At 71.9% G+C, this 56211-nt stretch carries 52 protein-coding genes, 1 pseudogene and 1 riboswitch (1 of these 54 only partly in view); of the genes and pseudogenes, 26 read left to right on the top strand and 27 right to left on the bottom strand.

Annotation, left to right across the window (positions count from 1 at the left end):
* On the top strand, window positions 1-499 hold the 3' portion of the coding sequence (locus tag ABT118_RS28070; RefSeq protein WP_350674888.1) for an NUDIX hydrolase. 23 nt of this gene lie to the left of the window's left edge; 499 of the gene's 522 nt are visible here — the last part of the coding sequence; its start codon lies off the left edge, out of view; the stop codon is at window positions 497-499.
* Between the two features lie 80 nt (window positions 500-579).
* Window positions 580-1155 (top strand): helix-turn-helix domain-containing protein, encoded by a 576-nt coding sequence (locus ABT118_RS28065; RefSeq protein WP_350674886.1) that lies wholly within the window; start codon window positions 580-582, stop codon window positions 1153-1155.
* Between the two features lie 64 nt (window positions 1156-1219).
* On the opposite strand, the gene ABT118_RS28060 is transcribed toward ABT118_RS28065, so the two are convergent.
* Window positions 1220-2110 (bottom strand): dihydrodipicolinate synthase family protein, encoded by an 891-nt coding sequence (locus tag ABT118_RS28060; protein WP_350674884.1) that lies wholly within the window; start codon window positions 2108-2110, stop codon window positions 1220-1222.
* 1 nt (window position 2111) lies between these two features.
* The gene (locus ABT118_RS28055; RefSeq protein WP_350674883.1) at window positions 2112-2912 is read right to left on the bottom strand and encodes an aldolase; all 801 of its coding nucleotides are present in this window, start codon (window positions 2910-2912) and stop codon (window positions 2112-2114) included.
* A 188-nt stretch (window positions 2913-3100) separates the two neighbouring features.
* On the opposite strand from ABT118_RS28055, the gene ABT118_RS28050 reads away from it, so the two are divergent.
* From ABT118_RS28050 to ABT118_RS28040, 3 genes are all read left to right on the top strand, one after another.
* Entirely contained in the window at window positions 3101-3883 is a 783-nt protein-coding gene (locus ABT118_RS28050) for a TetR/AcrR family transcriptional regulator (protein ID WP_350674881.1), read from the top strand.
* A 61-nt stretch (window positions 3884-3944) separates the two neighbouring features.
* On the top strand, window positions 3945-5900 hold the full coding sequence (locus tag ABT118_RS28045; protein ID WP_350674879.1) for a hypothetical protein: 1956 nt from the start codon (window positions 3945-3947) through the stop codon (window positions 5898-5900).
* Between the two features lie 292 nt (window positions 5901-6192).
* Window positions 6193-8442 (top strand): glycosyl hydrolase family 18 protein, encoded by a 2250-nt coding sequence (locus ABT118_RS28040; RefSeq protein ID WP_350674878.1) that lies wholly within the window; start codon window positions 6193-6195, stop codon window positions 8440-8442.
* 2 nt (window positions 8443-8444) lie between these two features.
* Here the strand turns inward: ABT118_RS28040 and ABT118_RS28035 are convergent, their stop codons facing one another.
* The 10 genes from ABT118_RS28035 to ABT118_RS27990 all read right to left on the bottom strand — a co-directional run bounded on the left by ABT118_RS28035 (window position 8445) and on the right by ABT118_RS27990 (window position 15729).
* Window positions 8445-9134 (bottom strand): spermidine synthase family protein, encoded by a 690-nt coding sequence (locus ABT118_RS28035; protein WP_350674876.1) that lies wholly within the window; start codon window positions 9132-9134, stop codon window positions 8445-8447.
* A gap of 75 nt (window positions 9135-9209) precedes the next feature.
* Window positions 9210-10244, bottom strand: a complete 1035-nt coding sequence (locus ABT118_RS28030) for a YeiH family protein (RefSeq protein WP_502884701.1) — start codon at window positions 10242-10244, stop codon at window positions 9210-9212.
* A 3-nt stretch (window positions 10245-10247) separates the two neighbouring features.
* On the bottom strand, window positions 10248-10811 hold the full coding sequence (locus tag ABT118_RS28025; RefSeq protein WP_350674874.1) for a cysteine dioxygenase family protein: 564 nt from the start codon (window positions 10809-10811) through the stop codon (window positions 10248-10250).
* 90 nt (window positions 10812-10901) lie between these two features.
* Window positions 10902-11807, bottom strand: a complete 906-nt coding sequence (locus tag ABT118_RS28020) for a LysR family transcriptional regulator (RefSeq protein ID WP_350674872.1) — start codon at window positions 11805-11807, stop codon at window positions 10902-10904.
* 52 nt (window positions 11808-11859) lie between these two features.
* Window positions 11860-12735 carry an amino acid ABC transporter permease gene (locus ABT118_RS28015; RefSeq protein WP_350674869.1) on the bottom strand — a complete coding sequence of 292 codons (876 nt, stop codon included), beginning with the start codon at window positions 12733-12735 and terminating at the stop codon, window positions 11860-11862.
* Window positions 12732-13376, bottom strand: coding sequence for an amino acid ABC transporter permease (locus tag ABT118_RS28010; protein WP_350674867.1), 645 nt, complete (start codon window positions 13374-13376; stop codon window positions 12732-12734). The genes ABT118_RS28015 and ABT118_RS28010 overlap by 4 nt, the downstream gene beginning before the upstream one ends.
* Before the next feature lie 10 nt (window positions 13377-13386).
* Window positions 13387-14274 carry a glutamate ABC transporter substrate-binding protein gene (locus ABT118_RS28005; protein ID WP_350674866.1) on the bottom strand — a complete coding sequence of 296 codons (888 nt, stop codon included), beginning with the start codon at window positions 14272-14274 and terminating at the stop codon, window positions 13387-13389.
* Between the two features lie 11 nt (window positions 14275-14285).
* The gene (locus ABT118_RS28000; RefSeq protein ID WP_350674972.1) at window positions 14286-15014 is read right to left on the bottom strand and encodes an amino acid ABC transporter ATP-binding protein; all 729 of its coding nucleotides are present in this window, start codon (window positions 15012-15014) and stop codon (window positions 14286-14288) included.
* Window positions 15015-15037: 23 nt separating this feature from the next.
* Window positions 15038-15292, bottom strand: coding sequence for a lipopolysaccharide assembly protein LapA domain-containing protein (locus ABT118_RS27995; RefSeq protein WP_350674864.1), 255 nt, complete (start codon window positions 15290-15292; stop codon window positions 15038-15040).
* Window positions 15293-15405: 113 nt separating this feature from the next.
* The gene (locus tag ABT118_RS27990; protein WP_350674862.1) at window positions 15406-15729 is read right to left on the bottom strand and encodes a nuclear transport factor 2-like protein; all 324 of its coding nucleotides are present in this window, start codon (window positions 15727-15729) and stop codon (window positions 15406-15408) included.
* 153 nt (window positions 15730-15882) lie between these two features.
* On the opposite strand from ABT118_RS27990, the gene ABT118_RS27985 reads away from it, so the two are divergent.
* Complete coding sequence (locus ABT118_RS27985) at window positions 15883-16371, top strand: GNAT family N-acetyltransferase (protein ID WP_350674861.1); 489 nt, start codon at window positions 15883-15885, stop codon at window positions 16369-16371.
* 12 nt (window positions 16372-16383) lie between these two features.
* Here the strand turns inward: ABT118_RS27985 and exaC are convergent, their stop codons facing one another.
* Both exaC and ABT118_RS27975 read right to left on the bottom strand, forming a co-directional pair.
* On the bottom strand, window positions 16384-17907 hold the full coding sequence (gene exaC / locus ABT118_RS27980; protein WP_350674859.1) for an acetaldehyde dehydrogenase ExaC: 1524 nt from the start codon (window positions 17905-17907) through the stop codon (window positions 16384-16386).
* A 169-nt stretch (window positions 17908-18076) separates the two neighbouring features.
* The gene (locus ABT118_RS27975; protein ID WP_350674857.1) at window positions 18077-19027 is read right to left on the bottom strand and encodes a terpene synthase family protein; all 951 of its coding nucleotides are present in this window, start codon (window positions 19025-19027) and stop codon (window positions 18077-18079) included.
* Window positions 19028-19308: 281 nt separating this feature from the next.
* Here ABT118_RS27975 and ABT118_RS27970 point away from each other — a divergent pair, with 281 nt between their 5' ends.
* The 6 genes from ABT118_RS27970 to ABT118_RS27945 all read left to right on the top strand — a co-directional run bounded on the left by ABT118_RS27970 (window position 19309) and on the right by ABT118_RS27945 (window position 27432).
* Window positions 19309-22236 carry an ATP-binding protein gene (locus ABT118_RS27970; protein WP_350674856.1) on the top strand — a complete coding sequence of 976 codons (2928 nt, stop codon included), beginning with the start codon at window positions 19309-19311 and terminating at the stop codon, window positions 22234-22236.
* 103 nt (window positions 22237-22339) lie between these two features.
* Window positions 22340-23401 (top strand): aldose epimerase family protein, encoded by a 1062-nt coding sequence (locus ABT118_RS27965; protein WP_350674855.1) that lies wholly within the window; start codon window positions 22340-22342, stop codon window positions 23399-23401.
* Window positions 23402-23495: 94 nt separating this feature from the next.
* Window positions 23496-24110 (top strand): helix-turn-helix transcriptional regulator, encoded by a 615-nt coding sequence (locus ABT118_RS27960; protein ID WP_350674853.1) that lies wholly within the window; start codon window positions 23496-23498, stop codon window positions 24108-24110.
* 50 nt (window positions 24111-24160) lie between these two features.
* Window positions 24161-25276, top strand: a complete 1116-nt coding sequence (locus ABT118_RS27955) for a sugar ABC transporter substrate-binding protein (RefSeq protein WP_350674852.1) — start codon at window positions 24161-24163, stop codon at window positions 25274-25276.
* A 42-nt stretch (window positions 25277-25318) separates the two neighbouring features.
* On the top strand, window positions 25319-26098 hold the full coding sequence (locus ABT118_RS27950) for an ATP-binding cassette domain-containing protein (RefSeq protein WP_350674851.1): 780 nt from the start codon (window positions 25319-25321) through the stop codon (window positions 26096-26098).
* Complete coding sequence (locus ABT118_RS27945) at window positions 26095-27432, top strand: sugar ABC transporter permease (protein WP_502884700.1); 1338 nt, start codon at window positions 26095-26097, stop codon at window positions 27430-27432. Before ABT118_RS27950 ends, ABT118_RS27945 begins: the two co-directional genes overlap by 4 nt.
* 66 nt (window positions 27433-27498) lie before the next feature.
* Here ABT118_RS27945 and ABT118_RS27940 read toward each other — a convergent pair whose 3' ends face one another.
* Complete coding sequence (locus ABT118_RS27940; protein ID WP_350674849.1) at window positions 27499-28650, bottom strand: globin domain-containing protein; 1152 nt, start codon at window positions 28648-28650, stop codon at window positions 27499-27501.
* Window positions 28651-28957: 307 nt separating this feature from the next.
* On the opposite strand from ABT118_RS27940, the gene ABT118_RS27935 reads away from it, so the two are divergent.
* The 6 genes and pseudogenes from ABT118_RS27935 to ABT118_RS27910 all read left to right on the top strand — a co-directional run.
* A complete protein-coding gene (locus ABT118_RS27935) occupies window positions 28958-30241 on the top strand; it encodes an extracellular solute-binding protein (RefSeq protein ID WP_350674848.1) in 1284 nt (427 codons plus the stop codon).
* Between the two features lie 117 nt (window positions 30242-30358).
* On the top strand, window positions 30359-31354 hold the full coding sequence (locus tag ABT118_RS27930; RefSeq protein WP_350674846.1) for a carbohydrate ABC transporter permease: 996 nt from the start codon (window positions 30359-30361) through the stop codon (window positions 31352-31354).
* A complete protein-coding gene (locus ABT118_RS27925; RefSeq protein ID WP_350674845.1) occupies window positions 31351-32253 on the top strand; it encodes a sugar ABC transporter permease in 903 nt (300 codons plus the stop codon). Before ABT118_RS27930 ends, ABT118_RS27925 begins: the two co-directional genes overlap by 4 nt.
* A 111-nt stretch (window positions 32254-32364) precedes the next feature.
* A complete protein-coding gene (locus ABT118_RS27920) occupies window positions 32365-34059 on the top strand; it encodes a glycoside hydrolase family 13 protein (RefSeq protein ID WP_350674843.1) in 1695 nt (564 codons plus the stop codon).
* A 25-nt stretch (window positions 34060-34084) separates the two neighbouring features.
* A complete protein-coding gene (locus tag ABT118_RS27915; RefSeq protein ID WP_350674842.1) occupies window positions 34085-35107 on the top strand; it encodes a LacI family DNA-binding transcriptional regulator in 1023 nt (340 codons plus the stop codon).
* A gap of 165 nt (window positions 35108-35272) precedes the next feature.
* A pseudogene (locus ABT118_RS27910) lies at window positions 35273-35779 on the top strand (hypothetical protein); the annotation flags it as partial.
* A gap of 14 nt (window positions 35780-35793) precedes the next feature.
* Here the strand turns inward: ABT118_RS27910 and ABT118_RS32785 are convergent.
* Together ABT118_RS32785 and ABT118_RS27905 are read right to left on the bottom strand one after the other, a co-directional pair.
* Window positions 35794-36189 carry a hypothetical protein gene (locus tag ABT118_RS32785; protein ID WP_502884698.1) on the bottom strand — a complete coding sequence of 132 codons (396 nt, stop codon included), beginning with the start codon at window positions 36187-36189 and terminating at the stop codon, window positions 35794-35796.
* A gap of 153 nt (window positions 36190-36342) precedes the next feature.
* Window positions 36343-37542, bottom strand: coding sequence for a transglycosylase family protein (locus ABT118_RS27905; protein WP_350674839.1), 1200 nt, complete (start codon window positions 37540-37542; stop codon window positions 36343-36345).
* Window positions 37527-37692: riboswitch (cyclic di-AMP (ydaO/yuaA leader) on the bottom strand. Its footprint overlaps the gene before it by 16 nt.
* 272 nt (window positions 37693-37964) lie before the next feature.
* Here ABT118_RS27905 and ABT118_RS27900 point away from each other — a divergent pair.
* Window positions 37965-40043 carry a hypothetical protein gene (locus ABT118_RS27900; protein ID WP_350674837.1) on the top strand — a complete coding sequence of 693 codons (2079 nt, stop codon included), beginning with the start codon at window positions 37965-37967 and terminating at the stop codon, window positions 40041-40043.
* A gap of 103 nt (window positions 40044-40146) precedes the next feature.
* On the opposite strand, the gene ABT118_RS27895 is transcribed toward ABT118_RS27900, so the two are convergent.
* Window positions 40147-40992 carry a sirohydrochlorin chelatase gene (locus ABT118_RS27895; protein ID WP_350674836.1) on the bottom strand — a complete coding sequence of 282 codons (846 nt, stop codon included), beginning with the start codon at window positions 40990-40992 and terminating at the stop codon, window positions 40147-40149.
* Window positions 40993-41331: 339 nt separating this feature from the next.
* On the opposite strand from ABT118_RS27895, the gene ABT118_RS27890 reads away from it, so the two are divergent.
* Entirely contained in the window at window positions 41332-41565 is a 234-nt protein-coding gene (locus ABT118_RS27890; RefSeq protein ID WP_350674834.1) for a DUF397 domain-containing protein, read from the top strand.
* 112 nt (window positions 41566-41677) lie between these two features.
* Here ABT118_RS27890 and ABT118_RS27885 read toward each other — a convergent pair whose 3' ends face one another.
* Window positions 41678-42241 carry an ATP-binding protein gene (locus ABT118_RS27885; RefSeq protein ID WP_350674833.1) on the bottom strand — a complete coding sequence of 188 codons (564 nt, stop codon included), beginning with the start codon at window positions 42239-42241 and terminating at the stop codon, window positions 41678-41680.
* A 415-nt stretch (window positions 42242-42656) separates the two neighbouring features.
* On the opposite strand from ABT118_RS27885, the gene ABT118_RS27880 reads away from it, so the two are divergent.
* Window positions 42657-43526 (top strand): Sco1979 family transcriptional regulator, encoded by an 870-nt coding sequence (locus ABT118_RS27880; RefSeq protein ID WP_350674831.1) that lies wholly within the window; start codon window positions 42657-42659, stop codon window positions 43524-43526.
* 52 nt (window positions 43527-43578) lie between these two features.
* On the opposite strand, the gene ABT118_RS27875 is transcribed toward ABT118_RS27880, so the two are convergent.
* Entirely contained in the window at window positions 43579-44187 is a 609-nt protein-coding gene (locus ABT118_RS27875; RefSeq protein ID WP_350674829.1) for a TetR/AcrR family transcriptional regulator, read from the bottom strand.
* 180 nt (window positions 44188-44367) lie between these two features.
* On the bottom strand, window positions 44368-45906 hold the full coding sequence (locus ABT118_RS27870) for an MFS transporter (RefSeq protein ID WP_350674828.1): 1539 nt from the start codon (window positions 45904-45906) through the stop codon (window positions 44368-44370).
* 88 nt (window positions 45907-45994) lie between these two features.
* Here ABT118_RS27870 and ABT118_RS27865 point away from each other — a divergent pair, with 88 nt between their 5' ends.
* A complete protein-coding gene (locus tag ABT118_RS27865; protein WP_350674826.1) occupies window positions 45995-46426 on the top strand; it encodes a MarR family winged helix-turn-helix transcriptional regulator in 432 nt (143 codons plus the stop codon).
* A gap of 31 nt (window positions 46427-46457) precedes the next feature.
* On the opposite strand, the gene ABT118_RS27860 is transcribed toward ABT118_RS27865, so the two are convergent.
* The 5 genes from ABT118_RS27860 to ABT118_RS27840 form a co-directional block, all read right to left on the bottom strand.
* Complete coding sequence (locus tag ABT118_RS27860) at window positions 46458-47408, bottom strand: M56 family metallopeptidase (protein WP_350674824.1); 951 nt, start codon at window positions 47406-47408, stop codon at window positions 46458-46460.
* 137 nt (window positions 47409-47545) lie between these two features.
* On the bottom strand, window positions 47546-48043 hold the full coding sequence (locus ABT118_RS27855; RefSeq protein WP_350674823.1) for a DUF5134 domain-containing protein: 498 nt from the start codon (window positions 48041-48043) through the stop codon (window positions 47546-47548).
* 105 nt (window positions 48044-48148) lie between these two features.
* Entirely contained in the window at window positions 48149-48925 is a 777-nt protein-coding gene (locus tag ABT118_RS27850) for an amino acid ABC transporter ATP-binding protein (RefSeq protein WP_350674821.1), read from the bottom strand.
* Complete coding sequence (locus ABT118_RS27845; protein WP_350674819.1) at window positions 48922-49797, bottom strand: amino acid ABC transporter permease; 876 nt, start codon at window positions 49795-49797, stop codon at window positions 48922-48924. The genes ABT118_RS27850 and ABT118_RS27845 overlap by 4 nt, the downstream gene beginning before the upstream one ends.
* Window positions 49794-50657, bottom strand: a complete 864-nt coding sequence (locus tag ABT118_RS27840) for an ABC transporter substrate-binding protein (protein ID WP_350674818.1) — start codon at window positions 50655-50657, stop codon at window positions 49794-49796. The genes ABT118_RS27845 and ABT118_RS27840 overlap by 4 nt, the downstream gene beginning before the upstream one ends.
* A 307-nt stretch (window positions 50658-50964) precedes the next feature.
* On the opposite strand from ABT118_RS27840, the gene ABT118_RS27835 reads away from it, so the two are divergent.
* The 4 genes from ABT118_RS27835 (at window position 50965) to ABT118_RS27820 (ending at window position 55275) form a co-directional block, all read left to right on the top strand.
* A complete protein-coding gene (locus ABT118_RS27835; RefSeq protein WP_350674816.1) occupies window positions 50965-52380 on the top strand; it encodes a DUF6421 family protein in 1416 nt (471 codons plus the stop codon).
* Window positions 52377-53126 carry an SDR family NAD(P)-dependent oxidoreductase gene (locus ABT118_RS27830; RefSeq protein WP_350674815.1) on the top strand — a complete coding sequence of 250 codons (750 nt, stop codon included), beginning with the start codon at window positions 52377-52379 and terminating at the stop codon, window positions 53124-53126. Before ABT118_RS27835 ends, ABT118_RS27830 begins: the two co-directional genes overlap by 4 nt.
* Entirely contained in the window at window positions 53123-54193 is a 1071-nt protein-coding gene (locus tag ABT118_RS27825) for a threonine aldolase family protein (protein WP_350674813.1), read from the top strand. Before ABT118_RS27830 ends, ABT118_RS27825 begins: the two co-directional genes overlap by 4 nt.
* A 122-nt stretch (window positions 54194-54315) precedes the next feature.
* Window positions 54316-55275, top strand: coding sequence for a DUF2199 domain-containing protein (locus ABT118_RS27820; RefSeq protein ID WP_350674810.1), 960 nt, complete (start codon window positions 54316-54318; stop codon window positions 55273-55275).
* A gap of 7 nt (window positions 55276-55282) precedes the next feature.
* On the opposite strand, the gene ABT118_RS27815 is transcribed toward ABT118_RS27820, so the two are convergent.
* Window positions 55283-55876: a DUF4291 domain-containing protein gene (locus ABT118_RS27815; protein WP_350674808.1), complete on the bottom strand. Its 594-nt coding sequence runs from the start codon at window positions 55874-55876 to the stop codon at window positions 55283-55285.
* Window positions 55877-56211: the final 335 nt, after the last annotated feature.

Raw genomic sequence — 56211 nt, 5'->3', positions numbered from 1 at the left:
ACTGGACGTGGTGGACGACCAGGACCGGGTGATCGGCACCGCCCCGCGCGGCGAGGTCTACCGGCTCGGCCTGACGCACCGTTGCGTCTTCATCCTGGTCCGCGACGCCGAGGGCCGGATCTTCACCCACCGCAGGTCCGCCGAGAAGCTCTACGCGCCCGGCACCTACGACTGCTTCGTCGGCGGCGTGGTCGGCGCCGGGGAGAGCTACGCCGATGCGGCGGTCCGCGAGGCCGAGGAGGAGATGGGGGTCAGCGGCATCGTGCCGGTGCCGCTGTTCAAGTTCCTGTTCGAGGAGAACGGGCTCTCCTGGTGGTGCGACACCTACGAGGCCCGCTGGGACGGCCCGGTCAGCCCGCAGGTGGAGGAGGTCGACTGGCACGGCTGGCTCACCGAGGCCGAGCTGGCCCAGCGCCTGACGGAGTGGGAGTTCGTGCCCGACGGCCTCCAGGCGTACCGGAAGTACCAGGAGTACCGGGGGACGCCGGAGCTCTGGTAGCCCGGACCGGCCGCTGCCCGCGGGGCCGGTGGGATGCCGGTGGGATACTGGGCCGAACGTTCCGGGGCGAGAGGTGCCGCATGAGCAGCCGACTGAGGGTGCTGAGGAAGCAGAACCGCCTCAGCCTGGACGCGCTGGCCGCCCAGGTCGGGGTGACCAAGAGCTACCTCTCCAAGGTCGAGCGCGGGATCAGCGACCCGTCCATCTCGACCGCGCTCAAGCTGGCGCACGCGCTGCAGGTCGATGTCGGCCGGCTCTTCTCGGACGAGGTCGAGCCCGAGCTGGTCACCGTGGTCCGGGCGGACGGGCGGACCCCGATCGCGGGCGGGACGGGCCCCGGTGCCCCGCACTACGAGGGCATCGCGACCGGCCTGAGCGGCAAGCAGATGGTGCCGTTCGTGATGTACCCGCCGCTGGATCCGGCCGACTCGCCGTTCAAGTCGCACGCGGGCGAGGAGTTCCTCTTCGTCCACGCGGGCAGCGCCGAGCTGGAGTTCCCCGAGCGGACGGTCGCGCTCGGCACCGGCGACAGCGTCTACTTCAACTCCGCGCTGCCGCACCGCTGCCGGAGCACGGGGGAGAGCCCGGCGATGATCCTGGTGGTGATCCACGACGACCCGGCCGGGCCCGCCGACCGGGTGCCGTCGCTGCCCTGACCGTCCGCTGCCCCGACGGTCCGACAGCGGACGGTCAGGGCAGCGGTACCGGGGCGTCCGGCCGTCAGCGCGCGGCGGCGGCCAGCAGCCCGGCCAACTCCTCGGTCCGGACGCCGTCCAGCGGCAGCAGCGGCCGGCGCGGCGCGCCGACGTCGAGGCCGCGCAGTGCCAGCCCGGCCTTCACCGTGGTCGGCAGCCCGCCCCGCATCAGGAACTGGAGCACCGGCAGCTGTCGGTAGAACACCTCCCTGGCGGTGTCCAACTCGCCCAGCCGGACGGCCCGGTAGAGCTCCAGCACCAGCTCGGGGATCAGGCTGGCCGCGGCCGTGCACCAGCCGCTGGCCCCGGCCGCGAAGGCCTCCAGCGCCAGGGTGTTGCTGCCGTTGTAGAACGGCAGCTCCCCGCCGGAGAGCTGGGCGATCCGGTGCATCCGCTGCACGTCCCCGCTGCTCTCCTTGACCATGGTGATGTTCTCCACCCGCTCCGCCAGGGCGACCAGCAGTTCGGGGGAGAGGTCGACGCCGCTGGTGGCCGGGTTGTTGTAGACCATCACCGGGACGCCCACCGCACCGGCGATCTCGGTGAAGTGCCGGACCAGCTCCCGCTCGTCGAGCTTCCAGTACGACAATGGCAGCACCATCACCGCGCTCGCGCCGGTGCGTTCGGCGAACCGGGCCCGGCGGATCGCGTTGCGGGTGGTGAGGTCGGCGATGCCGACCACGGTGGGCACCCGGCCGGCTGCGGCGCCCACGGCGGTTTCGGCGGCGGCGAACCACTCGTGGTCGTCCAGGTAGGCGCTCTCGCCGGTCGAGCCGAGCGGGGCCACCGCGTGGCAGCCGGCCGTGATCAGACGGTCCACCAGCTCGGCCAGCCGCTCGGTGTCGACCTGGCCGTCGGCGGGGGAGAACGGGGTCACGGGGTAGGCGATGACGCCTTCCAGGGTCGGAGCCGCCATCTCAGGCACCACCCTCGGAGCTCAGCGCGTCGCCGTGCCCGGCCCGGAGCGCGCGGCGGGCGTAGTAGGCGAACGAGGCCTGGCCCCGCTTGGGGGTGGAGATCCAGTCGTGGGCCTCCCGGGCCAGCAGCTCGGGGATCTGCTGGATCTTCCCGGCCGCCGAGGCGAGCAGCTGGAGCCGGGCGGCCCGCTCGAACAGCACCGCGAGCGTGCAGGCCTCCTCGACGGTGCCGCCCGCCACCAGCTGCCCGTGGTGGGCGAGCAGGATGGCCCGCTTGTCGCCGAGGGCGCCGGCGATCAGCTCGCCCTCCTCGTTGCCGACCGGGATGCCGGGCCACTTCTCCAGGAAGGCGCAGTCGTCGTAGAGCGGGCAGAGGTCCATGTGCGAGACCACCAGCGGGGTCTCCAGCATCGACAGGGCGGAGATGTGCAGCGGGTGGGTGTGGATGATGCAGTTCACGTCGGGCCGGGCCCGGTAGATCCAGCTGTGGAAGCGGTTGGCCGGGTTCGCCATCCCCTCGCCCCGGAGCACGTTCAGGTCCTCGTCCACCAGGAGCAGGTTGGACTCGGTGATCTCGTCGAAGCCCAGGCCGAGGCGCTGGGTCCAGTAGGTGCCGGGCTGCTCGGCCCGGGCGGTGATCTGCCCGGCCAGGCCGGAGTCGTGGCCGGCGTCGAACAGGATCCGGCAGGTGAGGGCCAGCTTCTGACGCACCGTCCAGTCGTTGTCGGGGATGGCGCTCTGCATCCGCCGGTGGGCCAGGGCGACCAGGTCGCTCTTGGCAGTGCCGAGGGTCTCGGCCATGGCGGTCTCCTTCCGCAGGTGTGACGGGTGGTGGCGTGCCGGGTCGGGGCGCGGTCGGGTGGCTTCCCGGGCGGCCCGTGGACACGATGTTGACTATAGGACACAAGGTGTCCTGGGGGCGAGGGTTCCCCGGCGACCGGCACCCGGACCGCCTCCCGCGGCCCGGCCCGAACAACTAGGGTGGCGCCATGGTTTCCCGTACGCCGCCGGTGGCGGACCGGCCCGAGCGCACGCCGCGGCGCAGGCTCAGCGTGGACGAGCGCCGGGAGCAGCTGATCGCGGTGGCGCTCGACCTGTTCAGCCGGGCCGCGCCCGAGGACGTGTCGATCGACGACATCGCGGCGGCGGCCGGTGCCTCGCGGCCGCTGGTGTACCACTACTTCCCCGGCAAGCAGGCGATCTACGAGGAGGCGCTGCGGCGGGCCGGACAGGAGCTGGCCGGGCGGTTCGAGGAGCCGCACGAGGGGCCGCTCTCGGAGCGGCTGCTGCGGGTGATGGGGCGTTACCTGGACTTCGTCCGCAGCCACGGCCCCGGTTTCGCGGCGCTGCTGCGGGGCGGCTCGGTGACGGCAGGCCCGGCCGGCAACGCGGTGATCGACGAGGTGCGGCGGGCCGCCGCCGCGCAGATCCTGCGGCACCTGGCGGTGGGCGAGCCGAGCCCCGGGCTGCGGCGGACGGTACGGGCCTGGATCGCCAACGCCGAGATCACCTCGCTGGACTGGCTGGCCACCCCCGAGGTCCCGCTGGAGGAGCTCCGGCTCCAGCTGGTGCAGGAGTTCGTCGCGGCGCTGGCCGTCTGCGCGGCCCGGGAGCCCGCGCTCGCGGTGGACCTGGCCGGCTTCCTGGCGGCGGAGAGCGCCGAGGGTCCGACCGGTCTGCTGATCCGCCAACTCGCCGGTCTGCTGGCCGTTCCCGGCCTGGCCGAGGCGGTCGGGACGCTGGCCGAGGGGGAGACCGGGGCAGGACCCTGACGCCGGGTTCTGATAGAAAGTGGACGGAATCATCCATCTGGGAGCGAGGGGGCTCAGCGGCATGACACAGGACGGCTTCGCGGGCGCGGAACGGATCGGCGCCACGATCGACGTACTGGCCGACTCCCTGTTGGGAGCCGAGGCCACGTTCTACCCGGCGAGCTCGCTGACGGCCTTCAACCGTGCCGCGCACCCCTCCGCCGAAGCCCTGTTCGGGCTCCGGCTCAGCCCCACCGGGCCCGGTCTGCTGACGGTCCGCGGGCTCGGCACCGTGGTCGAGGGCAGCACGGTGCGGACCGCTGCCGCCGTCGAGGCCCCCACCGCCGAACTGTTCGCCCGCTACGGGGCGCAGGACGTGTTCGGGCTGACCGCCGACGCGGTGTCGGCGGAGCGCTTCACGCTGCCCGTCGCTCCCGACTCGGCCGAGGCCTGGATGCGGCCGGAGTTCCCGGCCGCCGTGGCCCGGTTCGCCGCCGAGCGGCCGGTCGCCGCACCGGAGGAGCTGGCCACCGGGGCGGGGGTGGAGGTCCGGCTGGTGGTGCCGTCGGTGTTCCACCCGCTGGCCGTCCGGGGCGACCGCCCGGCCCGCGCGGCCCATCTCGCCGAGGTGGCCGAGGAGTTGTACTCGGGCGCCCGCGCCCCCCGGCGGCAGGACTGGTCGGTGCTGACCGGTCTGCTGGCGCAGTCCGCGGAGGCGGCCGGCGTGGTCTTCGCCGGGATCGCCGCGCTCCGGGTGGACGGCCGGCCGAGCCGGGCCTCGCTGGTGGTCTCGCTGGCCTCGTACCCGCGTCAGATCTCCGAGCTGTCCGCCGAGTTGGCCGACGAGCGCCCCCAGGCCGAGGTCTGGACGGTGCTGATCCCGGCCGGTCCGACCGCGGTGCTGGTGGAGAGCCGGATCGCCCCGGTGCCGCAGCCGCTGCTGCCGGTCGGGCAGCCGGTCGACGAGCCGGACATCGCGGACAACACCGTCAGCTCGGTGCTGCAGGCCTTCCTGCCGCTGCCGGACGGCGTCTCGGTGCTCACCGTCCAGCTCGGCACCGCGCAGGCGGACGACTGGGAGCTGTACGCGGAGACCTTCGCCGAGGTGCTGGCGAGCATCCAGCTCGGCTGGGACGGCACCCGGGCCGCGCTGCCGCAGCTCCCGGCCCAGCAGCCCGTCGCCCAGGCCCAGGCACCTGCGCCGGTCGCGTACGAGCCCGCCCCGGCCTACGAGCCCGCCCCGGCCTACGAGCCGGCCCCCGCCCCGCAGGCCGCCGTCCAGCCGCCCGTCGTCGTCCCCCCGATGCCGTCGGCCCCGCCCACGGTGCCGGCCCCGCAGGCGCCCCCCGCCGCTCCCGTGCCGGTCGCGGTCGCGGCGGCCGCGCCGGAGGCCCCCAAGGGCACCCCGGTCCGGGTGCCCCCGGCGGACTTCAACCCCTTCGCGCCGCCCCGGCCCGCCGAGGTCCCGGCGCAGGCCGCCGCTCCGGCGGGCGAGTTCACGCCGCGCAAGGGTCAGATGGTGAAGGTGCCGCCGGCCGACTTCAACCCCTTCGCCGCTGCCGCCCCGGCACCCGCCGCCGCGCCCGCACCCGCGCCGACTCCGCAGCCGACTGCCGCGGCGCCGGCCGTCGCCGATCCCTTCGGCACCGTGACCACCGCCCAGGTGGTCGACCCGTTCGGCACGGTGACGTCCGCTCAGCCGGTTGCCCCGGCTCCGGTCGCCGCTCCCGCGCCGCGTCCGGTCGCCGCTCCGGCACCCGCGGCCGCCGACGGCTTCACGCCGCGCAAGGGCCAGATGGTGAAGGTGCCGCCGGCCGACTTCAACCCCTTCGGCGCCCCCGCACCCGCCCCGGCCCCGGCTGCCGCCCCGGCCGCCGACGCCGCTGCTCCGGGCGGCGACTTCACGCCGCGCAAGGGTCAGATGGTGAAGGTGCCGCCGCCGGACTTCAACCCGTTCGGCGCTCCGGCCCCGGCACCCGTGGCGGCCCCCGCGCCCGCCGCCGCACCCGAGCCGCCTGCGTACAACCCGTTCGGCTGACCCGGGGTCAGCCCAACTCGCGGATAAACCACGGGCCGTGGACCTGACGCATTGCTGTCAGGTCCACGGCCCGTCTGGTCCAGACCTATTGCCAGTACCCGGCGACGTCCCTACGCTCCCATGTCACAGGATCTCCGCGGCAACCCGACGGCCCGGCGGCCCCGCTCCGCGCTGCCCCCAGCACCTCAACAGCCGGAGCGCGCAGCACCTTTGCACCTGGCACCGCCACCTCCCCACAGGTAGGGGGCACACCGGCCGGACGGTCGGGCGCTCCCTGGACAGGAGCTCATCCATGCGCAGACGTCGGTTCAGCCTGCCCCTGCTCGCGGCAGGAGCGCTGATCGCCCCGCTGATCGCGGTCGCCTTGCCCGCCAGCATCGCCCAGGCCGCCGCCTCCACCGCCACCTTCGCCAAGGGCAGTGACTGGGGCTCCGGTTACGAGGGCAGCTACACCATCAAGAACAACGAGACCACGGCCATGAACGGCTGGACGCTCGAGTTCGACCTGCCCGCGAACAACACGGTGGCCTCGCTCTGGAACGCCACCTACACCACCGCGGCCTCGCACGTCACGGTCAAGAACCCGAGCTGGGCCGGTTCCCTGGCGCCCGGGGCGTCGTACAACCTCGGCTTCAACATCGCCTACTCGGGGGCCTACGCCGCACTGCTCAACTGCAAGTTGAACGGCAACCCGTGCGCGGGCGGCGGCGACCAGGTCGCGCCGAGCGTGCCGGGCAACCTGACGGCCGTACCGGGCGACGGCTCGATCACCGCGTCCTGGACCGCGAGCACCGACAACGTCGGGGTGACCGGGTACGACGTGTTCAACGGCAGCACCAAGCTGGCCACGGTGCCCACCCCCGGGGCCGCGCTCACCGGCCTGGCGGCCGGTACCTACAACATCACCGTGGTGGCCTTCGACGCCGCCGGCAACCGCTCGGCCGCGGCCGGCCCGGTCCAGGTCGTGGTGCCGCCGCCGGTCCCGGACACCCAGGCGCCGACCAAGCCGGGGACCCCGACGGCGATCCCGGACTCCCGTTCGGTGGCCCTGAGTTGGGGTGCCAGCACCGACAACGTCAAGGTGACCGCCTACGACGTCTACAACGGCTCCACCCTGGCCACCTCGGTGACCACGGGCACCAGCGCGGTGGTCTCCGGGCTGACCCCGGAGACGAACTACACCTTCACGGTGAAGGCGCGCGACGCGGCGGGCAACACCTCGCCGGCCTCCGACCCGGTGACCACCAGGACCACCAAGGAGGTGGTCAACCCCAACGCTCTGAAGATCGCCTACTTCACCCAGTGGAGCATCTACTCGCGCGGCTACAGCGTGAAGCAGATGGACACCTCGGGCACGGCGGCGAAGCTGACCCACCTGAACTACGCCTTCGCCAACATCAACCCGTCCAGCAAGCAGTGCTTCATCACCAACAAGGCGGCCGGGAACGACTCCGACCCGAACGCCGGCGATGGTGCCGGTGACGCCTGGGCGGACTTCGGCAAGGGCTTCGACGCGGGCAGCTCGGTGGCCGGCACCACGGACACCTGGGACCAGAAGCTGGCCGGCAACTTCAACCAGCTGAAGCAGCTCAAGGCGAAGTACCCGAACCTCAAGATGCAGATCTCGCTCGGCGGCTGGTCCTACAGCAAGTGGTTCTCCGACGCCTCGCTCACCGACGCCTCGCGCAAGGCGCTGGTCAGCTCCTGCATCGACATGTACATCAAGGGCAACCTGCCGGTGATCGACGGCCGCGGTGGCGCGGGCTCGGCCGCGGGCATCTTCGAGGGCATCGACCTGGACTGGGAGTGGCCGAACTCCGAGGGTCACCTCGGCAACATCATCCGCCCGCAGGACAAGGCCAACTACACCCTGCTGGCCCAGGAGTTCCGCCGCCAGCTGGACGCGCTCACCGTCACCACCGGCAAGAAGTACACCCTGAGCGCCTTCCTCCCGGCCGACCCGGCCAAGATCAACCTCGGCATCGACGTGCCCGGCCTGTTCGGCGCCTTCGACTTCGCCACCATCCAGGGCTACGACTACCACGGGGCCTGGGAGAACCAGACCAACCAGCAGTCCGCGATCAAGCTGGCCGCCGGTGACCCGAGCACCCCGGACCGCCAGTTCAGCTCCGAGATCGCCATCAACGCCTATCTGGCGGCGGGCGCCCCGAAGAGCAAGCTGACCCTGGGCATCCCGTTCTACGGCCGCGGCTGGACCGGGGTGCCGCGCGGCACCACCAACGGTCTGTTCCAGTCCGCGACCGGCCCGGCCCCGGGCACCTACGAGAACGGGTACGAGGACTACCACAAGCTCAAGACCATGGCCGCGAGCGGTGGTTACACCATCTACCGCGACCCGGTGGCGGGCCACGCCTACATCTACAACGGCACCGTCCTCTACACCTACGACGACCCGATCGAGATCGCCCGCAAGACCGCCTGGATCAAGGCCCAGGGCCTGGCGGGCGCGATGCTCTGGTCGCTCGACGGCGACACCACCAACGGTGAGCTGATGACCGCGGTGGACAGCGGTCTGAAGTAGCCTCAGCCGGCGCGGCGGGCCAGGTGGACCACATCGGGCACGCCGCGCACCACCGGGATCTCCTCGGTGCGCACCTCGCTGAACCCGGCCGTCCGCAGTGCTTCCTCGAAGCCTGCGGACGGCTGTGCGCTCCACACCGCCAGCACCCCGCCGGGGTTGAGCCGGCGCTGGGCGGCGGCCAGCCCGGCCGGGCCGTAGAGGCCCGAGTTGTCCTCGGTGACGGTCCAGTCCGGGCCGTTGTCGATGTCGAGGCAGAGCGCGTCGAACCGCTCGCCGTCCGCCGCCAGGTGGGCCACCAGGTCACCGTGCAGCACGGTCACCCTGGGGTCGTCCAGGGCGTGCTCGGAGAAGGCGGCCAGCGGCCCGGTCCGGTGCCAGTCGATGATCGCGTCCTCCCGCTCGGCCACCGTGATCCGGGCCCAGCGCGGCTCGGCCGCCGCGTACGCGAGCGAGAAGCCGACCCCGAGGCCGCCGATCAGCACCGACGGGCGCTCGACCGCCAGCTGGTCCAACGCGGCCTGCACCAGCAGCCGTTCGGACCGGCCGTCGGCGGTGTCCATCAGGAAGCAGCCGTTGGCGATGATCTCGTAGTGCGCACCGCGGCGGCGCAGCGCCACCTCGCCGTAGGGGCCTTCGCGCCGGTCGAGCATGACGGGGGCGTCGAATCCGTCCCGGTCGGGGAGCACGGTCATCACTGGGTCCTTCGGTCCGGTCGGCGGGGTCGTACGCGATCAGACTCTAACCCAGCCGGACGGGCCGTCAGCCCGTCAGCGGCTCAGCAGCACGCCGCCGTAGGCCGCACCGGCGATCAGCACCCAGGAGGCCAGGCCGAGCAGCGCGACCCGGCCGCCGGTACGGGCCAGCGCGGACAGCCGGACGGCGCTGCCGAGCGCGAACAGGGCCGCCGCCAGCAGGAGTTCATGGGCGTGACCGGCCAGCGCGAGGGCGGCGGCCGGGACGGCGCCGGTGCTGTTCAGCGCCACCATGGCGAGGAAGCCGAGCACGAACAGCGGCAGCAGCGGCGGCCGGGCCGTGCCGGCGGCGCGGCCGGGACGGCGGGCGACCGCCACCCCGACCCCGGCCACCAGCGGCGCCAGCAGGGCCACCCGGATCAGCTTGACCAGCACCGCCTCCCGGAGCGCGACCGGCCCGGCGGTCTGCGCGGTGGCCACCACCTGCCCGACGTCGTGCACCCCGGCCCCGACCCAGCGGCCGAAGTCCGCCGGGTCGAGGCCCAACGGCCCCTGCAGCAGCGGGAGGACGGCGATCGCCAGGGTGCCGCAGAGGGTGACCAGGGCGGCCGAGGTGGCGATGTCCTCCTCGTCGCTGCCACTGGCCTGGCCGACCGCGCCGATGGCCGAGGCCCCGCAGATCGAGTACCCGGTGGCGATCAGCAGCGGCTGGTCGCCCGGCAGTCCGAGCCGGCGGCCCAGCCAGAGGGTGCCGCAGAAGGTGGCCGCGACCACCGCGAGCACCATGGTGACGGTGGCCCAGCCGAGCCCGAGCACGTCGCCGAGGCCGAGCTTGAGGCCGAGCAGGACGATGCCGGCCCGCATCAGCCGCCGGGCGGCCAGGGCCAGTCCGGCCTTCGCGGGCCCGGCCACCAGCGGTCGCAGCAGCGGCAGTTGGGCCGCGGCCAGGCCCAGCAGCACGGCGGCGGTGAGCAGCGGGACGGCGGGCAGCACCCGGTGCACGCCCCAGGCCAGGGCCACCCCGGCGGCGGCCAGCGCCAGGCCGGGGCCGTTGCGGCGGACGGCGGCCGGGGTGGTGGCGAGCGGTACCGTGCGCAGGGTGAGGGCCACCGGTCAGCCCCCGTCGGCGGGCAGTCGGTAGACCCGGCGGATGCTGCTGCCGAGCCGGGCCAGGTCGGCGCCGTACACGTGCAGCGAGATCGCGGCGCCGGTGCCGCTGTTGTGCACCCGGTGGATGTCGCCGGGCGGGGCGAAGCCGCAGACCGTGCCCTGGCGGTTGACCACGTCCTCGGTGGCGACCAGCCGGGCGGTGGGCCCGTCCGGCACCAGCCGGTAGCGGCGCTCGCTCTCCTGCCCCTGGTGCACGCCGGTGGCGCACCAGGAGACGTGGTCGTGGATCTCGGTGCGCTGGCCGGGCAGCCAGACCAGGGCGACCAGCGAGAGGCTGCCGTCCGGCTCGGCGTGCACGAGGTGCTGGCGGTACCGGTCCGGGTCGCCGACCTGCTGGTCCGGGGTGAGCAGCCCGGGGCGGCCCAGGTGCGGTGCCAGACAGTCGGCGGCCAGCCGCGCCGAGTGCTCGGGCGCCAGGCCCCGGCCGGACACCCGGCGCAGCTCCTCGATCAGCCCGCGCATCCGGTCGGTGTTCGCGGCCGGACGCAGAGTGGCGGAAGTCGTCATGCCTGGAGCGTGCGGCCCGCTCCCGGAGAGCGTCCAACGACCGTTTGTTGAGGATCTGTCAGCTCCTGCTTATGGGTCGGTGGCCTGCGGTCAGCAGCCGACCCGGGCGGCAGCCGCCGCCTTGAGCTCGTTCAGCACCAGGGCGGTGGCGGGCACCCGCAGGTGCTCGCGCAGCACGTACGCCGAGACCGTCCGCCGCACGTGCGGTTCGGCGAGCCGGCCGGTGACCTTGCGGTGGCACATGAAGGAGAGCACCAGGGCGGGCATCAGGGCGATGCCGACCCCGGCCGCCACCAGGCTCTGCACGGCGAGGTTGTCGTCGGTGGTGAAGACCACGTCGGGGGTGAAGCCCTGGCCGGCGCAGACGTGCAGCAGGTTGGCCCGGCAGCGCGGGCAGCCGGCGATCCAGCGCTCCTCCGCCAGGTCGGCCAGCCGGACGGCGTGCCGCCGGGCCAGCGGGTGGCCGACCGGGAGCAGCACGGTGAGCTGGTCCTCCATCAGGTGGGTCCGCTCCAGCTCGGGCGCCGGCTCGGCCTCGGCCCCCGGGTAGTCGAAGGCCAGCGCGATGTCGCACTCGCCGCGCAGCAGCCGATGCACCGACTCGGGCGGCTCGGCCTCCAGCAGCTCGACCCGGATGCCGGGGTGCTCGGCCAGCAGCCGGGCCATGGCCTGCGGGATCAGGGTGGCGTTGGCGCTGGGGAAGGCGCAGACCCGGACCCGGCCGGCCCGCAGCCTGGCCAGCGCGCCGAGCTGCTGCTGGGCCGCGTGCATCCCGGCCAGGATCACCTCGGCGTGCCGGGCCAGCGCCTCACCGGCCTCGGTCAGCCGCAGGCCGCGGCCGGCCCGGGTGAACAGCGGGACGCCGACGTCGCGTTCGAGCGCCTTCATCTGCTGGGTGATCGCGGGCTGGGTGTACCCCAGCGCACGGGCGGCCGCCGAGTACGAACCGGTGGCGACCACCTCGTGGAAGGTCCTGATGTGCCGGGAGTCGAACACCCCTGAATGATAAGCAGAATTTGGGGGCGCGCCGGTGATCCTGCGTCAGGTTCTATCGGTCCCGGCCCGGTTCGCGGACGACCGGCGGCAGCCCCATCGCCACCCCCGCCTTGGCGATCGGTGCCCCGCCCTTGACCTTCGGACTGCGGCGGCCGCGCTGCTCGACCCAGCGGGCCAGCCAGGACAGCAGCAGGCACAGGCCGATGTAGACCGGCGCGATCACCAGCACCACCGGGATGAACGGCAGGTCGTAGTCCAGGTTGGTGGCGATCAGCTTGCCGGCGTGCAGGAACTCCTCGTAGGTGATCAGGAAGCCGAGCGAGGTGTCCTTGAGCGCCACCACCAGCTGGCTGATGATGCTCGGCAGCATGGCCCGGTTGGCCTGCGGCACCAGGACGTACGCCATCACCTGGGTCTTGCGCAGGCCGAGCGCGAAGGCCGCCTCGCGCTGCCCCCTGGGCACCGCCAGCACGCCCGCGCGGAACACCTCGGCCAGCACCGAGCCGTTGTAGAGCGTCAGTCCGGCCACCAGGGCCCAGAGCGGTTCGATGTCCATCGCGACGTAGATGAAGAAGATCATCACCAGCAGCGGCATGGCCCGGAAGAACTCCACCACCAGGGTGGAGAGCCAGCGCACCACCCGGTGGTCGGAGAGCCGCCCGGCCGCGAACAGCGCGCCGAACGGCAGCGCGAACAGCGCCGTCAGGGCGAACGCCTTGAGCGTGTTGCCCAGCCCGTCCAGCAGCAGCCGCTGGATGCCCTTGTACTCGAACGGCCGCCACTTCTCGGCGGTGAACTGGTCGGTGTCGAACAGCATGTACACCACCCAGCCGATCCCGGCCAGGATCACCAGCAGCGCGATCCCGCCGTAGAGGCGGTGGCGGGCGAGCGCCTTGGGGCCCGGGATGTCGTACAGCGCCGAGGTCATCGGGACACCGCCACTCGTCGTTCCAGCACGTTGAAGACGGCGCTGATGGCCAGGGTGATGATCAGGTACCCGACCGCGATCCAGACGAAGGTCCAGACGATGCCGTAGCCGAGCTCGTTGATGGTCCGGTAGGTGCCCAGCAGTTCGGTCACGCTGAAGGCGCCGGCGATCGCGGTGTTCTTCGCCAGCGCGATCAGCACGCTCCCCAGCGGCGCCACCACGGCCCGGTACGCCTGCGGCAGCACCACCATGCCCATGGTCTGACCGAACGTCATCCCCAGGCTGCGCGCCGCCTCGCCCTGCCCGACCGGCACGGTGCCCACACCGGAGCGCATCACCTCGCAGACGAAGGCGGAGGTGTAGCAGCCCAGCGCCAGCACGGCGAAGGTGAAGAACGGCAGCGTGATGTCGAACCGCGGCAGCCCCAGCACCACGATGAAGAACAGCAGCGTGAGCGGGGTGTTGCGGAGCAGCGTCACCCAGGCGGTGCCGAAGATCCGCAGCGGCCGCACCGGCGAGACCCGGAAGCCCGCGATCAGCACGCCCAGCACCAGCGCCAGCACGGCGCTCACCGCGAACAGTTCGAGGGTGCCGAGGAACCCCTCCCAGTAGGTCGACCAGTTGTCGGTCAGGACGTTCATGCGGCCCTCCTCAGTACCGGTCGATCGGCGGCGGCTCCGGCGCGGGCACGCCGGACAGGCCGAGGGTGGCGTCGTAGGCCCGCTTCCAGTCGCCGTTCTGCTCGTGGCGCTGGAGCGCGTCGTTCACCGCCGACCGCAGCGCGTTGTCGCTCCGGGGCACCCCGATGCCGTACGGCTCCTTGGAGAACAGCGGGCCGACCAGCTTGAGCTCGTCCGGCGCCTTCGCGGCGTAGCCGAGCAGGATGGTGTTGTCGGTGGTGACGGCGTCGACCTGGACGCCGATCAGGTTGTCCACGCAGGCCGAGTAGGTGTCGAAGGCGACCGGCCTGGCCTTGGGGTAGTCCTTCACGATCCGCTGGTACGGGGTGGACCCGGCCGCCGAGCAGACCCGCTTGCCGGACAGGTCCTCGGGGCCCTTGATGTCCTCCTCGTCCCGGCGGACCAGCAGGCTCTGGCCGGCGATGAAGTACGGGCCCGCGAAGCCGACCAGCTTCTTGCGGTTGTCGTTGATGGTGTAGGTGCCGACGTAGTAGTCGACCTGGCCGTTCTGCAGCGCGGTCTCACGGTTGGCCGAGGCGATGGTCCGGAAGTCGATCTGGTCCGGGCGGAAGCCGAGGTCGGCGGCGACCATCTTGGCGATCTCGATGTCGAAGCCGGAGTAGACGCCGCTGGCCGGGTCCTTGGCCCCGAGGTAGGGCTGGTCCTCCTTGGCCCCGACCACGAGTTTGCCCCGGCCGCGGGCGGCGTCCAGGGTGGCGGAGCCGGTGACCGCGTCACCGCTGCGGACCTGGTAGCTGGGCAGTGCGCTCGGCTGCGGGCCCTTGGGCGGCGGGGTGCCCTCCTTGCCGCAGGCGGTGAGCAGCCCGAGCAGCACGGCCGCCGTGAGGAGTCGCTTCATCGACCGGCCCCTCAGTGCTTCAGGATCTTGGACAGGAAGTCCTTGGCCCGGTCGGTCCGCGGGTGGTCGAAGAACTCCTCCGGGACCCGGTCCTCCAGGATCTGACCGTCCGCCATGAACACCACCCGGTTGGCCGCCGAGCGGGCGAAGCCCATCTCGTGGGTGACCACCACCATGGTCATCCCCTCCTGGGCGAGGCCGCGCATCACGTCCAGCACCTCGTTGATCATCTCGGGGTCGAGCGCCGAGGTGGGCTCGTCGAAGAGCAGCGCCTTCGGGTCCATCGCCAGCGCCCGGGCGATCGCCACCCGCTGCTGCTGGCCGCCGGAGAGCTGGGCCGGGTACTTGGCCGCCTGGGTCTCCAGGCCGACCCGCTCCAGCAGCGCGTGCGCCTTCGCCTCCGCCTCGGCCTTGCCGCGCTTGCGGACCTTCAGCTGGGCCAGCACCACGTTCTGCAGCACGGTCTTGTGCGCGAACAGGTTGAAGGACTGGAACACCATCCCGACCTCGGCCCGCAGTTGGGCCAGTCCCTTGCCCTCCTCGGGCAGCGGCACGCCGTCGATGGTGATCCGGCCGGTCTCGATCCGCTCCAGCCGGTTGATCGCCCGGCAGAGGGTGGACTTGCCGGACCCGGACGGGCCGATCACCACCACCACCTCGCCCCGGCCGACCGTGAGGTCGATGTCGCGGAGCACGTGGAGCTGTCCGAAGTGCTTGTTGACCCCGCTCAGTTCGATCAGCGGGGTGAAGGCGGCCGGGGCGGTCACCTGCTCCGTCGCCCCTTGAGCAGCCAGCCCAGCGCCGCGCCCGCCAGCAGGGTCGCCAGCAGGGCGATCCAGAGCGGCGCGGTGACGGTGAACACCCAGAACTGGATCTTCACCTTGTCCAGGTTGGCGAACAGGAACCAGACCGCGAGCACCACGATCGCGCCGATAGCGATGAAGCGGGTGGGGATGCCCGCGATCTCGCTGCGCTTGTCGCTCCCGGGAGTTGACGAACCGCCTGAAGTCTTGGTCACCCCCGGAGTCTGCGCGGTGCGCGCCGCCCCGGACCGAGCCCGCGCCGCCCGGCGCACCGAAGCCACCCGAACGGCGGAGGCGGCACCGGCGGCCGGACGGCTCGCGCGGGCCGTCAGGCCTGGCCGGTCTCGATCCGGCTGACCTTGCCGTCCGCGACCGTGAACCGCCACGCGGTGCGCATCTCGCCCCAGGTGTCGTTGCGGTAGTCGGCGATCACCGCGCGCCCGCCGTCCTTCTCGGACTGCACCTCGATGCGGCCGTGCGAGGAGAAGATCTCCCGCTCGGTCCACTGGTCCAGGTCGCGGTCGGAGCCGTCGTCGGACATGGTGGCGTCCGGGGTGAGCGCGGCCTGGAAGGCGGCCCGGTCGTTGGCGTTCAGGGCGGTCAGCAGGGTGCGGACGGCCGGGTCGGAGAGCTTGTCGATCGGGATGGTCATCTGTTCTCCAGGGGAGGGGTGTTGTTGACCCCAATGAACACTCCGCCGCCGGTGGGCCGGGTGACCTTGGTCCGTCCGTGGCGTGCCGCCGCCTGCCGCGGCCGGACCGAAAACCGGTGGGCACCCGGGGGCGGAGTGGTTAGCCTGCCCGGCATGAGCTGGCTTCCCGAAGACTTCGAGCACCCCGTCCACGAGCCGGTCCTGGACGGCTACCACCTGCGGCCGATCAGGGCCGACGACACCGAGATCGACTACCCGGCCGTGATGGGCTCGCGCGAGCGGCTCTGGTCCCTGTACGGCCTGCCCTGGAGCTGGCCCCCGGCCACCATGACGGTCGAGCAGGACCGCGTGGACCTGGCCCGGCACGAGCGCGAGGCCGAGGCCCACCAGTCCTTCAACTACGCCTTCCTGGACACGGCGGAGGGGGCGCTGTACGGCTGCGTCTACATCGACCCGCCGGAGCGGCCCGGCGCGGACGCCGACATCTCCTGGTGGGTGGTCGACAACCTGGTCGGCACCCCGGTGGGGGCCGCGCTGGACGCCTTCGTGCCGAAGTGGATCGCCTCCCGCTGGCCGTTCGCGCAGCCGCGCTACCCGGGCATCGACCTCAGCTGGGAGGAGTGGCTGGCGCTGCCCGAGTAGCCGGCCAAGGCTCTAGAAGAAGCCGAGGGCCTGCGGGGAGTAGCTGACCAGGAGGTTCTTGGTCTGCTGGTAGTGCTCCAGGAGCATCTTGTGGGTCTCCCGGCCGATGCCGGAGTTCTTGTAGCCGCCGAAGGCCGCGTGGGCGGGGTAGAGGTGGAAGCAGTTGGTCCAGACCCGGCCGGCCTGGATCTCCCGGCCGGCCCGGTAGGCGGTGGAGCCGTCGCGGCTCCAGACTCCGGCGCCGAGCCCGTAGGCGGTGTCGTTGGCGAGGGCCACCCCGTCGGCGAAGTCGTCGAAGCGGGTGACGGCGAGGACCGGGCCGAAGATCTCCTCCTGGAAGATCCGCATCCGGTTGTCGCCCTCGAAGACGGTCGGCGTGACGTAGAAGCCGCCCGCCAACTCGCCGCCCAGGTCGGCCCGCTCACCACCGGTCAGGAGTTTGGCGCCCTCGGCCTGGCCGATCTCCAGGTAGGAGAGGATCTTGGTGAGCTGCTCGGCGCTGGCCTGGGCGCCGACCTGGGTCTCGGTGTCGAGCGGGTCGCCCTGCCGCATGGCGCGGACCCGGTCCAGCCCGTCGCCCAGGAAGCGGTCGTAGATGCTCGACTGGATCAGGGCCCGGCTGGGGCAGGTGCAGACCTCGCCCTGGTTCAGCGCGAAGAGCGCGAATCCCTCCAGGGCCTTGTCGTAGAAGGCGTCCTGATCGGCCGCCACATCGGCGAAGAACAGGTTGGGGCTCTTGCCGCCGAGCTCCAGCGAGACCGGGATCAGGTTGGCGGAGGCGTACTGCATGATCAGGCGGCCGGTGGAGGTCTCGCCGGTGAAGGCGATCTTTCGGACCCGGCTGGACGAGGCGAGCGGCTTGCCCGCCTCCTCGCCGAAGCCGGTCACCACGTTGACCACCCCGGCCGGCAGCAGGTCGGCGACGAGTTCCATCAGCAGCAGCACCGAGACCGGCGTCTGCTCGGCGGGCTTGAGCACCACCGCGTTGCCGGCCGCGAGCGCGGGGGCCAGCTTCCAGACGGCCATCAGGAGCGGGAAGTTCCACGGGATGATCTGTCCGACCACGCCCAGCGGCTCGTGGAAGTGGTAGGCGACGGTGTCCTCGTCGAGCTGCGAGAGCCCGCCCTCCTGGGCGCGCAGCGCTCCGGCGAAGTAGCGCAGATGGTCGACCGCGAGCGGAAGGTCGGCGGCCAGCGTCTCGCGGACGGGCTTTCCGTTGTCCCAACTCTCGGCCACGGCAAGGGATTCGAGGTTGGCTTCGATCCGGTCGGCGATCCTGAGCAGGACCAGGGCCCGGTCGGCGGGGGAGGTGCGGCCCCAGGCGGGGGCGGCGGCGTGGGCGGCGTCGAGCGCCGCCTCGATGTCCTCGGCGGTCCCCCGGGCGACCTCGCAGAAGGTCCGGCCGGTGATCGGGGTGGGGTTGTCGAAGTACTGGCCGCGGAGCGGGGGTGCCCACTGCCCGCCGATCCAGTGCTGGTAGCGGGCGTGCAGGTCGACGATGCTGTCGGGGTGGCCGGGGGGCTGGTAGACCGTCATGGGCGGTGTCTCTCCTCGCTGCTGGAAGGAGCACCCCGGGCCGGAGGGTGGCGGCCCGTGGGTGGGAACCGACACGTGCGAGGGTCACCGCTCGGACACGCGGAGTAGTGACCCGTGCGGAACCCTAGCCCGGTGGCGGCCCGCCCGCCACGGTGCCTCCGCGCCGGGCTCAACCGGCCACGTAGCGACCGGTCCTGGCCTCCCAGCGGAGGTAGCCGGCGGTCCAGGCGGCCAACCCGTCGGCGTATCTGTGCGCCGAGTGGCGTTCCTCCGCCGTCAGACCCAGTAGGCTGTAGACCTCGGGGAGTTGGGTCATCAACTCGGCGAATCGGTCCACCATGAGCTGGGCTTCCGCCATCACCACGGAGGCGGCTTCGTCGGTGGGGCAGCCGCGTTCACGCTGGACGATCATCACCAGGTTGGCGACATCGCCCCGGGCGAGCTCCTGGGCGTGGGAGCGGACGTCGTTGGAGAGCGAGGGTATGTCGGCTGCCAGTTGGCGCAGTTGGCGGAGTATCGGATGGTGCAGGACGGCCTGCGGGACTTCGAACCGGCCGAGCCGTTCGACCATGTCGAAGATGGTCTCCATGGCGGCGGTGCCCCGACGGAGCATCAGGTAGCCTTCCCGGTCCGGCGGCCGGGTGGATATCCGGCCGGCGGCCTCGGCGGGATGGCAGGCGAAGTACCACTCCCAGTTGTAGGCGGCCCGGGCCCGCCAACGGGCGGACATCCCCTGCAGGCTGCGCCGCCAGAGGTCGGCGAAGGCGCGCTCGGCGGGGGTGCTGCCGAGCGGGCGGGTGCTGTGGATGATGGCGGTGAGGCGTTCGCAGATGGCCGCCACCCGTTCCGGCTGGCGTCCCAGTGCGTCGTCGAACTGGTCGTCGAACAGGAAGTAGAAGCCCATCAGGTCGGCGGCCAGGTCCAGGTCCTCGGGGGAGCTCTCCGGGTAGGTGAGTGCGGCGAGCTCGGGAACCTCCCATCGGGCATATGCCAAGTCGCCGGTGGAGGCGGCGAGTTCACGGTGCCGGTGGAGCCACTCCTGGTGGTGCTGGGCGGCGTGCGACTGGTGCGGGTTGCGGCGGTGCGGGAACGGAAGCTCAAGTGAGCTGTCGTCGGACATGGGACTCCAGGCGCTCGGTTCTGTGCGTGCTCTTGGCGCTCTCCACGGCTCTGTAGGAAGCCTTTGCGCCGTATACGTTCTGAAGATCGACGGCGCCCCGTTCGGGGCGAAGAGTATCTGATCTGATCATCAGACGTTAGGGGTACCAAGGGATTTGCCCCCGGCAACGGGACCGAACCCTGAACGGGCACTCCAGCCTGCGCGAACGCGCGCCACGGGGGCGGCCACGGTACTAGTCTCGCAACAGGTGCATGGGACGGGTGCGAAGCGGAGGCTGGGCAGTGGTCGATCAGCAGGGCGGGGCGAGGAACGGGCACCTGCACGAGCGGGACGAGGAGCTGCGCACCGCGGAACAGGCACTGGACCGGCTCTGCCAGGACTTCGACGCCGGTGGCACCGAGATCGGCGAACTGCTCGTCTACGCCTCGCCCGCCGGTGTCGGCAAGACCGCGGTGATGGACCACGTCCGGCGGCTGGCCAAGCTCAGGAAGAGCTGCACGGTGCTCTCCGGCCGAGGCGGCGAGCGGCAGATCAAGGAGCCGTTCCACGTCCTCAAGCAACTGCTGCTGCCGGTGCTCGGCGGCCTGAGCGAGGCCGAGCGCAGCGAGGTCTTCGGCGGTTGGTACGGCATCGTCGGCCCGGCGATCGGCCTGGTGCCGCCGTCCGGCGAGGTGGAGCAGCTCGACCCGCAGGGCGTCCGGGACGGCCTGGACTACGTGCTCACCCAACTGGCGCCGCGCCGTGCGCCGTTGGTGATGATGGTGGACGACCTGCACTGGGCCGACCAGGAGTCGCTGACCTGGCTGGCCTCGTTCGCGGTCCGGGCCAGGCACCTGCCGGTGCTGCTGGTCTTCGCCCACCGCAACGAGTTCGAGGAGGAGGGCCGGGGCCTCCAGCAGCAGATCGAGGGCCAGGCCACCCGCCGGCACGTGCTCCGCCCGCTGAACCCGGCCTCGGTCACCGACCTGGTCCGGGCCGAGCTCGGCGCCGAGGCGGAGGACCTGTTCTGCCGTCAGGTCTGGGCGGTCACCCGGGGCAACCCGTACGACGTGGCCGTGCTGCTGCGCGAGGTCCGGGAGCAGCAGCTGGAGCCGTTCGAGGAGAACGTCCAGCAGCTGCACGACCTGGCGGCCGCCGCCAAGGGCATGACGATGGACTACTGGCTGGAGAAGCTCGGCGCCCGGGTGATCCGGTTCGCCTGGGCCTGCGCGCTGCTGGGCACCGACATCAAGCAGAACCTGGCCGCCGCGATCTGTGCGCAGAGCCCGGCCGAGGCCGAGGAGTCGGTCCGTCAGCTGCGCCGCCACCACGTGCTCACCACCGGGCCGAACGGGCGGCTCGACTTCGTCCACCCGGTGATCGGCACCTCGATCTACCAGACCATGCCGCCCAGCACCCGGACCGGGATGCACGGCATCGCGGCGACCGCGATCGAGAACTCCGGCGGCTCGCTGCTGGACGCCTCCCGCCACCTGCTGGAGACCCACCCCGAGGGCGACGACCTGATGGTGGCCAAGCTCCGCCAGGCCGCCACCGAGCACCTGGCGATCGGCGCCCCGGAGGCCGCCCTGCGCTGTCTGCAGCGCGCCCTGTACGAGCCGCCGGACGAGGACGTCCGGGCCGAGGTGCTGTTCGAGGCGGGCAGCGCCGCGCTGCTCACCGACCCGCTGGCCACCGTGCACCAGCTCAAGCAGGCCCTCGCGCTGGAGCCGGGGCTCAGCCCGGAGAAGCGGGTGGACGCCACCTTCCGCCTCTCCGAGGTGCTGGCGCACTCCGGCGAACTGGTCGAGGCGGCCGAGGTCTGCCGGATCGAGGCCGAGCGGACGGCGCCCGGCTCCGACCGGCTGCGGCTGGAGGCGCTGCACTTCATGTGGATCGCCTGGCAGCGGGACGAGGCCGACGGTCCGGAGCGCTCCCGCCGGCTGGCCGCACTGGACAGCCGGATCAGCGGCCAGCACACCCCCGAGCGGGCCGTCTACACCCTGCGGGCCTGGGACCTGACGCTCCGTGGCGAGCCCGCGGGCCGGGCGCTCGGCTTCGTCGAGCAGGCCACCGACGCGGGGCGGCTCCCGGACGGCCTGGGCTGGCGGAACACCACCTGGGGCTTCGAGCTGCCCGCGATCATCGGCCTGACGTACACCTACACCGACCAGCTGAACAGCGCGGAGAAGCTGTTCGCCGAGGCGATCACCGAGTTCGAGGTGGCCGGCTGGAGCGGTGCGCACCGGGGCTTCTCCTACTTCCTGATGGGCCTGGTCCGGTTCCGGCGCGGGCTGCTCGCCGAGGCCGAGGACTTCCTCCGCCGCGGCCTGCGGCTCTCCGAGCGGATCGCGCCCGACCTGCCGCTCCAGTGGGACGTGGTCGGCGTGCTGTGCGACACCCTGCTGGCCCGCGGCCGGGTGCAGGAGGCGTGGGAGCTGGCGCAGAAGTACCGCTTCGCACCGCCGTACCACCCGACCGCGATGGTGCTGCCGGACGCGCCCACGCTCTACGGCAAGCTGCTGCTGGCCAAGGGCGACCGGGTCGGCGCGGTCGAGGTGTTCCGCTCGGTGGGCGCCCAGCTGACCAAGCGCGGCTGGTTCAACCCGGTCTGGGCACCCTGGGCCGGCCAGCTGGCGCTCGCGCTGCTGCCCGACCGGCCGGACGAGGCCCGGGAGATGGCGGGCCGGGCGGTGGAGTGGGCGGACAAGTTCGGCACCGCCTCGGCGCGCGGCACCGCGCTGCGGATCCAGGCGGCGGTCTCGGACGGACAGCTCGCGGTGGACCGGCTGGAGGAGTCGGTCAACCTGCTCACCCAGTCCCCGGTCAGCTACGAGCTCGCCTGCTCGCTGGTCGACCTGGGCAGCGCCCTGGCCAGGACGGGTCGGCTCACCGACGCGGCCGAGTACTTCTACCAGGGCATCGAGCTGGCGCAGAACTGCGGCGCCGACGGCCTGGTCGCCCAGGCCAGGCGCGAACTGGCCAGGTCCGGCCTGCGGCCGAACCGGCTGCGCACGCTCAGCAAGGAGTCGCTCAGCCAGCACGAGCGGATGGTGGCCGAGTTGGCCGCCCGGGGCGTGCCGCCGCAGCGGATCGCCGACCAGCTCAACGTCCAACTGAGCCTGGTGCACCGCAGGTTGGCCGCCGTCCACCGCAAGATCGGCACCGGCCCCGAGGGCCTGGCCGCAGCGCTCGGCCTGCCCCGGCAGGAGCAGGAGGACACCGACTGACCCGGACCCGGCCGGGTCCGTCCCCACTCCGCCCGCAGGGCCTAGGCTGGGCGGCGACAAGATCCACGGAGTCCGGCAGATCTCGACCCAGGAGGAGCGGTCCATGGCGGCGCAGCAGACCGAGGTACGGCGGCAGCCCTTCGACCCGTCCGGTGCCGGTGCGGCGATCGAGCGCTGGACGCTGCGCAGCGACCTGGTCGAGGCCACCGTGCTGACGCTGGGCGCCACCCTGCACGGGCTGACCGCCCCGGACCGCGCGGGCCGGCCGGCCCAGATCCTGCTCGGCACCGAGGACCTGACGGGCATTCTGGGCCCGGCCCGGCACTACGGCGCCACCGTCGGGCGGTACGCCAACCGGATCGCCGGCAGCCGGATCACCATCGACGGCGAGGACCACCCGCTCGCCCCGACCGGCAACGGTGTCACCCTGCACGGCGGCCCGGACGGCTTCGCGCACCGGATCTGGGCCGCCACCGAGGTCCCGGGCGGCGTCCGGCTGGAGCTGCACAGCCCGCACGGCGACCAGGGCTTCCCCGGTGCGCTCGACGTCAGCGTCGACTACCTGCTGGACGGCGCCACCCTGACCATCGCCTACCGGGCCGTCACCAGCAGCCCCACGGTGGTCAACCTGACCAACCACGCCTACTTCAACCTGGCCGGCGAGGGCAGCGGCGACGTGCTCGGCCACCTGCTCACGGTGGACGCCGACCAGTACACCCCGGTCGACGAGCGGCAGATCCCGCTCGGCCCGTACGAGGCGGTGGCGGGCACGCCGTTCGACTTCAGCACCGCCCGGCCGGTCGGCAAGGCGATCGGGGACGACCACCCGCAGCTGGTCGCGGCCGGCGGCTACGACCACAACTGGGTGCTGCGCGAGCGCAGCACCGACGGCACGCCGACCCGGGCCGCCTTCCTGGAGGACCCGGGCAGCGGCCGCACCCTGGAGCTGCTCACCACCGAGCCCGGGCTGCAGGTCTACACGGCCAACGGCTTCCACGGCGCGGTGCGCGGCCCGAGCGGGGTCCCGTACGGGAAGTACGCCGGGATCGCGCTGGAGACGCAGCACCACCCGGACTCGCCGCACCGGCCGGAGTACCCGACCACGGTGCTGCGGCCGGGCGAGGAGTTCCGCTCCTCGACCGTGCTCCGGCTGGGGACGGCCTGAGCGGTAGCGTCGGCTGGTCCCGTTATCGCCGTATATTGACCGCATGGACGGCGGTGGCACAGGCGGTGGCACAGGGGAGGCGGGAGCGGCGGGAGTGCACCGCGCGCTCGCCGTCCCGGCCCGCCGGGCGCTGCTGGCCGAGCTCAGCTCGGCCGCCGAGCCGCTGGAGGCCCAGCGATTGGCCGAGGCGCTCGGCCTGCACCCGACCACGATCCGGCACCACCTGACCGCCCTGGTGGAGGCCGGCCTGGTCACGGTCTCCCGGCAGCCGGCCACCGGCCGGGGCCGGCCCCGGCTGCGCTACGCCGCCGCGCCGGCCCGTGAACAGCTGGACGCCTACCGGGAGTTGGTCGAGGTGCTGGCGCTCGGCTACGGCCGGCTCGGCCCGGACCAGGCCGGCCGGGCCTGGGGTGCCGAGCTGCCCCCCGTGGCGGGCCCGCTGCTGGACCGGGTGCTGGCCGCCGCCGAGCGCTGGGGCTTCGAGCCCGAGGCCGGGGCGGCCGGCGAGGTCCTGCTGCGGCACTGCCCCTTCCGGCCCAGTGCCGAGCGCCATCCCGAGGTGATCTGCGCCGTCCACCAGGGCCTGCTGGAGGCGCTGGCGGGGGATCAGGAGACGGTCCTGCTGCACCCGTTCAGCGCACCCGGGACCTGCCGGATCAGCATCGGGGCCGACCACGTTCGGCGGCGGTCGGATCGCGGAGGGGCGTAGTTGTTTCCAGACTCGGACACGGGGGCCGTTCCTGTCCGAGAGGTAGTCAGTTGAACATCCGTCTCCGTCGCGTCGTCGTCGCGACCGCCGCGCTGTCCGTCGGGTTGGCCCTGGCCTCGTGCGGCAGCGCCAAACAGTCCACCGGGTCGAGTGCCTCGGGCAGCGCGGCCTCCGGCAGCGCGGCCGGGGTGCTCAAGATCGGCCTGCTGCTGCCCGAGACCAAGACCACCCGGTACGAGCAGTTCGACCGGCCGCTGATCGAGGCGAAGATCAAGGAGCTGGCCCCGGGCGCGCAGATCGACTACTACAACGCGAACGAGAACGCGACCACCCAGCAGACCCAGGTGGACACCGCGCTCACCAAGGGCGACACCGTCCTGATCCTGGACGCGGTGGACTCCAAGTCGATCCAGTCCTCGGTGCAGAAGGCGCACGACGCCGGTGTGAAGGTGGTCGCCTACGACCGGCTGGCCCAGGGGCCGGTGGACGCGTACGTGTCCTTCGACAACACCAAGGTCGGGCAGCTGCAGGGCGAGGCGCTGGTGAAGGCCGTCGGCGACAAGGCCGGCAGTGGCAAGATCATCATGATCAACGGCTCGCCGACCGACCCGAACGCGGGCCAGTTCAAGGCGGGCGCGCACAGCGCCATCGACGGGAAGCTGACCATCGGCAAGGAGTACGACACGCCGAACTGGGACCCGAACAACGCCAACCAGGAGGCCGCCGCCGCGATCACCGCGATCGGCGGGCCGAGCGTGGTCGGGGTCTACTCCGCCAACGACGGCATGGCGGCCGGCATCGCCACCGCACTCAAGGCGGCCGGCCTGAGCGTGCCGCTGACCGGGCAGGACGCCCAGCTGGACGCCGTGCAGCGGATCCTGGCGGGCACCCAGACCATGTCGATCTACAAGCCGTACAAGCCGGAGACCGACGCCGCCGCCACCATGGCGGTCGCCTTCGCCCAGGGCAAGACGCCCGACTCCAAGGTCACCCCGACCACCGCCACCAGCGGCAGCGGCCAGAACGTGCCGTCCAACCTGATCACCCCGGTGGTGCTGACCAAGGACAACATCAAGACCACCGTGGTCGCCGACGGCCTGTACACCGTGGCGCAGATCTGCACCCCCACGTACGCCGCCGCCTGCGACGCGGTCGGGCTGAAGTAGCAGCGGGGCATCGGAGCGAGCGGGCGAGGGAGTCGGTGTTCCATGACGGGTGAACCCGTACTGGCGTTGCGTGGGATCTCCAAGCGGTTCGGTGCCGTCCAGGCGCTCACCGACATCGAGCTGGAGGTGCATCCGGGCGAGGTGGTCGCCCTGGTCGGGGACAACGGCGCCGGGAAGTCGACCCTGGTGAAGTCGATCGCCGGGGTCAACCAGCCGGACGAGGGCGTGGTCGAGTGGCAGGGCCGGCCGGTGGCGATCCACCGCCCGCAGGAGGCCCAGCAGTTGGGCATCGCGACGGTCTACCAGGACCTGGCGCTGTGCGACAACCTCGACGTGGTCGGCAACCTCTTCCTCGGCCGGGAGCTGACCCGCTTCGGGGTGCTGGACGAGGTGGAGATGGAGAAGCGGTCGCGGGCCCTGCTCGACACCCTCTCGATCCGGATCCCGAGCGTGCGGATCCCGATCGCCTCGCTCTCCGGCGGCCAGCGGCAGACCGTCGCCATCGCCCGTTCGCTGATCGGGTCGCCCAAGGTGGTGATCCTGGACGAGCCCACCGCCGCCCTGGGCGTGGAGCAGACCGCCCAGGTGCTCGACCTGGTCGAGCGGCTCCGCGACCAGGGCCTGGGGGTGATCCTGATCAGTCACAACATGGCCGACGTGATGGCCGTGGCGGACCGGATCGCGGTGCTCCGGCTGGGCCGCAACAACGGCTTCTTCGACCGCAGGAGCACCTCGCAGGAAGAGATCATCTCGGCCATCACCGGCGCCACGGACAATGCCGTGACCCGCCGCAAGGCCCGTGGCCCGGAGGGCACGGAATGAGCGACAACGACAGCACGCCGGGCCCGGACGAGCCGCACGGGCGCCGCCCGCTCCCCGAGGACAGCATGCCGACCGGGGGCGTCAACGCCCCGGTGCCGGTGGCGGCCCAGGTCATCCCCGCCGTGGACCCGAGGCTGATCGTCCGTCAGGAGGGCATCAGGGGCTACGTCCGGGAGTTCCGGCGCAGGCTCGGCAGCGGCGAGCTGGGCTCACTGCCCGTGGTGCTCGCCCTGATCGTCATCTGGGCCGTGTTCGGCAGCCTGAACAGCAGCTTCCTGTCCGCGCAGAACCTCTCCAACCTCTCGCAGCAGATCGTCGGCACCGGGATGATCGCCATCGGCGTGGTCTTCGTGCTGCTGCTGGGCGAGATCGACCTGTCGGTCGGCTCGGTCAGCGGACTCTGCGCGGCGATCTTCGCGGTCATGAACGTCACCCACGGCGTGAACCAGTGGGTCGCGCTGCTGGCCGCGCTGGCCGGCGGCGCGCTGGTGGGCCTGGTGCACGGCTTCTTCTTCGCCAAGATCGGCGTCCCGGCGTTCGTGGTGACGCTGGCCGGCAACCTGGCCTGGAACGGCCTGATGCTGCAGATCCTCGGCCTCAGCGGCACGGTCAACCTCTCCGGCGACGACATCGTCTCCCGGCTCTACAGCACCATCTACGGCCAGACCATCGCCGCGTACGGCCTGGCCGCGGTCTGCGTGCTGTTCTTCCTGGGCGCGGCGCTGCTGGAGGCGAACCGGCGGCGGCGGGCGGGGGTGCCGTCCCGGCCGCCGAGCGACATCGCGCTGCGCACCGCGGTGCTGGCGGTGATCGCCTTCCTCGCGGCGTACACGCTGAACCAGTACAAGGGCCTGCCGCTGGCCTTCCTGATCTTCCTGATCTTCCTGGTGGTGCTGGACTTCGTGCTCCAGCGCACCACCTACGGACGGCAGATCTTCGCGCTGGGCGGCAACATCGAGGGCGCCCGCCGGGCCGGTATCAACATCTCCTGGATCCGGATCTCGGTCTTCATGATCGCCTCGACCATGGCGGCCGTCGGCGGCCTCTTCCTGGCCGCCCAGATCCAGTCGGCCAGTCAGACCTCGGGCGGCGGCAACCTGCTGATGAACTCGATCGCGGCCGCCGTCATCGGCGGCACCAGCCTCTTCGGCGGGCGCGGCAAGACCTGGTCGGCCCTGCTCGGTGCGCTGGTGATCGCCTCGATCCAGTCCGGGATGAACATCCAGGGCCTGAGCAACGCGATCCAGTTCATGGTGACCGGCGCGGTCCTGCTGGCCGCGGTCGTGATCGACTCGCTGTCGCGGCGCACCCAGAAGGCGGCGGGCCGCGCCTGACGCACTGTCCGTTCCCGTACCGTCCGTTCCCGCCCGGCCGTGGAGTCCACGGCCGGGCGGCGGCGTTCAGCGGCCGGCCAGCCAGAGGTCAGGGCCGAAGACCTCGTAGTGGATGGCGGTGGCGGGGACGCCGCGGTCGAGCAGCTGGGCCCGGGCGGCGCGCATGAAGGGGAGCGGGCCGCAGAGGTAGGCCCGGACGTCCGCCGGCAGCTCCAGGCCGGTGAGGTCGACCAGGCCCTCGCCGTCCTCGTACCAGCGGTGCAGGGTGGCCCCCGGGAGCTGCCCGGTGAGCGCGGCCAGCTCCTCGCCGTGGGCGTGGTCGGCGGCCGAGCGGTCCCCGTGCACGGCCAGCACCCGGCGGTCCGAGCCGGTCCGCACCAGGTGGTCCAGCATGCCGATCATCGGCGTGCAGCCGATCCCGGCCGAGGCGAGCAGCAGCGGGCCCGCGGCCTCGTCCAGGGTGAGGTCGCCGAACGGGTGCGAGACCTGGACGGTGCCGCCCTCGGCCAGCTCGGCGTGCAGCCAGGAGGAGACCTCGCCGTCGCGCTTCACGGTGATCCGCCACTCGTCCCGGCCGGGGGCGGCGGAGAGGCTGTACTGCCGGATCTGCCGGGCCCCGTCGGGGAGGTGGACGGCGACGCTGACGTACTGGCCCGGGCGGAAGGACCCCACCGGCGCGCCGTCGGTGCGGCGCAGGGTGAAGGAGACCGCGTCCGGGGACTGCTGCTGCCGCCCGGTGACGGTCATCGACGCCCAGACGTCGCCCGGCTCCAGCCCGGCCTCCTGGTACAACTTGGCTTCCAGCGCGATGAGTTCATTGGCCATCAGCCAGTAGAGCTCGTCCCAGGCGGAGGCCACCTCCGGGGTGACCGCGGCGCCGAGCACCTCGACGATCGCTGCGAACAGGTGGGTGTGCACCACCTGGTACTGGGCCTCGGTGACGCCGAGCGAGGCGTGCTTGTTCGCGATCCGGGCCAGCATCGCGCCGGGGCGGACGTCCGGGTGCTCGACCAGCATGGTGGCGTACGCGGCGATCGACCCGGCCAGCGCCTGCGGCTGGTCGCCGGCGGCCTGGTTGCCCCGGTTGAACAGGTCGCGCTCCAGCTCGGGGTGGGCGGCGAAGAGCTTGGCGTAGAACAGCGGGGTGATCTCCCCGATGGCCCCGCCGACGGCGGGCAGGGTGGCGCGGACGGTCTCGGTCGACTGCGGGGAGAGCACAGGTTCCTCCTGGGGCGCTGACGGCTGCGCTCTCAATATAAAAGGATGGCCATCCGTTAAAAAGAGGCCGAAGGTCCCGCGCCGGAGCCTTGTCGGCCGACTACCTTGCGGCAACGTCCAGGACACGCGGACGTAACGATCCCCGATTCTTGCTGAAACTTGCTGCAAGACCTTTCGAGGGCGCTTGCATCGCTGTTACGTTCCTCCCCAAGCCCGGCGGCCGCAAGGCGCAGTCGGCACGGGACAGCCATTATGCGCGGTCCTCCCTCCACCTCGGGCACCCCCCACCTTTTCCCTAGGAGTTCTCATGCGGCGTGGCATCGCGGCCTCTGCCCTCGTTGCGGCCCTCGCGGTCACCATGGCAGCCTGTGGCAGCAGCGGCTCCGGATCCGATGACAAGGCTGCAGACGGCCCCGTCACCATCACCTACTGGGACACCTCGAACGCCACCAACGAGGCGCCCAACTACGAGGCCTTGGTCAAGAAGTTCGAGGCCGCCAACCCGAACATCAAGGTCAAGTTCGAGAACGTCCCGTTCGACCAGGCGCAGAACAAGCTGCAGACCGCGATGGGCGCCACCGGCGCTCCGGACGCGTTCCGCTCCGAGGTGGGCTGGACCTCCGCGTTCGCCAAGGCCGGCTACCTGGAGCCGCTGGACGGCACCCCGGCGCTGACCGACAAGGCGGCCTTCCAGCCCAGCCTGATCGAGCAGGCGACCTACGAGGGCAAGGTCTACGGCGCCCCGATCGTCACCGACACGCTGGGCCTGCTCTACAACAAGGAGCTGTTCACCAAGGCGGGCATCACCAAGGCCCCCGCCAGCTGGGACGAGCTGAAGACCGCCGCCGCCCAGATCAAGGAGAAGGCCGGGGTGGACGGCTTCTTCATGCGCGCCGCCGACGGCTACTACGCCATGCCGTTCCTGTACGGCGAGGGCACCAACATGGTGGACGCCAAGGGCAAGAAGATCACCATCGCCTCGCCCGAGGCCGCCAAGGCCGTCGAGACCTACAAGTCGATGTTCACCGCGCCGGGCACCGCCAAGGCCGACGTGACCACCGACAGCTACGCGCACATGATGGACGCCTTCAACACCGGCAAGGTCGCGGCGATCATCCAGGGCCCGTGGGAGATCACCAACATCTACAAGGGCTCCGCGTTCGCCGACAAGAACAACCTCGGCATCGCCCCCGTCCCGGCCGGCTCCACCGGCAAGGCCGGCGCCCCCACCGGCGGCCACAACGTCTCGGTCTACGCCGGTGCGGACAAGGCCCACAAGGCCGCCGCCGAGAAGCTGGCCGGGTTCCTCACCTCCGCCGAGAGCCAGACCTTCCTCGCGCTGAAGAACTCCACCCTGCCGACCCGCACCGACGCGTACACCGCCGAGGTCAAGGCCAACCCGGGCATCGCCGGCTACCAGGCGATCCTGACCGCCGCCCAGCCGCGCCCCGAACTGCCGGAGTACAGCTCGCTGTTCGGCTCGATCGGGACCAACCTCGGCAAGATCGTCCAGGGCCAGAGCAGCACCCAGGCCGGCCTGGACGCCACCGCCGTGGACTACCTGAAGCTGCTCCCCGGCTTCGGCAAGTAATCCGTCCGCCCGGGCCGCCCACCTGACGGAGGCGGCCCGGGCGGCTCTCCGGTCGTCCCGAACCACCGCAGTCACCGTTGCGAGCCGCGGCGGACCTCCCCGAAAAGGTGTCAACTCATGGCAGTCGCCGTGCAAGGCGCTCCCACCAAGGGCAGCCAGGAACCGCGTCCTGGACTGGTGGCGCGCGTCAAGCTCTCGTACAGCAAGTACTGGTACGCCTACGCGATGGTCGCGCCGGTCGTGGTCGTGCTGGGGGTGCTGGTCGGCTACCCGCTGGTCAACGGTTTCTACCTGACCCTGACCGATGCCAACAGCCTCAACTCGGCCCGCACCATCGGCGTCAAGGAGATCCCGGCCACCTTCCAGTTCATCGGTCTGGACAACTACGCCGACATCCTCTGGGGTCCGGGCTCCTACGACCGGTTCTGGTCGCACTTCGTCTGGACCATCGCGTGGACGGTCATCTGCGTCACCGTCACCTACGCGACCGGTCTGGCGCTGGCCCTGCTGATGAACCAGCACCTGCGCGGCCGCAGCTTCTACCGGCTGCTGCTGATCCTGCCCTGGGCGGTGCCGACCTTCGTCACCATCTTCTCCTGGCGGCTGATGCTGGCCGACGGCGGCGTGATCAACGGGGTGCTCGGCTCGCTCGGACTGCCCGAACCCGCCTGGCTCTCCGACCCGTTGGCGCAGAAGAGCGCGGCGATCATCGTCAACACCTGGGTCGGCGTGCCGTTCATGATGGTCTCGCTGCTCGGCGGGCTGCAGTCGATCCCGGGCGAGCTGTACGAGGCGGCCGAGATGGACGGTGCCACCGCCTGGCAGCGGTTCCGCCACATCACCCTGCCGGGCCTGCGCACCGTCTCCTCCACCGTGGTGCTGCTCGGCGTGATCTGGACCTTCAACCAGTTCGCCGTCATCTTCCTGCTGTTCGGCAACGGCGCACCCGACGCGCAGATCCTGGTCACCTGGGCCTACCGGCTGGGCTTCGGCCAACAGCCGCGCGACTACGCCCAGTCGGCCACCTACGGTGTGCTGCTGCTCTCCATCCTGATCGTCTTCACCAGCTTCTACCGTCGCTGGCTGGCCCGGAACGAAGAGGCTTCCCGATGACCGCCACCATCGAAGAGACCGTCCCCGTCGCTGCTGCCGCCGCACCCCGCCCGGTCAAGGTCCGCCGCCGCGGCGAGAGCAGCCCGCTGGTCCGCGCGCTCTCGCACGGCGCCCTGGTGGTCGCCAGCCTGGTCGCGCTCTTCCCGGTGCTGTACATCGCCTTCATCTCGCTCGGCCCGGACAAGATGGACTACCTGCACCCCGGGCAGATCTTCGACAAGGCGACCTTCTCGAACTACTCCAAGGTGCTGTTCGAGACCGACTTCGCCAGTTGGTTCCTCAACTCGGTGATCGTGGCCGGCGGCACCACCGTCTTCGGCGTCCTGGTCGCCGCCACCACCGGCTACGCGGTCTCCCGGATGCGCTTCGCCGGGCACCGCCAGCTGATGTGGACCCTGCTGGTCACCCAGATGTTCCCGATCGCGGTGCTGATCGTGCCGATGTACACGATCCTCTCCTCGCTCAAGCTGCTGGACGGCTACACCGGTCTGATCATGGTCTACTCGGCCACCACCGTGCCGTACTGCGCCTGGCTGCTCAAGGGCTACTTCGACACCATCCCGGTGGAGATCGACGAGGCCGGCCGGGTGGACGGGCTCAGCCCGTTCGGCACCTTCTGGCGCCTGATCATCCCGCTGGCCAGGCCCGGCCTGGCCGTCGCGGCCTTCTACTCCTTCCTCACCGCCTGGGCCGAGGTGGCCTTCGCCTCCACCTTCCTGCTCAGCTCCAGCAAGTACACCCTGGCGGTCGGCCTGCAGACCTTCGTCAGCCAGTACGAGAGCCAGTGGAACCTGATGGCGGCCACCTCGGTGCTGATCGCACTGCCCGCAGCTCTGGTCTTCTACCTGGTACAGCGTCACCTCGTGACCGGACTGACCGCCGGTGCGGCCAAGTCCTGACGGTCTGACGTACCGTCAACTCAGCTCCAGCCCCCGCCTGTTGCCGCGTCCCGGGCTGCCCGCACCACGGGCGCTCCGGTACGACACCTAGTCCCCAAGGGATGACTGTCCATGACCCAGAACCTGGCCGACACCTCCCGGCCCGCCGCCGAGCCCATCGCTGCGAACGGTGCTGCCTCCAGAGGCTGGTGGCGGGACGCGGTCATCTACCAGGTGTACCCGCGCAGCTTCGCCGACTCGAACGGGGACGGCATGGGTGACCTGCCGGGCGTGCGGAGCCGGCTGCCGTACCTGAAGGCGCTGGGGGTGGACGCGGTCTGGCTGTCGCCGTTCTACGCCTCGCCGCAGGCGGACGCCGGGTACGACGTGGCGGACTACCGGGCGGTGGACCCGATGTTCGGCAACCTGCTCGATGCCGACGGCCTGATCCGGGACGCGCACGGGCTGGGCCTGCGGATCATCGTGGACCTGGTGCCGAACCACTCCTCGGACCAGCACGAGTGGTTCCAGCGGGCGCTGCGCGAGGGCCCGTCCTCGCCGCTGCGCGAGCGCTACCACTTCAAGCCGGGCAAGGGCGAGAAGGGCGAACTGCCGCCGAACGACTGGGAGTCCATCTTCGGCGGACCGGCCTGGACCCGGACCACCGACCCGGATGGCACGGCCGGGGACTGGTACCTGCACCTGTTCGCCCCCGAGCAGCCCGACTTCAACTGGGAGAACCGGGCGGTCGCGGACGAGTTCCGCTCGATCCTGCGGTTCTGGCTCGACATGGGCGTGGACGGCTTCCGGATCGATGTCGCGCACGGCATGGTCAAGGCCCCCGGCCTGCCCGACCTCGGCGGCTCCGACCAGCTCAAGCTGCTCGGCAACGACGTGATGCCGTTCTTCGACCAGGACGGCGTGCACGCGATCTACCGCGAGTGGCGCAAGATCCTGGACGAGTACCCGGGCCAGCGGATCGGCGTCGCCGAGGCCTGGACCCCGACCGTGCAGCGCACCGCCAACTACGTCCGCCCGGACGAGCTGCACCAGGCCTTCAACTTCCAGTACCTGGGCACTTCCTGGGACGCCGCCGAGCTGCGCGAGGTGATCGACACCTCGCTGGACGCGATGCGGCCGGTGGACGCCCCGGCCACCTGGGTGCTCTCCAACCACGACGTCACCCGGCACGCCACCCGGTTCGCCAACCCGCCCGGCCTGGGCACCCAGATCCGCACCCCCGGCGACCGCGAGCTCGGCCTGCGCCGCGCCCGCGCCGCCTCCCTGCTGATGCTCGCCCTGCCCGGCTCGGCCTACGTCTACCAGGGCGAGGAGCTCGGCCTCCCCGACGTCACCGACCTGCCCGACGAGGTCCGCCAGGACCCGTCCTTCTTCCGCCAGGCCGGCCAGGACGGCTTCCGGGACGGCTGCCGGGTCCCGATCCCGTGGTCCGGCACCGAGGCCCCGTACGGCTTCGGGCCGGTGCCCGGCGGCCCCAGCTGGCTGCCCCAGCCCGCCGAGTGGGCCGGGCTCAGCGTCGAGGCCCAGACCGGCGACCCGACCTCCACCCTGGAGCTCTACCGCAGCGCCCTGACCATCCGTCGGGAGCACGCCGCCCTCGGCGCCGGCACCGGGGTGGAGTGGCTGGACAGCCCCGCCGACGTGCTGGCCTTCCGGCGCGGCTCCTTCGTCTGCACGGTGAACCTCGGCGCGGAGCCGGTCCGGATCGCGGCCCCGGGCCGTATCCTGCTGTCCTCCACCGAGGCCGTCGCGGTGGACGGTGAAGCGGTTCTTCCGACGGACAGCACCATCTGGTGGGCGGTCTGACGTGGTTGCAATAGGCTCTGGGATCGTGACTACGGCGCGACTTTCGGACATCGCGGCGCAGGCGGGGGTCAGTGAAGCGACCGTCAGCCGCGTCCTCAACGGCAAGGCAGGGGTCTCCGCGACCACCAGGCAGACAGTGCTGGCCGCCCTGGACGTGCTCGGGTACGAGCGCCCCACCAGGCTGCGCCAGCGCAGTGCCGGTCTGATCGGGCTGATCACCCCGGAGCTCAGCAACCCGATCTTCCCGGCGCTGGCCCAGGTGATCGAGCAGGTGCTGAGCCGGCACGGCTTCACGCCGGTGCTCTGCACCCAGACGCCGGGCGGCTCCACCGAGGACGAACTGGTGGAGATGCTGGTCGAGCGGGGGGTGGCCGGCATCGTCTTCGTCTCCGGCCTGCACGCCGACTCGACCGCCGATCACGACCGGTACGCCAAGCTGACCGGCCGTCAGGTGCCGTTCGTGCTGATCAACGGCTACAGCGAGAAGATCGCCGCACCGTTCATCTCGCCGGACGACCGGGCCGCCATGTGGATGGCCGTCCAGCACCTGGTCGAGCTCGGCCACGAGCGGATCGGCCTGGCCGTCGGCCAGCGCCGGTACGTGCCGGTGCTGCGCAAGATCGAGGGCTTCACGGCGGCGATAGGGGAACTGCTCGGGGTGAACGGGGCGGAGGCCGAAGGGCTGGTCCACCACACCCTGTTCAGCGTCGAGGGCGGCCACGCGGCGGCGAACGCACTGCTCGACAAGGGCTGCACCGCGATCGTCTGCGGCAGCGACATGATGGCGCTCGGCGCGATCCGCGCGGTCCGCCAGCGCGGGCTCGCGGTGCCGCAGGACGTCTCGGTGGTCGGCTTCGACGACTCCCCGCTGATCGCCTTCACCGAGCCGCCGCTCACCACCATCCGCCAGCCGGTCGAGGCGATGGCCACCGCCGCCGTCGACGCCCTGCTGGAGGAGGTCGGCGGCAACCCGGGACAGCGCGCGGAGTTCATGTTCCAGCCCGAGCTGGTGATGCGCGGCTCCACCGGGGCCGGCCCGAAGAGCTGACCGTCCGTCGAGTGGGGCACGGGGATCGTCCCCGTGCCCCACTCGCGCGTTCCGGCTCCCCCCGCCGGGGGAGGGGGTCCGCCCCGGGGACGAGGCGGCCGGGTCGGGCCCGGCGGGAGGATCGGTCCGTGCCCGCGAACCGGGCCGGAACCGAGGAGCTGTCAGATGTCCGTCCCCGCACCCCGCTGGGCCGTGGTCGCCGCCCACGCCGTCCCCCTGGTCACCCTGCCGTCCGGCCTCTGGCGGCTCGGTCTGGTGACCGGCTTCCCCGACTGGTACGGCGACCGGACCTGGGTGCTGCAGGCGGCGCCGTTCGTGCTGCTGCTCAGCCTGGTCTCGGAGGCGCTCGCGCTGCTCACCCTCGGCCTGGTCCGGCCCTGGGGCGAGGTGGTGCCCGGGTGGGTGCCGCTGCTCGGCGGGAGACGGGTGCCGGTCCTGGCGGCGGTCGTCCCGGCGGGGGTGGGGGCGGTCCTGGTCATGGTGGTCATCGGCGGCGCGACCGTCAACCAACTGCTGCAGCCGGCCGGGCCGGTGAGCGACCAGGGCGAGTCGATGCCGCACAGCGGCCCCGGGTTCTGGCTGCTGCTGGCCTGCTACCTGCCGCTGCTCGCCTGGGGCCCGCTGCTGGCGGCGGTCACCGTCGCGTACCACCGGCGCCGGCGCGGGGCGGGCCGGGCGGCCGTGGCTCAGTCGTCGGACGGGTCCGCGGGGAGGTCTGCGGGAAGGGTCGCGGGAAGGTCCGTGGACGGGTCGGCGGCCGGCGCCCCGGCCCGGCCGAGGGCGGCTTCGAGCTCGGCCACCCGCGCGTTCAGGCGCTGGACGTCCTGGACGGCGTCCAGGTAGTCGGCCTTGTGGCGCTTGGCGATATCGCTGAGGGTGTCGACCCGGTCGGCGAAGGCGTCCCGCTCGGTGGCGAGCGGCTGGACGGCGGTGTGGAAGACGGCTTCGGCGATCCAGTCCGCCCAGGCGTTGATGTGCTGGGTGCCGGTGGCGCCGCTCAGGTCGGCGTTCTGCAGACCCTGCAGCATGGCGGGCCGGATGGTCTCGGCGATGCGCTGGGCCCCGGTGGGCTGCTCGGTCATGGCTGGTCCTCGCGGTCGGCTGTCGGCAGGGAACTCCGGGACATGACCAACGGAACGAAGGCGCACATCGCCCGCCCAGGATATCGCCGCAGCGCACTGCCCCCGGAGCCGACCAGGTCTCCGGGGGCAGTGCGCTTACGGGCCGGGGGTGCGTCAGACGCGACCGGCGAAGTCCGGCGCCCAGTTGGCGATGGACTCGGTCTTCACACCGGCGCGCGGGTTGGCGGCCTCGACGTACTTGCCGTCGCCGATGTAGATCGCGACGTGGTAGACGCCGGAGTTGCTGCCGTTGTTCGACCAGAAGAGCAGGTCGCCGGTCTGGAGGTTGTCCAGCGAGACCCGGGTGGCGGCGTCCGCCTGGTCGTTGGCGACCCGCGGCAGCGAGATGCCGGCCTGGCGGAAGGCGGCCTGGGTCAGACCCGAGCAGTCCCAACCGCCGTTGCTGCTGCCGCCGTAGACGTAGGCCTGGCCGAGCTTGGACATCGCGAAGTTGATCGCGGCGGCCTTGCTGCCGGTGGCCGCCACCGTGGTGGCGGTGGTCGAGCCGGAGGCGGCCTTGGTGCTCTTGCCGCCGGTCTTGGCGGAGGAGCCGGTGGACGAGCCGGTGGAGGGCGAAGCCGGCGCCGGGGCGATCGGCTTCGGCGCGGGGGTGACGACGGTGGTGGTGCCGCCGAGGGCCAGCTGCTGGCCCGGGTAGATCATGTCCGGGCCCTCGGTCAGGATCGACCGGTTGAGCTCGTAGATCTTCTCCCAGCCGCCCTCGACGTTCTGGCTCTGGGCGATGGTGGACAGCCAGTCACCCGGCGCCACGGTGTAGCTCTTGGCCGCCGTGGTCGTGGTGGTCTGCTGCTCGGCCGCCTTCGGCGCCGGGGCGGCGGCCTTCGGGGTCTCGGCCTTGGGGGTGGTCGCCTTGGGGGTGGCGGCCTTCGCGGAGCTGTCCGAGGAGGTGTCGACCTGGGCGGCGCCGCCGCCCTTGGTCAGACCGGCCTTGACGGAGCAGACCGGCCAGGCGCCGGGGCCCTGGGAGGCGAGCACCTTCTCGGCTATCGAGATCTGCTGGCCCTTGGTGGCCTGGTTGGCCTGGGCGGCGTACTGGGTGCCACCGAACTCGGCCCAGGTGCTGGAGGTGAACTGGAGGCCGCCGTAGAAGCCGTTGCCGGTGTTGATGCTCCAGTCGCCGGTGGACTCGCACTGGGCGACCTTGTCCCAGGTGGAGACGGTGGCGGCGGAGGCGGAACCGGCCGCGAGGCCCGGGACCGAGAGGCCGATGCCGACCACGCCGGTCGCGGCGATCAGACGGCGGGTGCGCTTGGAGGCGCTGCTGGACAGCATGAAGATGCGTTCCTCTCCCACGCCTGCGAGGTGAGCTGTCGGATTCGGGCTGGAGTTGCCCGGCCGTGCTTGAGCACGGCTTCACCCCTAGCCGAAAATCGGTCAAATCGGACCAATCCCCGGCGACTTACCTGTGGTTCCCCCGCCCCTGCCATGGTGCGTACTGAGCTGCCTGTTCATCCGGTGGCAGGACTCGGCGTTCCGGATGGACGGGGTCCGTGTGGCCACGAACAGGGGAGCACATTAGGCAGGCTTAAGTTGAAACCGCAAACCTCTGTGATGTGGATCATGGTTTGTTCAGGGAACCTTCATGGACCGGAGGAGTGAATTCCAATGGTTGATTTCGATCGAATCTGATCAAAAGCCTTGCCGTTCAAGGGACTTGCCTATGCTTCAGGCGAGGCGGCCGCAGGCGCCGCCCGGGCGGAGAGGTGCGCGGCGGCATGCGGCACGCGAAGAGGCCCGAACCGGCCCCGGAAGGTAACGACTCGGCAAAGGCCGGGCGGAGAAAGGTACTCGGCTGGATCGCGGCCGGCACGGTGGTGGCCGCGGTCGGGGTGGAGGAGCTGGTCCGGCGCACCGGGGGCGCCCCTGACGGCCCCTCGGCTCTGCCGCCGCCCTCCGCCGAAGCTTCGCACTCGCACGGCACCGACGTCCCCTCGGCCTCGCCGTCGCCCTCGCCGTCGGAGTCCCCCCTGCCGACCCCGGCGCCGGCCCGCCCGTGGTCCGACCCGGCCGGGTGGGGCGGCAGCCTGCCGAGCCCGGCCGCCGCCGTCCGGATCTCCGACCACGTGCTGCTGGATGCCGATGTGTCGGTGGGGTCGTTGGTGGTCGAAGCATCCGGTTCGCTGACCTTCGCGGCCGACCGCTCGGTGGTGCTCAGCTCGGCGGGGAACGTCGAGGTGAAGGGCAGTCTGACGCTCGCTCCGACCGATGCCGTCCTGCACACCCTGCGCTTCCCGGCGGTCGACGAGCGACGCTTCCAGGGCGGTGGCATGACCCTGGTCCCGAGCGACACCGGCCTCTGGGTCACCGGCGCCGGCTACCTGCGGCTGGACGGCGCCGCCAGGACGGCCTGGGTCCGCGCCGCGGGCCCGCTGAAGGCGGGCGACACCACCATCGCCCTCGCCGCCGCGCCGACCGGCTGGCGCCCCGGCGACGAGCTCGCCGTCACCCCGACCGGAGCCCCCAACGCCGAGGGCTTCTCGGAGCGGTACGACCTGCGCACCATCGCCGCCGTCAGCGGCAGCACCGTCACGCTGGACGGCCCGCTCAAGTACCCGCACCCCCGGGTGGCCACCGGAGGGGGCGTCACGGTCGGGGCCGAGGTGCTGAATTTGACCCGTAATGTCCGAATCGAGGGGACGGAGAAGGGCCGGGCCCACGTCCACCTGACCAGCTCCCGGAAGTCCGACGTCCGGCACGCCGCGCTGCGCTGGCTCGGGCCGCGCGCCCCGGGCAAGGACCAGTGGAACGGCAAGGCCGTCACCGAGCCGGTGCTCGGCCGGTACGGGCTGCACTTCCACATGCTCGCCGACAGCAGCCGGGGCACCGTGGTCGAGGGCGTCGTGGTCCGCGACACCGGCAGCCACGCCTTCGTCCCGCACGCCAGCCACGGCATCACCTTCCGCAGCTGCATCAGCCACCAGACCTGGGAGGACGCCTACTGGTGGGACGGGCCGCTGGACACCAGGACCCCGCAGGGCCCGTCCGACGACATCACCTACGACTCCTGCGTCGCCTCCCGGACCCTCTTCGACCCCAACCCGCGCGGCTACCGGCTGACCGGCTTCAGCCTCGGCGCCGGCACCGGCGGGGTGGCACGGGACTGCGTCGCGGTCGGGGTCCAGGGCGCGAACGGCGCCTCCGGCTACCACTGGCCGGAGACCAGCGAGGGCGTCTGGACCTTCGAGCGATGCCTGGCCCACAACAACCTGGAGAACGGCATCTTCGTCTGGCTGAACGCCCAACACCACCACGTGGTCGGGCAGTTCGTGGCCTACCACAACGGCGGCTGGGGCATCGAGCACGGCGCCTACCTGAACGACTTCGACTACACCGGCAGCGTCCTCTACGGCAACGCGGCCGGGGGAGTGGCCCTGCACGCGCTCGGGCGGGACAAGGGGACAGTGCTCGACGGCCTGCTGATCGACGGCGCCGGCCTGTCGGACTTCGCCGTCTCCACCAAGCACCACCAACTGGCGGGCGAAAGCGTTCTGGTGACCCGCAGTCGACTGACGGGCTATCGGAAGGCGGGCGTGGCGTTCGCCGCCGTGGACGGCGGTGCACCGGAGGACATCGCGGTGCTGGACTGCGAGTTCGGCGGCCCCGAGCTCTGGATCGACCCCGCCCTCCCTGAACCCAAGCGCATCGTGCTCCGCCGGGCCGGCGACTCCCAGGCGGTCCAGGTCCACCGGGACAGCAGTCGCACCCCCACCACCGCCACCCCGGGCCCCCGCCCGATCACCACCCCGCACCTCGCCCTGCACGACACCGCCGCGCCCACGGCCCGGCTGGCCTGAGACTTCCGGGCGCACGACGGCCAGGGGCTCGGGGAACGGTGACGCCGACTTCTGCGGCGTTGCCGTTCCCCGAGCCCCTGGCCGGTCCCGTGGGAAGAAGAGGTCAGGCCTCGTCGGGCAGCGGGATGGCCAGGGACGTGAGGTACGCCGAGGCGATCAGCTGGCCGAGCGCCGCGTAGGCGCCGAGCGGGGCCGCGCTGGGGCAGCCGGACTCCTCCGCCGCGGTGGCGAGCAGCTCCGGATCGGCCTCGGGCCCGATCACCAGCGGCGCCAGCGCGGGCCGCTGGGACCCGGTCGCCCGCAGGTGCTCGACCGCGGCCAGCACCGAACCCGGCACGTCGAGCGCCGCCGGCACGACCGGCACCGCCAGCCGCGCAGCGAGCAGCACCCCGGTGATCCCGGCCGCCGCAGCGGCCTCCTCGCCACCGGCGGTGGTGAGCACGACGCCGTCCGCGGCCGTCGCGATGGCGAACAGCCGGGCCCGGTCGGCGCGGGCCAGACCGGCCTCGGAGAGCCGGACGTGGACGGCCTCGGCCAGCAGCGGGTGCGGCCCGAGGACATCGGTGACCACGGCGCCGGTCCGGGCGGCCAGGCGGTGCAGCTCCGTCAGGAAGCCGTGCGGGCCGGGCAGGAGGGGCACCAGGACGGGGGCGGGGAGTCCGGCCTCGGCGGCCTGGGCGAGCAGCCCGGCGACCGTGGGGTACTCCTGGTCGGCGCTCTCCAGGTACGCGGCGGTGGCCTCGATGCCGGGCTGCTCGCCGCGGACCACCGAGAGCAGTTCCTCGACCACGGGGCGGGCCTCGGGCCCGGCGGTGGCCGGGACGGCCAGTACCAGGCTCGGCGAACCCGCCGGGATCTCCGGCCGCTCGGGACGGCGGTGGCGCCCCCGCGCACGGGAGCCGGGAGTGCGGACGGGCAGTGGCGCGCCCGGGATGGCTGCTGTGCTCATGGCGGAGATCGTAGGACATTCACCGCTCCGGCCCACAGTCGGCCCGGACTCCGGACGGTGATCGGCGTCACAATTCGACCGAAGTGACGGATCGTGAGGCGACTTCGGGAGCCCGGCAAGATCGACAACCAGCAGGAGTTCGAGTACGCGCAGTCATCGGTGTGTTCACGATTCGATCGCTTTTGTCCGCATAAGTGGCGTCAACTTGCCGATCCGGCACGGCCGATGAAGAGATGATGCCCATTTGGTGCACGAGCAAACACCCGTGCTGATGCACGTGCACTGGAGCTATCATCACGTCAAGTGAGGCAAACGCCAGGCACGTCGGGGAGAATTCGAATGCAGAACACGTACAACGGCATGGCGGCTGCGGACCTCGATGTGGTCTGGCAGAAGAGCCGACACAGCAACTCGCAGGGGAACTGCGTGGAGTTCGCGGCGCTGCCCGGCGGCGACGTCGCGATGCGCAACTCCCGTTTCCCGGACGGACCGGCGCTCATCTACACCCGCGCGGAGATCACCGCCCTGCTGCTCGGCGCGAAGGACGGGGAGTTCGACCACCTGGCCGGCTGATCCGGCATCAGTCCAACGGTGCGTCAAAGGCCGTCGTGGAAGTCACCGCGACGGCCTTCGTCATGTCTGCTCTGTTACTACTGCTGCCCCTACTACTGCGCCCGGGTGGGGCTCAGGCGGAGCGCCGGTGGCGGCCGGCCGTGCCGGTCGGGTCCTCGGCCTCGAAGACGGCCCAGACCACCTTGCCCGCACCGGCCAGCGGGTGCCAGCCCCAGGAGCGGCTGAATGAGTCCACCAGGTGCAGCCCCCGGCCGGACTCGGCGACGAAGTCGGGCTCCCGGGCGACCGGACCGCGACTGCTCGGGTCGCTGACCGCGCAGACCACCTGCGGCGAGCGGTGCACCAGGCTGATCCGGATCGGCAGCCGGGCGTCGGCGGCCTGCGCCGCACCGGGCTGGGCCGGTAGTCGGAGCGCCTCCGAGGAGCGGAGTGACTCGCTCATTATTCGGAGCGACTCGGCAGACGGAGCATCAGGACGCTGCTCCAGGGCGTGCCGCAGCGCATTGGTCACCAGTTCGGAGGCGACCAGTGCGACGTCGTCGAAGAGTGTGCCGAGGCCCCAGCCGTGCAGCGTGGACCGGGCGAACTCCCGGGCCGTTCTGACGGCGTCGAAGCGAGGAGCGAGGGTACAGGTGACCACGTGGGGGTCGACCGCGATGGCCGTACCGGTGCTCATGAAGAGCTCCTCCCATAAGGGGGCGGACACGGCTGGACCCGCCGGGGTCATGCCGGTCACCTCCGACTCGCTCGGCCTCACGGGCACCGCTCCGACCGGCCACACGCGCACACGGACAACCGGCCACGCGGGGGCGCGGCCGGATGCGTGTGCGGAAACGCGCGTGGTGTCGACGCGGTGCCCGCAGGGATGCCAGGGGCGTGCAGGTGCACGTGCACCATGGTCCTCTGCGCACACTGCGGATGCAAGAGTCGATTCACGTGCAGTCGCACTATTGGCATATGCAAGCGCCGGATGCACGTGCATCATGGTGCCGAAGCCACAGAACTGGGAGATCGTTCCGCCGGTACCGGCACCCAGAGCGCTCAACTGATGGCAGACTGTGCGCTGTTTGCCCACGGCGGAGGTTTACGGCATGACCACCACAGCTCAGCCCGGCGGCGGTTCGATGGTGCGCCGTATCCTGCTCGGTTCGCAGCTCCGTCGCCTCCGCGAGTCCCGCGGCATCACCCGCGAGGACGCCGGGTACCAGATCCGTGCCTCGGAGTCGAAGATCAGCCGGATGGAACTCGGCCGGGTCTCCTTCAAGGAGCGCGACGTCGCCGATCTGCTCAGCCTGTACGGAGTGGACGACGGCGGCGAGCGCGAGGCGCTGCTCGGCCTGGTCCGGGAGGCCAACAAGTCCGGGTGGTGGCACAGCTTCAACGACGTGCTGCCCGGCTGGTTCCAGACCTACGTCGGGCTGGAGGAGGCCGCGGCCCAGATCCGCACCTACGAGGTGCAGTTCATCCCGGGCCTGCTGCAGTGCGAGGAGTACGCCCGCGCCGTCTTCGGGCAGACCCGCCCGGTGATCTCCGACGAGGAGCTGGAGCGCCGGCTCAGCCTGCGGCTGCGGCGGCAGAAGCTGCTCACCGACGGGCAGAGCCCCCGGCTCTGGGCGGTCATCGACGAGGCGGCGCTGCGCCGGCCGGTCGGCGGGCCGAAGGTGATGCGGGCCCAGGTGCAGTACCTGCTCGACGTCTCGGAGCAGGCGAACGTGGTGATCCAGGTGATGCCGTTCCGGTTCGGGGCGCACGCCGGGGAGAGCGGCGCGTTCTCGATCCTGCGCTTCCCCGAACAGGACCTGGCCGACGTGGTCTACCTGGAGCAGCTCACCAGCGCGCTCTACCTGGACAAGCGGGACGACGTCGACGCCTACGTCCAGGTGATGGAGCGGCTCTGCGTCGACAGCCTGACCCCGGACCAGACCAGGGACCTGCTCACCCGGATCCTGGCCGGCCACTGACCGGTGGTCGCCTGACCCCCCGTCGCCTGACCCCTCATCACCCGACCGCCGGTCACCCGGCCCGGGTCGGCGGCTGCGAGCGCGGCGGTGCGACCGGCTGCGGCGGCACGCCCCAGTCCCAGTCCAGGCCGTACCGGTAGAACAGGTCGGCCCGGATCGGCGGCAGCGAGAGCGCCGCCCCCGGCAGCAGCAGCCCGATGCAGCCACCCATCAGCGCGCTGCGCAGCACCGCGTGCTCGCCGACCGGGTCGGCCGCGCCCCAGGCCCCGAGCAGGTCCTGGAGGATCGCGCCGAGCTGGCGCTGCTCCGGGTCCTTGACGAACGCGCCGGTGTCCGGGTCGAGGATCAGCGCGAGGTGCGAGCGCATCACCCGGGGGTGCGCCAGCGCCAGCCCGAGCACCGCGTCGATGGCCCGCGCCAGCCGGACGTCCGGCCCCGAGTCCTCGGGCAGCCCGTCCAGCGCCGAGGAGAGCGCCAGGTGCATCATCCGGTGCGTGGCCGCCTGCATCAGGAGTCGTTTGCTGTCGAAGTAGTACGACAGCAGGCCCCGGGCGAGCCCGGCGCGCTCGGCTATGTCACCCAGTGTGGTCCCGGCGTATCCGCGCTGGTCGACCAGCTCCACCGTGGCCGCCATGATGCGGAGCCGGGAACGTTGGCGCATTTCCTCGTTGACCGATTCCCCGCGAGGTGCCATCGTGTCTGCTCCGTACGTTGGTTGGCTCCCGGCCAATATACTGGCGGTGCCGACGTCGGGTCCCCTCAGGGGTACCCGCGTACGGAGACGGGGCCGGCTCCACCAACACGGGGGTTTGGTGGAGCCGGCCTTCGTGCTGACCAGGGGTCAGCGCGGGCTGAGCGCCTCGGAGTTGGCGTCCGAGGCGGCCGGGGCGTAGTCGTAGTCGGGAACGGACACCGGCTGCTTGCGGTTCCGCTCCAGGGCCACGCCGACCGCGGTGACCAGGAAGGCGAGCAGCGAGATCCCGGTGATCACCAGCAGCGCCGGGCGGTAGCCGTCCAGCTGGGCCGCCGGGCTCTGCCCGCCGTTGCTGCCCGCGGTGATCACGGCCGTCGCGGCGGCCAGCACCAGGGCGCTGCCGACCTGGAAGGCGGTGTTCACCAGGCCGGAGGCCAGGCCCTGCTCGTCGTCCGAGACGCCGTTGGTGGCGGCGATGTTGACCGAGGGGAAGCCCAGCGCGAAGCCGATGCCGAGCAGGATCATGCTCGGCAGCACCAGGCCGACGAAGCTGCTGTGCTCGTCCAGCCGGAGGAAGAACGCGTAGCCGAGCGTCAGCGAGAGCACGCCGGTCAGCATCAGCTTCCCGGTGCCGAACCGGTCCACGATGGCGCCCATCTTGGTCGCCGACAGGGCGACCAGCGCACCGGCGGGCAGGAACGCGAGCGCCATCTCCAGCGCGGACCAGCCGAGCAGCCGCTGCAGATAGAGCGTGGCGACGAACTGGAAGCCCGCGTACGAGCCGAACAGGGCCAGCGCGGTCAGGTTGGCCCGGGCCACGCCGCCGTTGCGGAAGATGCCGAGCCGGACCAGCGGGTGCGCGGTGCGCTGCTCGATCACCAGGAAGGCGGCGGCCAGGGCGACCACCACGATCAGCGAGCCGATCGTGCGGGCGCTGGCCCAGCCGGCGCTCTGCGCCTCGGTGACGGTGAAGACCAGCAGCAGCAGCGAACCGGTGCCGGTGATCGCTCCGGCGATGTCGTAGCCCCCGGTGCCGCGCTCGGGGCGGGGCTGACGGGGCAGCAGGCGGAACGCGAAGACCAGCGCGATCAGGGCGACCGGGACGGGCATCAGGAAGGTGAAGCGCCAGCCGGCCGAGGTGAGCAGGCCGCTCAGCACCAGCCCGAGCGAGAAGCCGCTGGCGCCGGTCACGGTGTAGATGCTCAGGGCGCGGTTGCGGGCCGGGCCCTCGGCGAAGGTGGTGGTGATGATCGACAGGCCGGCCGGGGCGGTGAAGGCGGCGGCCACGCCCTTGATGAAGCGGGCCGCGATCAGCAGGCCGCCGTCGTCGACCAGGCCGCCGAGCAGGGAGGCGGCGGCGAAGACGGCGAGTGCGACCAGGAAGACCTGGCGGCGCCCGAGCAGGTCGGCCGCCCGGCCGCCGAGCAGCAGCAGGCCGCCGTAGCCGAGCACGTAACCGCTGACCACCCACTGGAGGGTGGAGGTGGAGAGGTGCAGGTCGTCGCCGATCGAGGGGAGGGCGACACCGACCATCGAGACGTCGAGGGCATCGAGGAACAGCGCGGCGCAGAGGACGATCAGGGTGCCCCAGAGCCGGGGACTCCATTTGTCGTCGCCGTGGACGGACGGGGCGTCAGAAGGGTTGGCAGGGGCATGGGTTGCCGATGGCTCTCGGGCTGTGGTCATGGGGGAGACACTACATGCACGTGCAATCAATGCAAGTCGATTTAATGCGTTCGCACTAAGTTCCCAAACATGTGCTAGCCTCGGCTGCGTGTCAGAACTCGATGTCGTCGCCGATGAGGCGACCCTGGTCGCCGACTGGCGGGCCCTGCTGGCCCGCCACGCGGCCACTGCGTGCGCGCTCGACCGTGAGCTCGGTGAGCGGAACGGCCTCGGCATGAGCGAGTTCGAGGTGCTGGAGCGCCTCTTCGAGGACGAGCAGCGGTTGGAGCGGGACTCCCTCCGGGTGCAGGACCTCGCGCACCAGGTGCATCTCAGCCAGAGTGCGCTGTCCCGCCTGATCGGGCGGCTGGAGAAGGCCGGGCTGGTCGACCGGGCGATGTGCGCCTCCGACCGCCGGGGCATCTACGTGATGCTCACCGAGGCCGGACGGGAGCGCTACCGGGAGGCGCAGCCGGTGCACCGCGAGGTGCTGGCGCGGACGCTGCGCGACCAGAGCGCCGGCGGCTGCCGGCCCGAGTAGAGCTCGATCCGGCCCATGCTGTGGGCTGGGGTCAGAGCAGCGCGTGCAACCCGGGCGCAGCGGCCAGCAGGACGGCCGCCGCCGGGACGGCCAGTGCCGCGAGGGTGAGCCGCAGGCGGTGGTGCACGGGCAGTCGCGGCTCGCCCAGCAGCAGCCGGTCCACCCGCCGGGGCGCCTGGGCCAGGTGCTGCGGCGTGCAGGCGCCGAACACGCCCCGCCCGTTGTTGATCTCCACCAGCGCCAGTGCGGTGGTGACCCGCCCGTGCCGCCGGGCCGCCCGGTCGTCGGCGGCCAGCTCCACCAGCTCGCCCACCTGGTCCCGGAACGCGCTGAACACGCCCACCCCCGGGAATCCGCTGGCCAGCGCCTGCGCGGACTGCGCCAGCCAGTGGTGCCTGGCCCGGACGTGTCCCCGCTCGTGGCTCAGTACGGCCGCGAGCTCACGGTCGGTCAGCTGCTGGAGCGCGCCCGTGGTGACCACCAGCCGGGCGCCTGGCCCGGGCAGCGACCAGGCCTCGGGGCGGAGGTTCTCCAGCACCACCAGCCGCTCGCCGGTCGGCCGGGGGAGGGTCAGCCCGCCGGGCAACTCCGGGGCCCGGTCGGTCAGTTCGGCGAACCGGCGGCCGCGCAGCGCACGGGCTGCCAGCACCTCCCGGCCGAGCGAGTACGCCGTCCAGACCCCGCCCGCCGCCAACAGGGCGGCGGCCAGCCGGCCCCAGCCCTCGGCGCCGGCCAGGCCGTAGGCCGCCTCGACGCCGTGCGGGGCGCCGGTGAAGAGGAGTTCGCGCAGGTCGGGGAGGGCGGCCGAGGCGGCCAGCAGCAGGCTGAGCAGGCAGCAGAGCAGGACCGCCACCACCAGGCACTGCCAGGCGCAGAGCGCCAGCACCGGTTCGCGTTCGGCCCAGCGCGCCCGGCTCAGCAGCCGGGGCGCCGCGGTGGACAGCAGGACACCGAGCAGCAGCAGACCGAACAGAGCCGTCATGACAGGTGCTCCCCCAGGCGGGCACGCGGGCGCGACCGTGCGCCGTGTCCCCAACCTACGCGCTCGGTGCGCCGCTTAGGAACGAATCGCGCCCCGCCAGTGACCAAGCTGACACGGCGGGCCGGGGCGGGCGGCGGTCACATCGTCAGCAGCATCGCGAACATGCCCACGCCCATCGCCGTGCGGTAGGCCCGCGAGACGCTCACCGCACCGGCCGCCGCGAGCGGCCCGCCGGGGGCGGAGAGCAGCCGGCTGCCGGTCCAGAGCGCGTACCCGCCGAAGTAGAGCAGCAGCGCCCCGGTCACCGTCGGCAGCCCCGCCGTGCCGTGGTGACCGGCCGGGGCGAGTCCCATGTACGCCATCGCCAGCGCCCCGACGCCGTGGTGCAGGCGGTGCGCCCGGGGTGCACCGGGCGCCAGGGCGGCCAGCAGCAGGGCGAGGGCGAGCAGCGCGAACAGCCAGCCCCAGACGACCCCGGGCCGCAGTACCGTCCCGGCCATCCCGATCCCCATCAGCGCCTCGGTCGCGCCCGACTCCCGGCCCGCCCGGGCACCCCGCAGCCGGCTCAGGCCGTACCCGGCGGAGGCGGCGGCGAGTGCCACGAGCAGCCAGCTGACCACGACCGGACCGTGCACGGCGCCCCCTCCAGGCCGGTGTGCCGGGACTCGAGGTCCACGATCACCGATCGGAGCCGGGCGCAGTAGGGCGCGTACGGGGGCGCATTGTGGTGTGACGGACGGTCAGGGTCCAGGGGCGAGCCGTCCGGAGGCGACGATCCGGCGCAGGAACTGCCTGGTCCGCTCCTCGGCCGGGTCGCCGAACACCTGCTCCGGCGGCCCCTGTTCGAGCACCACCCCGGCGTCCAGGAAGCAGACCCGGTCGGCCACCTCGCGGGCGAATCCCATCTCATGGGTGGAGAGCACCATGGTCATCCCCTGCTCCTTCAAGTCCCGGACCACGGTGAGTACTTCACCGACCAGCTCGGGGTCGAGCGCGGCGGTGACCTCGTCCAGCAGGAGCAGCCGGGGCCCGGTGGCGAGGGCCCGCACGATGGCGACCCGCTGCTGCTCGCCGCCGGAGAGCCGGTCCGGGTACTCGGAGGCCCTTGCCGCCAGGCCGAGGCGGTCGAGCAGTTCCAGCGCGTGCGCCTCCGCCTCGGCCCTGGCCCTCCGGTGCACCCGGCGGGGGGCGAGGGTGACGTTCTCCAGCACGGTCAGGTGCGGGAAGAGGTTGTACGCCTGGAAGACCACCCCGATCCGGCGCCGGACGGCATCCTGGTCGGCCCGGGGGTCGGTGATCTCCGCCCCGTCCAGGAAGATCGCGCCGTCGTCGATCTCCTCCAGCAGGTTGACGCAGCGCAGCAGGGTCGACTTGCCCGACCCCGAGGCCCCGATCAGGGCGGTGACCGAGTGCGCGGGCACGGTGAGGCCGACGTCGCGCAGCACCGTCCGGCCGCCGAAGGACTTCCGCACCGCCTCCAGGCGCAGCACCGGCTCGGTCGCGGGGCCGGCGGTCATACGGCGCCTCCGTGGAGCTGACGGCGGTTCATCCGGGTGGTGATCCGGTCGGTGAACCTGGTCATCGGGACGGTGAGCAGGATGAAGACCAGTGCGGCGACCAGGTAGGGCGTGTAGTTGAAGGTCCGGGAGGTGATGATCTTCGCGGCGAAGACCGCGTCGATCACCCCGCCGATCGAGACCAGGCCGGTGTCCTTCTGCAGCGAGATCAAGTTGTTCAGCAGCGGCGGCACCACCCGCCGCACCGCCTGCGGCAGCACCACGTACCGCATCGCCTGCGCGTTGCTCAGCCCCAGCGAACGGGCCGCCGCGCGCTGGCTCGGGTGCACCGACTGGATGCCGGCCCGGAACACCTCGGAGACGTACGCGGAGTAGGTGAGCACCAGCGCGGCCCCGCCCAGCACCAGCGGGTCGGTGGTCACGCCGGTCAGCCGGAGGGCCGGCACGCCCGTGATCATGATCAGCAGGCAGATGATCATCGGCAGCCCGAGGAAGAAGTCCACGTACGCCGTGACCAGCAGCCGCACCGGCAGGAACACCGGGCCGCGCAGCGTCCGCAGCACCGCCAGCAGCAGCCCGAGCGCCACGATCAGCGCCCCGCAGACCACCATCAGGGCCAGGTTGACCCACAGGCCCCGGAGCACCTCGGGCAGGGCCAGTCGGGCGTAGCGGGCGTTGAAGAACGTCTCCCTGGTGCGCTCCCAGCCGGGGGAGCCGACCACCACCAGGCAGAGCACCAGTGCGGTCAGACCGGTGCTGGTGGCGGCCACCAGGGCCGAGCGCCGGGCCCGCCTGCGCCGGTACGCCTCCCGGGCCAGCCGGCGTTCGGAGGGCCGGTACTCCGTCGTCAACGGTTCGGTCCCGGTGGTCACTTGAGCACCGGGGCGGAGACGGCGTCGGAGAGCCACTGCTGCTCCAGCCGCGCGAGCGTGCCGTCGGCGCGCAGCGCGTCCACGGCCCGGGTGACGCAGCCGGTGAGCGCACTGCCCTTGTCCAGCACCAGGCCGAACTGCTCCGCGCCCGCCGCGCTCAGCTGGCCGACCACCTGGGCCTCGGTCACCTCGGCGCCGGTGATGTAGAACGCGGTCGGCAGGTCGACCACCAGGGCGTCGATCTGGCCGTTCCGCAGGGCCGCCTTGGCCAGGTCGTTGTCGTCGAAGACCGCGGGCCGGGTACCCGGCCTGATCAGGTCGGTCACTGCGGCCAGGCTGGTGGTGCCGACCTGGGCGCCCAGCCTGACGTCCTTCAGTTCGGCCAGGCTCTTCGCCCCGGCGGCCTTGGAGCCCTTCAGTGCCACCACGGCCTGCCGGACGTCGTAGTAGCCGGAGGAGAAGTCCACCGACTGCCTGCGCTCGGCGTTGACCGAGACCTGGTTGATGTCGAAGTCGAAGTCCTTGGCGCCGGGGGCGAAGGCCTTGTTGAACGGGCTGACCACCCAGGCCACCTTCGACCGGTCGTAGCCCAGCCGCTCGGCCACCGCGTAGGCGACCGCCGATTCGAAGCCCTTGCCGTTCGCCGGGCTGTCCTCGGCGAACCAGGGGTCGTACGCGGGCTTGTCGGTGCCCACCGTCAGGGTGCCGGCCCTCTTGGTGGCCAACTGGCCCTGCGCACAGGTGCTGTCCCCGGACGCGGCCCCGCCCTCCTGCTGCGGCGCACAGCCGCCGAGCAGCGCGGCCGCCGCCAGCAGGGAGGCGAGAGGGACGAGGCGGATCGTGCGCGGAACAGCGGTCATGACGGGACTCCTGGAGCAGCGAGAGACGAAGGTCTGGCCGGATCTACCGGGAGAGAACTGCCCAGCGGGCGCGCGGACACTCCGGTGGCGGGGCGCCGGGGCAGCGGGCATGGTCGGCGTACGACCCGGCCGCCGCGTCGGCCCTGGTGACCGGGCCGCCGGGAGTGCCCGGAGTTGTCCGGCGAAGTGTCCGGATGGTGGACACCGCTCTGTTCACCCCAGTGTCGGCCCGACCCCCCTTGAACAGGAGAACCTTTCGAATCTATGGTGGTGCTGTCGAAATAACTCCTGTCGAAGTGGGTCTCTGATGCAGAATCTTTCGCCAACGCTCGCTGTGGCGGCCGAACTCTCCGGAGTGACCCCGGCCGGCCACGCGGCACACCCCGCCTGGCAGCGCCTCAAGGAGGCGGTCGAGGCCCTGCGCCCGCTGCAGTCCAAGGACGGCTCGATCGACCTGTCCACCGTCCAGCGGCACACCGTCGACCCGCTGGTCGAGACGGTGCTCGGCGCGGTCGAGGAGCTCACCCCGCTCTTCCCGCACGACGCCGCCTACCTCACCGCGGTCCTGGCCGACCTGCGCAAGTGGGCCGACACCGGTTACCGCGAGCCCGACTTCCTCGACTCGCTGCTCGCCTTCCAGCCCGCCGAGCAGCGCGAGGACGGCCTCGAGCACCTCGTGGTCTTCCCGATGTACACCCAGAACGGCAACCCGGACCGCAACCTCGAAGCCGTCCTGCTCAAGGTGGTCTGGCCCGAGTGGCTGGCCGAGCTGGAGCGCACCCGCTTCGACAACCCGATGTTCGTGCCGATCACCTTCACCGACTTCACCGCCGGGTACGACACCAACTCCGCCGTGCTCTTCCCGGAGACCGTCGCGGTCCGCCAGGCCCCCGAGCGCTTCACCTGGGGCGGCATCTTCTGCGATCGCGAGGCGGCCCGCTTCCGCGCCGTCACCGCCAGCGCCGTCCGCCAGCTCGGCCTGGAGATCCCGGCCGACGCCGCCGAGCTGCTCGCCGACCAGCAGCGCTCGCAGCAGACCTTCGTGCTCTGGGACCTGGTCCACGACCGCACCCACAGCCACGGCGACCTGCCGTTCGACCCCTTCATGATCAAGCAGCGCAGCCCGTTCTGGATGTACGGCCTGGAGGAGCTGCGCTGTGACCTGACCGCCTTCAAGGAGGCCGTCCGGCTGGAGGCCGAGGGCTACGAGCAGGGCCGCGACGTCCAGTACGCGATCCTGTTCGACCGGATGTTCCGCTTCCCGGTCAGCGGCGACCGGGTCCGCAACTACGACGGCATGGGCGGCCAGCTGCTCTTCGCGTACCTGCACAAGCACGACGCGCTGCGCTGGCGCGACAACCGGCTCTCGATCGACTGGGACCGGGTCGCCGACGTCACCAACGCCCTCTGCGGCGAGATCGAGACGCTCTACCGGGACGGCATCGACCGGCCCAAGACCGCGCACTGGATCGCCGCCTACCAGCTGGTCTCCAAGTACCTCACCCCGCACCCCGCCTCCACCTGGGCCAAGGGCCCCGAGGCGCTCCCGCTCGACACCGCCGACGGCAAGGCCCTCAACAAGGCCCTGTGCGACGCCGTGATGCCGGACGAGTTCCCGCTCAGCATGTTCTACGAGGCCCTGGCCAAGAAGCTCAGCGGCGTGATCGCCGCCACCACCGGCATCACCGGTGCCGACGCCGACCGCCAGGGGGCCGCCGCGTGAACACCCGTCACCTCGAGGGCAAGGTCGTCGCGGTCGCCGGCGCCACCGGCCCGGCCGGGCGCGCCACGCTGCGCCGGCTCGCCGCCGCGGGCGCCACCGTGATCGCCGCCGACATCGACGCGCAGAACCTGGAGGCCGCCACCGACGCCGTCCGGCGCGAGGTGCCGGGCGCCCGGATCAGCGGCCAGGTGATCGACCTGCTCGACCCGCAGGAGGTCCACGACTGGGCCGACCACCTGGAGGCCGAGCACGGCCACGTAGACGGCGTCTTCCACCTGGTCGGCGGCTGGCGCGGGAGCAAGAGCTTCTTCGAGAGCCGGATCGACGACTGGGACTTCCTGCACGACCGGGTCGTCCGCACCCTCCAGCACACCTCGCTGGCCTTCCAGCCCGCGCTGGTGCGCAGCCAGGCCGGCCGGTACGCGATGATCTCCGCCAGCGCCGCCCACAAGCCGACCGCCGGCGGTGCCGCGTACGCCGCCGCCAAGGCCGCGACCGAGGCCTGGACGCTCTCGATGGCCGACTCCTTCAAGAAGGAGACCACCGCCCCGGACGGCGAGCCCACCGCCGCAGCCGCCATCCTGGTGATCAAGGCCCTGCTCACCCCCGAGATGCGGGCCGAGAAGCCGGAGGCGAAGTTCACCGGCTACACCGAGACCGCCGCCCTGGCCGACGCCCTGGCGGGCCTCTGGGACCGCCCCGCAGCAGAACTGAACGGACAGCACCTGTGGTTGACAGCCCGATGACCGTTGCTACCGACGCCGTCCGCCGGCACGACCCCGCCGTCCGGGGCTTCGCCAGCGACAACTACGCCGGCGTCCACCCCGAGATCCTCGCCGCCATCGCCGTCGCCAACGGCGGCCACCAGGTCGCGTACGGCGAGGACCAGTACACCGAGCACCTGCAGCAGGTGTTCCGCAAGCACTTCGGCGACCGGGCCGAGGCGTACCCCGTCTTCAACGGCACCGGCGCCAACGTGGTCGCGCTGCAGGCGCTGCTGCCGCGCTGGGGCGCGGTGATCGCGGCCGAGTCCGCCCACATCAACGTGGACGAGTGCGGCGCCCCCGAGAAGATCGCCGGGCTCAAGCTGCTCACCGTCCCCACCCCGGACGGCAAGCTCACCCCCGAGCTGATCGACCTCCAGGCCTGGGGCTGGGGCGACGAACACCGCGCCCAGCCGCTCGCCGTCTCGATCACCCAGAACACCGAACTGGGCACGGTCTACACGGCCGAGGAAATCAAGGCGATCTGCGACCACGCCCACGAGCACGGCATGCTGGTCCACCTGGACGGCTCCCGGATCGCCAACGCGGCCGCGGCCCTCGGTCTGCCGCTGCGCGCCTTCACCACCGACGCCGGTGTGGACGTGCTCTCCTTCGGCGGGACGAAGAACGGCCTGCTGATGGGCGAGGCCGTGGTGGTGCTCAACCCGGACAAGGTCAAGAACCTCAAGTTCCTGCGCAAGATGTCGATGCAGCTCGCCTCGAAGATGCGCTTCGTGTCGGTCCAGTTCGAGGCCCTGCTGAGCGGCGACCTCTGGCTGCGCAACGCCTCGCACTCCAACGCGATGGCGCAGCGCCTCGCCGCCGCCGTCGAGAGCATCGACGGCGTGACGCTGGTCCGGCCGGTGCAGGCGAACGCCGTGTTCGCGCTGCTCCCGCGCGAGGTCAGCGAGCGGCTGCAGAAGCGTTACCGCTTCTACTTCTGGGACGAGCACACCGGCGAGGTCCGCTGGATGACCGCCTTCGACACCACCGAGGCCGACATCGACGGCTTCGTGGCGGCCCTGGTCGAGGAGCTGGGCCGGGCCTGACGGTGCGGCCGAACGCCTCCTGCCGTGCAAACGGCAGGAGGCGTTCTCCGTTCCCCGGCAGGATCAGGTCCGGAATCAGTAGGCTCCGGGGCCGTGACGGCGATACGGGGCGGGGGACGGACATGATCGAGCCGGAAATCGTGGTGGGCATCGCGCTGGGTCTGCTGATCGGGCTGCCACTGGCCTTCTACCTCCGACGGAGGCTCAGGCGGGGCCAGACCTTCAGCAATGCGGAGATCAGGGGTTTCGCCGCCGAGCTGGGAGCCCGGCTGCTGGAGCAGGCCACCGTACCGGGGGAGTGGGTACAGGCCGGGGACGACTTCTGGGAGCAGCCGTACGCCCGCGCGTTCGTCTGGCGGATGGCGGTCTTCAACCAGATGGTCAGGGAGGGGCTGATCAGCCAGCTGCCCGCGCCGTCGCCGGTGCGCGGCGGGGCACCGAGCTTCCAGGTGGGTGCGCAGGCGTGGATCGCCTTCCACCAGGCCAGGGTGGCGGGGGCCGGCCACGACGGGTCGGACGACGGATCGGACGGGTTGCCGCCGGTACCGCTGTGCGGCTGCGGCGCGCTGCTGGACACCGGTGACCCGCGCTTCAACCTCGCGCTCCCCGACCCGGTGGCCGAGCTCTCGGCGGAGCAGCAGGAACAGGTCGTCTCGTTCCGGTCGGACCAGGTGGTCCTGACCCGGACCATCGGCGGCTTCGTCCGCGCCCTGCTGCCGATCCCGCTGACCGACGGACGGACCGTCACCCTCGGGGTCTGGATCTCGCTGGAGGAGGACGCCTGCAAGGAGCTCACCGGCCTGGTCCGGGCCGAGAACGACGCCACCCGGCCCAGCTTCGAGGGCCGCCTGGCCAACGGCGTCGAACCGTACGGCGACGCGGTCCTGGCCGCGCCCGTCACCATCTCCTCCCCGGCCACGCCGGAGGGCTTCCGCACCTCGCGCATCCTCGACAGCACCGTCCAGCAGGTGGTCGACCTGCTGCACCAGCCCCGCGACCCGGCCGAGATCCTGGTCGGCGAACGCGCCTGGGCGCTCCGCTACGACCCGGCGGACCCGCCGGCGCAGCACGCGCACCACTGACCCACCGTCAGGGCGTCAGGTGGCTGAGCAGGCCGTCGGGGGCCGGGTAGGGCTGCTCCGGTGGGAGCAGCTGCGCAGCCGCCGCGAGATCGCCCGCGCGGACGAGGCCGTGGACGCGATGGGCGAGCGGCGTCACGTCCGTGATGCCCACCGTCCAGTCGTCGGCATAGCCGGCGGACGCCTCGCCGGCAAGCCCCAGCTGCAGGGAGCGGTACGGCAGCGGACGGAGGTGCAGATCGCGCTCCGGGTCCCACTGCACCCGGGCGGGGGTGCGCTTGAGCGCCCGCTTCCAAGCCGTGTGGTCGCTGTGCAGGTCACGCTCGTAGTGGGACAGCATCGCGTTCCGGAGCGCCCACTCGAAGCCTTCGCGGGAGATCTCGACGGCGAGGACGGTCTCCTGCCCCTCCTTGGTGCCCCAGCCGCACCGATACATCATCCAGAGGAACGACGGCTTGATCCACGTCATCCGGTGCCGCTGCCAGGCGGCGGGGAAGCTGCCGTCGCGGGCTGCGGGCAGGCCGATCTCGGGCCGGTAGGCCTGATAGACGGTGACGGTGCCCGCCGTGTACTGCGCGCGAATTTGATGCTTCGGGCTTTCCATGGCCATGAGGATGGGGCCGACCGGGTGGGATCACCACCTGTTTTGCGGGCGCCGGGGGCAGCCGGGGCGGTTGGCATGGGCCGTGCGGTCCGGGGGCGGGATGGCCGAACGGTGAGAGTTCGCAGGTCAGAGGCCTGACGGAGTCGGCGGCGGCGGGCGTGGAGGTGCCCTGCGGAGGCGATTTGCTTGTGGGGCGGCGATGCCCGTACAGTTCCGGAGTCGCACCGAGAGGGGCGAAGGAAAGCGAGTCGGCTGAATGAAACTCCGGAAAACGGAGCGGAAAACGTCTGATAAGCTCGGAACACGAAAGAACGAAGCGCCCGGAGGGTCCGCCT

This window comes from Kitasatospora sp. NPDC002040 (assembly GCF_040296785.1).
In the GTDB taxonomy this organism is placed as follows: Bacteria; Actinomycetota; Actinomycetes; order Streptomycetales; family Streptomycetaceae; genus Kitasatospora.
The sequence above is the reverse complement of the archived record's forward strand: the minus strand, read 5'-3'. Positions and strand labels throughout refer to the sequence as shown.

Coding starts and splice junctions, on each gene's coding strand:
- ABT118_RS27835 (WP_350674816.1), top strand. CDS start 50,965: ATGCAGAATCTTTCGCCAACGCTCGCTGTGGCGGCCGAACTCTCCGGA.
- ABT118_RS27885 (WP_350674833.1), bottom strand. CDS start 42,241: ATGAGCACCGGTACGGCCATCGCGGTCGACCCCCACGTGGTCACCTGT.
- ABT118_RS28010 (WP_350674867.1), bottom strand. CDS start 13,376: ATGAACGTCCTGACCGACAACTGGTCGACCTACTGGGAGGGGTTCCTC.
- ABT118_RS28025 (WP_350674874.1), bottom strand. CDS start 10,811: ATGACGACTTCCGCCACTCTGCGTCCGGCCGCGAACACCGACCGGATG.
- ABT118_RS28050 (WP_350674881.1), top strand. CDS start 3,101: ATGGTTTCCCGTACGCCGCCGGTGGCGGACCGGCCCGAGCGCACGCCG.
- ABT118_RS28035 (WP_350674876.1), bottom strand. CDS start 9,134: ATGACCGTGCTCCCCGACCGGGACGGATTCGACGCCCCCGTCATGCTC.
- ABT118_RS27920 (WP_350674843.1), top strand. CDS start 32,365: ATGACCCAGAACCTGGCCGACACCTCCCGGCCCGCCGCCGAGCCCATC.
- ABT118_RS28045 (WP_350674879.1), top strand. CDS start 3,945: ATGACACAGGACGGCTTCGCGGGCGCGGAACGGATCGGCGCCACGATC.
- ABT118_RS28055 (WP_350674883.1), bottom strand. CDS start 2,912: ATGGCCGAGACCCTCGGCACTGCCAAGAGCGACCTGGTCGCCCTGGCC.
- ABT118_RS27880 (WP_350674831.1), top strand. CDS start 42,657: ATGACCACCACAGCTCAGCCCGGCGGCGGTTCGATGGTGCGCCGTATC.
- ABT118_RS27925 (WP_350674845.1), top strand. CDS start 31,351: ATGACCGCCACCATCGAAGAGACCGTCCCCGTCGCTGCTGCCGCCGCA.
- ABT118_RS27890 (WP_350674834.1), top strand. CDS start 41,332: ATGCAGAACACGTACAACGGCATGGCGGCTGCGGACCTCGATGTGGTC.
- ABT118_RS27870 (WP_350674828.1), bottom strand. CDS start 45,906: ATGACCACAGCCCGAGAGCCATCGGCAACCCATGCCCCTGCCAACCCT.
- ABT118_RS27965 (WP_350674855.1), top strand. CDS start 22,340: ATGGCGGCGCAGCAGACCGAGGTACGGCGGCAGCCCTTCGACCCGTCC.
- ABT118_RS28005 (WP_350674866.1), bottom strand. CDS start 14,274: ATGAAGCGACTCCTCACGGCGGCCGTGCTGCTCGGGCTGCTCACCGCC.
- ABT118_RS28040 (WP_350674878.1), top strand. CDS start 6,193: ATGCGCAGACGTCGGTTCAGCCTGCCCCTGCTCGCGGCAGGAGCGCTG.
- ABT118_RS27935 (WP_350674848.1), top strand. CDS start 28,958: ATGCGGCGTGGCATCGCGGCCTCTGCCCTCGTTGCGGCCCTCGCGGTC.
- ABT118_RS27815 (WP_350674808.1), bottom strand. CDS start 55,876: ATGGAAAGCCCGAAGCATCAAATTCGCGCGCAGTACACGGCGGGCACC.
- ABT118_RS27875 (WP_350674829.1), bottom strand. CDS start 44,187: ATGCGCCAACGTTCCCGGCTCCGCATCATGGCGGCCACGGTGGAGCTG.
- ABT118_RS27985 (WP_350674861.1), top strand. CDS start 15,883: ATGAGCTGGCTTCCCGAAGACTTCGAGCACCCCGTCCACGAGCCGGTC.
- ABT118_RS27840 (WP_350674818.1), bottom strand. CDS start 50,657: ATGACCGCTGTTCCGCGCACGATCCGCCTCGTCCCTCTCGCCTCCCTG.
- ABT118_RS27900 (WP_350674837.1), top strand. CDS start 37,965: ATGCGGCACGCGAAGAGGCCCGAACCGGCCCCGGAAGGTAACGACTCG.
- ABT118_RS28065 (WP_350674886.1), top strand. CDS start 580: ATGAGCAGCCGACTGAGGGTGCTGAGGAAGCAGAACCGCCTCAGCCTG.
- ABT118_RS28015 (WP_350674869.1), bottom strand. CDS start 12,735: ATGACCTCGGCGCTGTACGACATCCCGGGCCCCAAGGCGCTCGCCCGC.
- ABT118_RS27945 (WP_502884700.1), top strand. CDS start 26,095: ATGAGCGACAACGACAGCACGCCGGGCCCGGACGAGCCGCACGGGCGC.
- ABT118_RS27930 (WP_350674846.1), top strand. CDS start 30,359: ATGGCAGTCGCCGTGCAAGGCGCTCCCACCAAGGGCAGCCAGGAACCG.
- exaC (WP_350674859.1), bottom strand. CDS start 17,907: ATGACGGTCTACCAGCCCCCCGGCCACCCCGACAGCATCGTCGACCTG.
- ABT118_RS27860 (WP_350674824.1), bottom strand. CDS start 47,408: ATGACGGCTCTGTTCGGTCTGCTGCTGCTCGGTGTCCTGCTGTCCACC.
- ABT118_RS27950 (WP_350674851.1), top strand. CDS start 25,319: ATGACGGGTGAACCCGTACTGGCGTTGCGTGGGATCTCCAAGCGGTTC.
- ABT118_RS27895 (WP_350674836.1), bottom strand. CDS start 40,992: ATGAGCACAGCAGCCATCCCGGGCGCGCCACTGCCCGTCCGCACTCCC.
- ABT118_RS27990 (WP_350674862.1), bottom strand. CDS start 15,729: ATGACCATCCCGATCGACAAGCTCTCCGACCCGGCCGTCCGCACCCTG.
- ABT118_RS32785 (WP_502884698.1), bottom strand. CDS start 36,189: ATGACCGAGCAGCCCACCGGGGCCCAGCGCATCGCCGAGACCATCCGG.
- ABT118_RS27850 (WP_350674821.1), bottom strand. CDS start 48,925: ATGACCGCCGGCCCCGCGACCGAGCCGGTGCTGCGCCTGGAGGCGGTG.
- ABT118_RS27820 (WP_350674810.1), top strand. CDS start 54,316: ATGATCGAGCCGGAAATCGTGGTGGGCATCGCGCTGGGTCTGCTGATC.
- ABT118_RS27975 (WP_350674857.1), bottom strand. CDS start 19,027: ATGTCCGACGACAGCTCACTTGAGCTTCCGTTCCCGCACCGCCGCAAC.
- ABT118_RS27825 (WP_350674813.1), top strand. CDS start 53,123: ATGACCGTTGCTACCGACGCCGTCCGCCGGCACGACCCCGCCGTCCGG.
- ABT118_RS28060 (WP_350674884.1), bottom strand. CDS start 2,110: ATGGCGGCTCCGACCCTGGAAGGCGTCATCGCCTACCCCGTGACCCCG.